A 43,759-nucleotide genomic window follows, 5' to 3' on the forward strand; every position below is an offset into this window, starting at 1 on the left:
GCGCCGAGGACAACGTCTTGGGACTTCAGCACTGCACTTGGTCGCCGCCCGCGATCGGGCGCAGCCACACGAGCGCCGCCTCGGCGGGCGACAGCGCCCGCAGCGCAGGATCGCGGGCCAGAGACGCCGCCAAGTCCTCCATTTCATCTGGATCCACCGTGCGCCAGCGCCGCTGCAACTGATGCGCGCACGCCCCGATCCATAGCTGCTCTTGCCCGCCGGGATCGAGAATTCGTCCATGGGAGCATCGTATCAATCCACTGGATGTTTGTACAGTATTGGCTTTTGATGTCGCAATTGCCGACAGTGCTCGAGGTTGATCTCGCGGTAGCGGTTGGCCAGTAGGCCGTAGTGGCGAATGCGCTGGAATCCGGCCGGCAGTACATGCAGCAGAAAGCGACGAACGAACTCCTGCGCGTCCAGACACATGACCTTGCGACGCTCGTGACGGTAATCCTTCCATGCAAAGGCGACCCTACCGTCGACGAAGTCGATCAGGCGGTTGTTGGAGATCGCCACCCGATGGGTGTAACGCCCGAGGTAGTCCAGCACCCGTTGCGGCCCACCGAACGGCGCCTTGGCGTAGACGATCCACTCGGCATGGGCGACGGGCGCCAGGTAGCGGGCGAAGGAGTCGGGATCCTGTAGCGCCGCAAGGCTGTTGAAGAAGCGCAGTTCTCCCTCGTCGAAGGCCTGCCGCAACTGCGTGAGGAACAGGCGCCGGAACAGCCGCGACAGCACCCGCACCGGCAGGAAGAAGCCCGGGCGGCAAGCGATCCAGCGCTGGCCATCCGGGGGCACCCCGCCGCCGGGCACAACGCAATGCAGGTGCGGGTGATGCAGCAGGTTCTGACCCCAGGTGTGGAGGATCGCAATGAACCCGATCTCGGCACCCAGATGCCTGCGGTCGGCGGCGATGGTGCGCAAGGTCTCGGCGGCGGCGTGGAACAGGATGTCGTAGACCACGGCCTTGTTCTGGTACGCGATCGCTGCGATCTCCTGCGGCACGGTGAAGACGACGTGGAAGTACTCGACGGGCAGCAGTTCGGCCTGCCGATCTTCGAGCCATTGTGCGCGAACCAGCGACTGGCACTTGGGGCAGTGCCTCGAGCGGCAACTGTTGAACGAGATGCGCTGGTGGCCGCAGGCATCACACTGCTCGACGTGGCCGCCCAGCGCCGCCGTGCGGCAGCGCTCGATGTCGCGCATGACGCGGCGCTGCCCGCCGCTGATCGCGTCAGCGTGATCCTGACGGTAGGCAGGCCCGACTTGGCGGAAGATGTCCGCCACCTCGAGCCCGGTGGCTCGCATCGCTGCGCGCTCAGAACAGCGGGGGCGCAGTCGGTTCGGACGGCAGCGGCGCGACCTCAGGCAACAGATCCAGCGGGCTGGTCGTCGCGCACACTGTGCTGGTGGCAATCTTCAGGTAGCGCGAGGTGGTGGCCAGGCTGCGGTGGCCAAGCAGCAGTTGGATGCGACGCACGTCGGTGCCCGACTCCAGCAGGTGCGTGGCGAACGCATGGCGCAGGGAGTGGGGAGTGATCGGCTTGGCAATTCCGGCGGCCCGATGTGCCTTCTGACAGGCTCGTTCTACAGCAAAGCGCGTGATGGGCTGTCCGGGGATGTCGCCCGGAAACAGCCAGGTCTTGGGGCGCACGACCTTCCAGTATTCACGCGGCGCCTCCAGCAACCGCGGCGAGAGCATCACGTATCGGTCACGGCTGCCCTTGCCTTGCCCAATCCGAAGCACCATGCGCTGGCTGTCGACATCGGTCACCTTCAGATGCGTCGCTTCGGACACGCGCAGGCCGGCTGCATAGGCGGTCGTGAGAATATCGTGCGTTGCTTCAGGCTGTGGACGCACGCCAGGAAATGCGCGACTTCCTCTGGACTGAGTACGACCGGCAGCTTGAACACCTTCTTGGGCATGGGGATGTCGTCGGGCGCCCACCCGCGCTTGAGCGTCACCTTGTACAGAAAACGCAGCGCTGCCGTCGCGATGCTGACTGTGTCTGGAGCAAGCATGCGGGTCTTCGTCAGATGCACCTGATAGGTCCGGACCTCCTCCGGCCAAGCTCCTCAGGAGAGCGGTGAAAGTGCCTCGCATACAGCGAGACCTGTTGCAGGTAGGACAACTGAGTGTTGTCGGCGAGGTTGCGAATGCTCATGTCTTCGAGCATCCGCTGGCGTAGCGGTGTCATGGCGAAGCTCCTTTGCAAGTGGAACGGATGAAGTGCTGCGAACAGCAACTGCATCGTTCCTCATCGGGAACCTCTTGGGGAACTGCGACCGGCCCGCGGGTGCACGCTCAGGCCTGCGATCAGGCACTACCGCGCCAGCGGTTTAGTTCAAGGAATGAGATGTGGTCGACCACATCTCATGCCGAAATACCATTGCTGGCCCTTGCGCGTCTGGTGCATCTCGGGGTCTCGCGCCTTGTCGGCGTTCTTGGTCGAGCTCGGTGCACCAATCAGCGTAGTGTCGACGATGGTCCCGGTCTTGATCTGGAAGCCGCTGGACTGCAGCACCTTGCCCACTTCGGCAAACAGCTTCTTGCCCAGGTCATGCCGCTCCAGCAGATGGCGAAACTTCAGCACCGTGGTCTGTCAGGCACCCGCTCCACGCCCAGGTCGATGCCCACGAAGCTACGCAGGCTGGCAATGTCGTACAACGCCTGCTCGACCGCGTTGTCGGCCAGATTGAACCAGTGCTGCAGCAGATGAATGCGCAGCATGCGCTCCAGGCCAATCGGAGGGCGCCCATTGCCGGGCTTGGGATAGTGCGGCTCGATCACTGCGCACAACGCGGCCCACGGAACAATGGCGTTCATCGCATCCAGAAAGTCTTCGCGCTTGGTGCGACGGCGAAATCGCTCGAGTCCCGCACCCTGGTCCGCCGCCATCGCCAATGTCTGCTGCTTCATTTTCGGCACTCGCACTGTGACTATGCCTTCGACACAGCAAGCCACGGGCCAGGCGGAGTTGATCAGTCTTGCCTTAGTTGATGTTAGCCCCACCCAACTGAAACGGCCTGCCCGGGAGTGGCCAGTCACCGCCATATTCGAAAGGCGCGTTGTCCAGTAGCGCACAGCCACGCGGCTTGGAGCATGCGCTGTTGGCGCCGTAGGTCCACCAGATGATCGGCCCGTACAGGTAGTTGCGCACCGCCTTGGCGCCATAGTCCGCCACCGTGACCACATAACTTTCAGTGCCGTGGTTGGCGACATCTTCCACCGCGATGGGGTCGACCAGACGGCTGTCCTGCAGCGTTTTGAAGATCCTGGCGCTGGTAAAGCCGCGATCAAACTGCACCCACTGGATCTTGCGGTCTTGCCGTGCATTGACGATGAACATCTGGTGCGACGTGGCTGGCGCGAACAAGCGCGATTGGTCCGCCCAGCCATGGTCACGAACATAAGCCAACGAGGTGGGATTGCGCCCGACGTCAACGCTGAACATCGGCTTGATGTCACCCGGCGCGCCCGTCTGCGCGGCCTTTTGATCCAGATAGCGTGTGCCCAGGTCAAACACGCGCAAGCGCCCTTCCTGCGTCGCGATCAGGGCGCGATACGGTGCCTGCAGCGTCAGGCGGACGGCGGTCGGCGCTTGCGGCAGATCGATCGTGCTGATCACCCGCGGGCGCTGCTCCGACGCTTGCGCAAAGCGGGGTGGCCACTGGTCGTCCGCATCGCCCCGGCGATCCATCATGGCGTCGAATTGCTGCGGCGTGCTTTTGAAGTAGGCGCGCCAGTAGAACTCGAACAACGGACGCAAATCCACGACCGCGGCCTTGCGCTCGGACTTGCTGATGACGACCGCAAGCCCCGTGCGCGCCATGGCCGCACCCAGGTCTTCAGGATCTTCATAGCGCGCGCGAATCGCACCGTTGCCGACATCGTCGTTCCAGAAGTTTCTAACGCGCTCGTAGTCTTCCACGCGCTTGCCGGTGGTGGCCGAAATCTCGGTGGGCACGCGCAGGCCATCCGGCAGGTCCACCGCGCCGATGTACTTCGCAGCAATGAAGTTGCCCAACCCCGGCAGCCCCATGTAAGTCCGCCGGTGGCTGCCCCAGTTGGCGTACCACTTGGCCTCCTCGCGCGGGTCGCACCATTGGCATCCGTCGGCCAATGCCACGACGGCCATTTGCGCTTTCTGGCTGGCGGTGTTCATCACGGCGACCAGCGCGAATTCACCGCTGTTGGTCACGGTGATGGCCGTGGGCACCATCTCGTCAGGCAGCTTCACAGCCAGCATCGTGTGCGCGGTGTTGGAGCCTTCCGAGACAATCCAGCCGTTGGCATAGGCCACGAGCTGGTTGGTGCACCAGCCACCGCGCCCGTAGCACTTGCCCAACGCCACCGGACGGTCCAGCCGGATGCCGCGCGGCAACCAGGGGCTCAGGCCCTCTGCAACGCCGGCGTAGCGTTCCATGTTCGGCCCGTTGTTGCCGCCGTCGCGTGCGGCGCCTTCCCACGTGGTCCAACTGGGCTCGGGCTTCACCGACATCGCGTTGTGCGCGATGTTGATCGTTTGCAGCGCGGCCACGCCAAAGTAACGCTTGGCATGAAAGCCCGCGCCTGGCGTGCCGTCGGGCACATAGGCCACGTTGACGATGCTGGAGCTGAAGTCGCCGGGCTCGGCGGTGAGCGGCCCTCCGATGCTCCAGCTTCCGCAATAGTCCACGCAATTGCGGTCGCCAAATTTCAAGCGCACCGAGATGGGTTTGTAGCTTTGATCCGGGCGCTTTCGGTAAGTGGGGAGGCCTTTGGACGGCGCCTCCGAAGCGGCCGGCCCGTAGCGCCGCTCGATGTCCGCTTCAGTGCCGGCTTGCGCGGCAATGGATCGCCAGCTTGCCGCGTCGAATTCGGCGTTTGCCTTCGGCGGCGGCGGCGTGGCCTGCTGCGCGAGTGCGCTGCAAGTGGCCAGGAGCAAGAAGGTCGATGCGAGCAGGTGTGCCATGTCCAAAGGGTTGAGCGTGGAATTACTTCACGGCGGTGAACGCGCGGGTTTTTCAAACCGTGCAGCCTGAAGACCGTCGATTCTGCTGCGCCTGTGGGGGTCGATTTGTTTTCAGTGTCAAAAGTGACGGATCGAGTTCCCAGCAACCACGCGGGCCGGGTACTGTAAGTCGTTGATTTCGCGAGCATTGCTGTTCACTTCTTTGCGGCGTATCGTCTGCGGCCCCTGAACGGTGAAGGAGCGCGGCGATGCAAGGCTGGCAGACGTCCTACCTGGGCCTGCGTGACATGCCCGGCGAGATCAGCGAGTTCGAGCTGCAGGCGTTCTTCAGCTTCAGCCGCGCCGAGCTCGAACTGATCGCGCGTCGGCGCAGCGATAGCCTCAAGCTGGGCTTGGCGCTGCACATTGGCTTCGCCCGCATGACCGGACGGCCGCTGAACAGCGTGCGCGCCGTGCCCCCTGCCCTGCTTCGCCACCTTGGCCGCGAGCTCGACATCGCCGCGCCCGACCTGGTTTCGCTGCGCGCGCTGTACGCCCGCGGGCGCACCCTGTTCGATCACCAGCAGAAAGCCTGCGAGTGCCTGGGCTTCAAATGGATGACCGAGCACCAGCGCCGCGCCTTGGTGAGGGTCCTGCGCGATGAGGTCGCGCACTGCTCCGACCGCGACCAACTCTTGGTACTTGCCAGGCACTGGCTCTACGACCATCGCCTGCTCATCGTGCACGACCGCGTGATCCGCGCCATGGTGGCGGCCGCATTGGTCGAACTCGAAGCGTCGACCGGCCAAGCCATCATGACGACGGTGCCTGCCGCGACACGCAAGCGTTGGACATCGGCACTGAATGCACCGCGCCCGGACGGCGAGCACTGCCAGAGCTGGCTGTGGAGCGCGCCGGCCAGGCATTCCACGCGCCAGATCAGCGAGGTCCTGGAGCGAATTGCGTTCCTGACTGATCTCGGCCTCGATCGGCATCTGGATGAATTCAATGACGTGCTGGTGCGCCGCTACGCCCGGCGCATGGCCGGCCGGCCTCCGTCGGTCAGCGCCAGGATCAAGGAGCCGGCACGCACGCTCGAGGTGAGCTGCTTCCTGCGCTACTGCCTGCTCACGGCCACCGATCAGATCATCTTCATGTTCCAGCGCCGCGTGGCCGACCTGTGGCGCCACTGTGCCGACGGTGTTGCCGCCTCCGTGGATTGGGCGCAGGAGTACCAAGAGTTGCTGCAGCAGCTCTCCGATCTCGCAGCCCATGACGCTGTGCCCGATGCCGAACTTCGCTCACGCCTTCGTGAGATCGTCGCGGCCAAGCGCGCCCAGCGCCCGCCGAGTCGAGTGTCGGTCATCCGGCGACGTCTGATCGACGCCATCGCTCCGGTGCGTTCGCTGCTGGTGGGTGTGAGCCGCTTGCCTTGGCAGGCCACCGGCGAGCACCCTGCGCTCGATGCGCTGAACAAGCTGCGAGCCGGGTACGCCGCCGGCATCAAGCGACTCCCCAGCGAAGTCACGGCTCAACGACTGGGAGCCGCCTGGCGCGCAGCCATCGCCGACCCTGACCGCGAGCGCACCTTCAGGGCGCTGGAGGTCGCCACCCTCCTCGCGCTGCGCCGGGCGGTGCGCAACGGCTCGGTCTGGATCGAACATTCGCTGAGCTTTCGCGGCCGGGAGCGGCTCTTCCTGCCCGAAGAGCGCTGGCAGGTCGAGGCGCGGCGTCATTACGCCAGGCTGCAATTGCCCGCGAAGGCCAGTGAATTCCTGGTGCCGCTGCTCGAGCGCGTGCGCGCCGGCGTCGATGCGGTGGCAGCGGTCGCCCGTGCCGGCGCGCTGCACGTGGACGATGAATTGCACTTGGCGTCGTTGGCCGCCGATGAAGAGGACCCCCAAGTCACAAGGCTGCGGAGCCAACTCGATCAACGCATCGGCGAGGTGCAACTGCCCGAGGTCATCCTTGCCGTGGATGCCCAGGTGCGATTCAGCTGGATCATGCTCGGGCGCGAGCCGAGGACGGGCCAGGAATTGCTGATGGCCTATGCCGGCATCCTGGCGCACGGCACCAGCCTCACGGCGGTCGAGTGCGCGCGCATGATCCCGCAGTTGTCGGCTACCAGCATCCGCCAGGCCATGCGCTGGGCCGGTGACGAGCGTCGACTGGCACAGGCTTGCCAGGCGTTGCTGGAATTCATGCAGCGCCACCCGATCGCGGCGACCTGGGGCCGAGCCGATCTCGCCTCCTCGGACATGATGAGCCTGGAGACCAGCCGGCGCGTGTGGCAGGCGCGCCAGGACCCGCGGCGCCAGACCGCTTCCATCGGCGTATACAGCCACGTGCAAGACCGTTGGGGCATCTTCCACGCGCAGCCAATCGTGAGCGCCAGGCGGGCGCCGCCATCGAAGGTGTCATTCGACAGGAACGGATCGAGACGCCCCAACTTGCTGTGGACACGCACGGCTTCACCGACTTCGCAATGGCCCTGTCCCGATTGCTGGGCTTCGACCTCTGTCCAAGGCTCAAGGAACTCAAGCAGCGGCACCTTTTCGTGCCACGCGGCATGAAGGTCCCTCAAGAGATCGCTGCTGTCTGCCAGGCCAGCGTGGACACCACGCTCATCAAAGCCCACTGGGACAGTCTGGTGCACTTGGCCGCCTCGGTGATGTTGGGCCATGCCAGCGCGGTGACCGCGCTGGCTAGGTTCGGATCGGCAGCCCGGGGAGACCCAATCTACGACGCCGGTGTTCAACTGGGCAAGCTGCTGAGGACGGCGTTCCTGGCCGACTACTTTGTCAATGCCGGTTTCCGTCGTGAGCTGCGACGGGTGCTCAACCGGGGCGAAGCAGTCAACGCGCTCAAGCGCGCGATCTACACCGGCCGCGTCACTGCGACCCAGCTCGTCGTGCCGACGAGATGCAGGCCGTGGCCGATGCCCTGAGCCTTTTGGCCAACATCGTGATGGCGTGGAACACGGCGCAGATGCAGACGGTGCTGGACCGCTGGGCCAACCGGCGCCAGATCGTGCCGCCGGAATTGACTGGGCGCATCGCGCCGACCCGTCTCGAAGGCATCAACCTGCTGGGCGTCTTCAGATTCCCTGTCGAGCGCTATGCGGCGCAACTCCTACCGTCACAAAGTGCAGGCAAAACAAGGGCCAGCGGCTGAAATCGACCTCTGGATGGCTCGCCTTGGAGAGCCAAGCGAGGGGTAACACAAACTCGTGTGGCGACAAAGACTTGCGAGCGCCACCAGCGCGAAACCCGCGCCGATGCTCATCGGTCGAAGCGTCACTTTTTGCACTGAAATCAAATGGACCCCGTTCGGCATGGTTGGCCGCGTCACCGACGGCCAAGCCACGGGAGCCTCGGGCTGCCTGGCACATTTGCAATGACGGTTGCACACAACGTCGATGTGCAACATTTCATTGCAATCGAAACCGAACTTGCATCCACCCTGCCGTGAGCCGCGGCGCAAGCCACCCCTGTGCTCAAAGGCGGCACCCCTTGCTCGGCGTGCCCTACCTGCAAGACAGCACTTGAGCCGAAGGCCACTTCGATGGACGGAACACCCGGGCCGGACGTGGATTATTGAAACGGTGCTGGGCGTGGTCGCCTTCAGACTGGGTCGGATCAATGCTGAACCGATTCCTGCGACGCAGTTCGCCCACAGGTGCTGAAGACCCCGGCCTCCCCAAAGTCAGCCAGCCATTCCCGCCGTCCGATGCGCCAGCGCCGGCGCGCAAACACACGCCCCCGCCGGACCCATTTGCGGGTGTGGAAGTGACGGAGCTCTCCGAGCTGGAAGCGCGAGCGCTTTGCGCGCGGGAAGACATCCCGGTTTTCTGGTCCCGGCCGTACATCCGAGCTCGCGAGTAGCCTTGCCTGGCCGTGGTGGAGCTGGTTGGTGCCATCGTCGGCTCGACGCTCGAGCGCGTGGGCGCGCGTGCGGCATCGTCTCAAGGCCAAGAAGACCTCGGCATCAACGGCCGGTTTGAAGGTGCAGTCGTAGCCGGCAGGCATCTTGACGGCGCCCCCGCTATAGCAGATTTGAACGGCTGCTTTTTTGGCCGCCCAAATGGGGGTCAGGGCCCACTGCCGTCGACGCTCCCGCAACTTGCAGCGGCCGGTTTCAAGCCTCAAGCGGTCCTAACCTCTACGTCGGCATTCGCTGCACAACGGTATTCGACAGGTCAATCATCCGGGCTACTCAACAGTCTCCGACGAGGGCGCGGGCAGCGGCAGCGGCGCTGCTGGCGAAGCTGCCTGCGTGCGAGGGGCAGGCTTCTCAGACGAGCGTGTGCGAATGGTTTTCTTGGCTCTGATTGACGTTGCGGACGATCAGGGTGCATCGCGTGCCGCGGCCCGAAATTGATTCAAGCGATACGGTCGAATTCAGCAACTTCGCCAGACGCGCGACGATCGAAAGACCCAGACCCAAGCCTTCGCTCGACATGGCAGCGCCTTCCTTAGCGCGATAGAACTCGTCGAACACTCTTTCGAGCTGATCCCCGGGGATGCCGATGCCTTGGTCCCAGACTTCGACGCGGACCTGTCCACGACGCAATCGCGCAGCGAGGAGAATTCGACGATCGGGGGGGGTGTACTTAATGGCGTTCGAAAGCACATTGCCGATCAGGCGTCGCAGCCGGATCCCGTCCGACAGAACGACAGCCGGCGTCGATCGCATCCGCAACTCGATGCTCCGTTCCTTGGCGAGGGGCTCGTACTGCATCTTCAGATCGCGAAGCAGATCCGCGATTTGAACGGGCTCCGCGCGGACCGCCGTTCGACAGACGTCCAGGCTTGCAAACTCGAACAGGGTATCGAAGAGCCCCTGGACCGCGACACCGGTGGTGGCGATCTTGGGAGCCAGTTCAACCTGCATCTCCGGAGAGGACTGAAAGAAGTCCAGATACAGGTTCAGCGCCGCGATCGGCTGCCGCAAGTCGTGTGTCGCGGCCGCAAGGAATCGGTTCTTGGCGCGGACAGCTTCGCTCGCCTCCCTCCCCTTGCGGGCGAGATCAAATTGCAGGCCGAACTGTTGCTCATGGTTTGCCAAGGCCACGCTGCCTATCTTGAACATCGCCCAGCCGTGAACCAGTGGCAACAGAACGAGCCAAAAATCGAATTCGAAGTGCTCCGTTCTTGCCACCGCCGAGTACGCGACACAAGAAGTGATGGTCAGCACCGATGCCGCGATACTGAACTTCATCAGCGAGGGAATGAGCGCGATGCGTGTCAGTGGCCCGAACGTCATGACCGTCAGGATGATCCAGCAGCCCATCTGGTGCGGGTCGGAAACCTGGTCAAAGTAGAGAAGGACCGATGCCCCCCAAAAGACCGCTTCCAACACGAAGACGAAGAGGCTGTTTCGCACGGCTGCGACCAAAGGTTCAGGGCTGCCATTGTCAAGACGTGGGAAATGAAAACGCACGATCCAAAATCTTGCGCCCCCCAATGACGCGCCTAACACGAGCCACAGCAGCAACGCCCCGCGGTCGGCGTCGCGCCAGCAAAGACCCACGACCAGCAGCATGAGCACCGAGCCAACGAGCTGCCCGCGGGAGTCCTTTGCGAACTGTCGCGCCATCTCAGCCTCGATCCATTGCCTGCGACGTCGGCGTTCTCCCAGCTTTGTAGACGACGTCGGTTCTGATTCAGTGGCGGGCGCGAGCACCACGCGCGAAGCTGCGGAAGTGGAACTAGGTGCACTATCGGTGCGTGGCGCCGAGCGCACTGCAGCCTCGAGCTCGATGTTGTCAGGTGAAATGAAGGACACGGGAATGTGGACCTTTGTTGAGCGCGCTGTTCAGCGTCTTTCCACCGCATTTCCGACTTCGCTCCTCGACCTGAGGCCATAGGCTTCCAACGCCATTGCCGTCAAGGAGTCCAGACCCGCCGCCCACGCAGCGGTCTTTCGGCGATCCTCCTTCATGCCGTCCTCCATGGAGGACTTTGCAATGTTGCCAGGCTTGATCATTTGAACCACTCACCGAAAAGTCCAGCCAGGATGCCCTTGCGCGACGGCGCGGAACCCGCGGCAGCTGCCTCCCGGTGACCAAAAGCGGACCATTCCGTGTTCAAGGCCGCCTCGAGTGCGGCAATGTTGCGCGGGTTGTATTGCCAGAACGCGTTGACTGAGAAATGCACGGCTCCCTTGGCGCCGTGCGCCGACTTCAAGAGAACACATTCGGCACCGACACTTTCGAGCAACGAAATTCCCGCCAGTGTCGGGATGAATGGCATGCCATCAGCGCTACCCTCGAGATCGTGCGTCAACGAGATGCTGATCGCCGTTACTGTTCCGATGAGGCCGCAAATCTGCCTGACCAATTCGAGCAATACCACTCTGCCGAGCCCAAGATCGCGAAGACGCTGGACCTGCCCATCCGTTGAGACCGAGAAATTCTGGATGTGTGCGACGGTCGGTTCCTTGTCTGATGAACGGGGCACCACCGCACCGAGATAGAGCTGTCCATAGTGGACGAGTACTGGACGGTCGAACGTACAGGGCTCCTCATTCGCTGCGCCAAAAAGCAATGGGCGAAGATTCGATTCCTTCATATGATTTGGGCCTGGCTCAAGCGCCATGCCCTGGCCAATTCGTGCCCCAATGACCTCGGCGAGCAGCACAGACCGCGCGCAACCCTCGATCACCGCCGCCTGCTGGATGCCAGCTACGCTGTGGTGATTTCATGATCTATGGAAAGCTCCATAGAAGGTTTCTTCAGTTGTTTGATTTGTCCCTCGTGTTGCTTGAGCATCTGCTCCAGGTTCACCAGCCACAGTCGTCGCTCGAAGGCTGGCATGTCGAACGTGGCGCTGCAGCGGTCGCACTCCTGGTGCCCGAGCACGGCGTCGGCCAGCGTTGGGGACGCGAGCGCCTCGCCGCATTTCGGGCAGCTACCAAGCAATTTCATGTCCGTAGTTCCCATTGGCTTCTTGTCAGAGACCCATTGTTGGCAACTGAGCTTTATTTGGGTAGGGCCAGTTTTCGGTGTATTAAGGGGACCAGTTGCACGGGCCTGCATGGAGAGCAGCAACGGGCGTCTGCGTGCGAACCGTGTCGCACTGGCGCACGCGCTTGGTCCTGGGCGGCACGTAGAACACATAAGCACGCAACACGTCGACGCCCAACGCGCTGTTCGAAATCTACACGCGCGTGATCGCCGAACCACGTCGCTGGGTAGGCGAGCCCGCCTGGCTTTTCAGCCATCCCGCAACGGCTGAAAGGAGAAGCGATTGAAGAAGCCGAGATTCAGCAAAGAGCAGATCGCATGCGCATTGCGGTTGGCCGAGTCGACGCCGATGGTCACATGGGCGCCGCCCTCTAGCGGCAACCATCCGCCATCGCTTCGTGGTCGCTTCGCCCGTCGGGCTGCGCGCCTCGCGGCTCACGGGCGAACTCGAACAGATTGCAGCCGACATCGCCGCGCAAATGGTCAAGGAAGCCATGCCCGACAGAGCCGTGAAGTGCAATAAAGATGCGATCGTTGCGATTTCACAAAACTCAATGAAATCAGCTACTTAGGGGGCCTTCAAGCGCCTGCGGTCGCAACATTACGCCCATTTTTTTGGTACTAAAGTTGCGACAGTGTTGATCAAAGTAGTAATTTTGAATCCTCACCTGGGTTTCGCACGGGCGCATCTTTACTTCTTTCGACGCCCCTGTCCTTGCTGCACGTCCGCGCAGCACCTGTCTAGGGCGTGTTAACACAAACGAAGCCCGTCAGCGATCAGGGCGAAGCTGATGAAGCCCAAGAACATCACATCGAGCTTTTCGAAGCGAGAGAAGATGCGTCTATAGCCTTTGAGGCGTCGGAACAGTCGCTCGACTTCGTTGCGGCGCTTGTACATCTCTCGGTTGTACTCCCAAGGCTCAATTCGAGTCTTCAACGGCGGCACGACTGGAATGAACCCCAGATCGAGCGCCAACTGCCTGGTCTCATTGCCCTCGTAGGCGCGGTCCATCAACAGATGGATGGGGCGATCCGGTCCGCCCAGGCGACGCAACAGCGCGCGGCCTTCTGGCGCATCGTGTGCCTGGCCGGGCGACAGCGAGAACGTTATGGCCGTTCGAGCATCCGCGGCAACCATATGAATCTTGGTGTTCCACCCGCCTCTGGACTTTCCGATGGCCTGTGGGCCGTTTTTTTTAACGCCCCGGTGCCATCGGGATGCACCTTGATGCTTGTGCTGTCCAGCGAGACGGCTTCGATCCTGATGCGAACGACCTGAGCACGCTGCAACTCCTCGAATACCCGGTCGAGCACGCCAGCTTTGGACCAGCGGTTCATGCGCGTGTAGATGGTGTGCCAATTGCCGAACCGCTTTGGCAGCCCGCGCCACTTGCATCCGTGCTCGGCGACATACAGGATGGCATTCAACACGCTCAGATTCGATAGGCTGACGTTGCCTCTTTGCAGCGGCAGGCAGTGCTCTATCTGGGCGAACTGGGCTTGCGTAATCTCCATGCATGGAGTGTCTCGCATCAACCACGGCCTTCTCAATTAGTGTTAACACGCCCTAGCCCAGCTCGCGCTTGTGGCGCTCTTCGTCGGCGTTGCATCTGCTCAACCGCAACCGCCGGGATCGGGAACCGGGTTGAACATTGCCCGGGCTGGAGATGGACGGCGTGGACGCGGCTGACCTCTACGTCGCGCTGTTCGGCGACACGCCCCCGCCCAAGCCCGCGGTCAGCGCCGAAGAGTGCGAGCGCCAGCGCATCGAGGCTCACGAAGCGGAGGTGGGCAACCTCGACCTGATCGGCAGCAACGTCCACAACCGGGCCGCCGCCGTCTGGAAGTACGAGGTCGAGCAGCGTGCCGATCCCGAGTGCTGCGTGAACTGGGAGTGGCGCCAGACCCCTGAACACGCCTGGCCCGCAAAACCTTGGAGCGAACTGGCCCTTGGCGGCGCCCCCAATTTCGCCCAGCCTGCACACGCCCCGTCGACTGGAACAACAAGCGATACGACTTCAGGAAAAAGCCCTGAACCCACAACCACACCTTTTCACGTTCCATGAACACTGCAACCATTTCCCCTCCATCGCCGTTCCTCCTGCTCACCGAGGGCATGCGCGCCATGATGGACGCCACGCGCCTGGCCGCAACGTGGTCCATGCGCTGGCTGCACCCGCAAGGCGATGGCCACCCTGTACTGGTGTTGCCCGGGCTGGGCGCCAACGACCTGACGACCAAGCCCCTGCGCGCCTTCCTTGACGGCTTGGGCTACCAGACCCAAGGCTGGAACCAAGGCATCAACTGCGGCCCGCAGCCCGGCGTGCTCGACAAGATGTCGGCCGAGCTCAAGGCGATGGCGAACGGCGGGCAAAAAGTCACGGTCATCGGCTGGTCACTTGGCGGTGTGTACGCGCGCTACCTTGCCTTGCAGCACCCGGAGCTGGTGCGCCAGATCATCACGCTTGGCTCACCCTTCGCAGGTGACGTGGCTTCGGCCACCAACGCGGGCGCACTCTACAAGATGCTGAGCGGCGAGACTGTCGAAGCGGACGACTGCATCATCAAGGCCATCGCGCAGACCCCGAGCGTGCCAACCACGAGCGTCTTCAGCCGCACCGACGGCGTGGTCGCCTGGCGCGCCTCACTCGAGCAGGAAGGCCCGCTCGCCGAGAACATCGAGGTGCGCGGCAGCCACATCGGCCTGGGCATGAACACCGCCGTCTATCAGGTGGTGGCGGATCGCCTGGCGCAGGCTGAAGGGCAGTGGCAGCCCTTCGCTCGCCGCTCGCTGTCCTACCCCGACCCTGCGCGGGCTTGACGCCATGATGGATCACTTCAAGGTCGTGAGCCTCCGAGCTCCAGGTGCCGCGGGCAACGTGTTCCACAACCGCCCATGAGCGCCGACCGCGTCAAGCCTCGCTTCAAGGTTGGCGAAGCTTCGCAGTCATCCGGGGCGCAGGTGGCATCGGGACATCTCTGGGCTGGCGTCCCGCTCGCCCAACCTTCCCGCATGAGATCATCTTCAGTTTTCGTGATCAGACGGAGGCAACCATTGAGTCGGTCGTCATCGATACCGTTGCTGGCGACGGAACAGACGTCCCGAGAAACAGTCCCAAGGATGTCGTGAGGAGTAGTAAAAGTGTGTCTGTTGCCTTTTCGCAAAAGCCAATGGAATCAATAAGTTAGCGAAGGACTGCATGACGGCGAGCTCAACATTACTTCGCAAATTTTGGTAATAAATTTGTGCTTCGTTGTCAGCAAGTAGTAATGTTGTGGTGCTCACGGTGTTTTCGCAAAAGCACATTGTTACTACGATGGCACACCTGTCCGGTCCCGGCAGCGCACCGTTCAGCCGTCCGCTGCCACTGCCGCGCGGCGGTTGGCGCCGGCGCATCGAGGTGTTCAGCCCCAAGCTCGGACGGCGCCTGAGCCTGGGCAACTACGACGCGTTTCGCACCTGGCTGGCGATCGAAGCCAACCCCGCCATCGAGTCGTTTACCGAGCGCCCTGCCCATGTCGACGGCCCGGGCAGTGCGGTCATCGATTTCTGGGTCCAGCTTCGCAATGTCCCCTCCGGCGAGTTCTGGTTCATCGAGGACAGGAGGCCATCGCACGATGGATCAGATGCTTCGCTGCATGAGACCCCTGCCCTGCCGGCCATCCTGCACAAGCAGACGGTTCGATTGGTGCGTCAGGAAGATCTGCAGGCGTGGTCAGTTCCGATCGCCAACTGGTCGCGCATCGTTCCCTACCTGGTCAGTCACCGGCGCTTTCGCGACCCGCTGCTCGAGCAGTCCATCGTCGTTTATCTCGGTCAGCCGCGGACACTGGACGCGGTGCTGGAGCAGTTTGCAACGAACGACGCCACAAGCGTCGAAGCGTCGCTCTTCGCTTTGGTGGCTGGCGGACGTGTCGAGAGTCCTGACCTGGCTGTCACGCCGCTGAGTGGCGACACCCGCTTCCTACGGGCCTGAGGAGTTGCAATGACTTCTGTTGATGCAAAGAGCAAACGGCGCTCCCTGCGCCTTGCCGAATGGCCGGTCCTGGATGACCGCGCACTCGTGAAGGAACAGCGCACGCAGTTCAGGCAGCGCAAACGGGCCGTCGAAGCATATGCCCGCGGTGAGACCTTGGCGCGTATCGCCCGGGAGTGGGGTATCCATGGCTACACCGTCCAGCGGCTCGCGCACCGCGCGCTGCAGGCGCATCCGGATGGTCGACTGTGGGGCTACCGCGCGCTGGCACCGCACGTCCGGGTTCAAGCGTACGAGCGAAGCAAGGCGCCTCGCGTACTGGTGCACGGAAAGGCCGGCAACGCCGGCGCCTTTGCCCAGTTGCTGCAGCGCCATCCAGGTCTGGCGGCCCAGTTGCGGCGCGAACTCGAAGCAGGCAACGTCACCCTGCAGCCTGGCGAACCTGGTCGCCTGACAGGCGTCAAGGGCGCGGCGGCCCGATTTCATCAGGCGTGCCGCGAGCTCGGTCTGGGCGCTGGTGACTACCCGTTGAACCAGCAGGACATGGCCATCCGCTCGCTGGGGCGTACGCTGCGGGCCTGGATGCAGGATGACTTTGACCTTGCGGCCCGCGCGGCCGGCACGCGCATCAAGCCAGCGTCGGCGCTGCGCCAGTTGCCCGAACGCGGTGCCAGCGATGCGTTCGACACGGTCGAGTTCGACGCCCACAAGATGGACGTGCGATTGAAAGTCATTGACCGCGATCCGCTGGGGGGCGAGCAAAGCTACGAGACCGAACGGGTGTGGCTGCTGGCCATCATCGACGTCGCCACCCGTTGCATCCTCGGCTACACGCTTTCCACGAAGCGCGAGTGCAGCCGCTTTGAGGCCATTGCGACCTTTCGGCGCGCCGTCACGCCAGCCAGCGCGCCGCAGCTGACACTGCCGGGCCTGAGCCTTCTGCGCTCGGGCGGGTTCGTGTCGCAGGCCCTGGAGCAGACGCGCTACGCCTGCTGGCGCCAGATTCGCCTGGACAATGCCCGCGCGCATCTGGCGGCCACCAGCCTGGACGTGGTGTGCGAGGCGCTCGGCTGCGCCGCCGATTTCGGGCCCGTCTACCAGCCGGACGACCGCCCTTTCATCGAACGCTTCTTCGGCACCGTCACCGCAACGCTCTCGCGCCGCCTGCCAGGCGCGCTGGCTGGCCGCGGCGCAGCCCAGACAGCGTTGAAGCGCCTGCGCGACCCGAAGGACACCTTGCGGCTGATCGTCACGACCCAGGAACTGGAGGAACTGCTGGACCTGACCGTGTGGAACTACCACGGCACGCCGCATGCGGGGCTGGGTGGCTTCACGCCGCTGGAGATGATGCAACGCCACGTGCTGGGCATAGGCCGCGAGCCCGTTCGATTGCGGCTCATCCCCCAGCCCCTGCGCGAGTGCCCCGAACTGCTGCACGATCCCGTGCTGTGCCGGGTGCACGGCAACCTGGGCCGCGGCGAGCGGCCCTACATCACCTTCTTCAACGTGCGCTACACCAGCGAGTGGCTGGCGCAGCGCAGCGGCCTCATCGGGCAACGCCTGCGAATCCACTACGACGAGAACGATCTGCGCCGCGTGCGCGCCAGCACCCAGGACGGCCAGGTGCTGGAGGATCTGCTGGCCAGCGGTGCGTGGCGCCACGAGCCACATTCGCTGTGGGTGCGCCAGGAGGTCTTCAGGGCCAAGCGCAGACGGCAACTGGAATTCGGCACGGGCGACAACCCGATCGAAGCCTTCCTGGCGCTGCGGCGCATGGACGCCGCCAAGCGCCGGCGCTCGGCCAGCGACATCGCGCAGGTGCAGCGCGAGCGCAAGACGGCGAGCGCAAAGGCCAAGGCAAGAGTGAATCCGACCCCGCCGTCATCGGTCGAGCCCACCGCCGTGCCGGCGCTTTCGCAGCTGGTCACCGGCCCGGTGAAGGCCAAGCGCCTGCGCATCGAGCCCGGCTACACGCGCTGAACGCTGGCGCGGGTGCGCCGCGGGGCGCTGGCCGGGACCGTCCAACGCCGGCCGTGGCGGGCCGCGCCGAGTGTCGCCGCCTGCAAGGAGCAGGCATGAACCAGAAGAAATCCTCGACCCCGGCCGCGTCAAGGACACGGGTCAGCGCGACGCGCGTGCGCGCTACGGGCGCTACGGGCGCAGCGGGCGGCAATGTGAGGAGTGGCAGGCATGGCGGCACGTCATCAACTGCGGCACTGACCGCCACCTCCACCCTTGCCCCGCTGTCAGTTCACAACCATCCGTTGGTCCGGCACCATTACCGCGTTGCGACATCCGCCATCGAGTCGTTCGTCGATCTGGTCGAACACTGCATCCGCGTGCTCATACCCGGCGCGCTCATCCACGCCCGCCCGCGCATGGGCAAGACGCACGCGATCGACTACGTGGCGCTGCATCTGGCCAGAAAGCGTCCCGACATCCTGGTGCTTCGCATGTCCTGCGAGCACCACCGCAGCGATTTCGAGGGGCCGTTCTTCAGCACACTGCTGGGCGCCGCAGGCGTGCGCGAGCCCCAGGGCAGGACGATCGCCGAGAAGCGTTTTGCGCTGATGCGCCGGCTGAGCGAGCAGTTGCAGCTGCGCTCGGGCCACATCGTCGTGTTGCTGTGCGACGAAGCGCAGCGAATGTCCAGGCACGCGCTGGAGTGGCTGCGCGATGTCCATGATCAGCTCGCTCACCATGGGCTTCGCCTGATCACTTTTCTCGTAGGCCAACCCCAGCTGATGGAGCACAAGGCCCGCTACCAGCTGGCTGGCGACGAGCAGATCGTGGCGCGCTTCATGATTGAGCAGCTGCATTTCCGCAGCGCCGCCGAGGCGGCCACCTGCTTGGCCAGCTACGACGTGAGCCGGTATCCGGAGGGGACCGGCGATACATTCACCGCTTTCTTCTATCCCCTGGCCTACGGCGCAGGACTGCGGCTGGAGCACTCGGCCGCGGATCTGTGGAACGGCTTCGTGCATGCGCATGCGGCCGCGCAGCTGCACGGCATGACCGAGATTCCGATGGACTACTTCACGCGTGCAGTGGAATCGATGCTGATCAACGGGGTGCAGTGGGACGCGACGTCCCTGGAACTCGGACCTGCGCACTGGGAGCGCGCAGTGCGCGATTCCGGCTACGTGGCGGCCCAGCAGACCGTGCCATTGCAGGTGTAGTGGTGGTCCTCCCGATCCTCGTGTTGCCGCCGGCGACGCTCGAAAACGTCTGCTTCGAACCAGGCGCAGAGGCGGGATGGGCGCGAGCCGGGGGCGTGCGCTCGCGCCGCATGGCAGGCGCTGCCCGATGCGTCCCAGTCCCTGCGCTCGCACCGTCGAGCTGGAGCAATCGCGACGAACTCATTGAAAGGTGGCGCCGCATATCGCGGCCGCCATGGCCACCGACCCGCCCCTCGCACGGGCAGGCCCCGGCTGCGCGGGCAACCGCCCTGCCCGCTTCCGCGCCACTCGCGTCGCAGGAGTTGCTTGGGGACTGCGAGCGCCTCACGCGGCTGCTCTTGCGCAGGTCGCGGGCCCGTCTGTCGCACACGCATCGATGGGCAATCAAACGGGCAGCACGTCAGTTCGATCTGCGCAGTGCGACCATCACCGTGACGCCAGCCGATGCAGCCGCCGCGGCCTGGATGCTGGCGGCGATGCACTGGTGGGGCTGCCGGCATCCGGGCGCCCTCCAATGCAAGCCGCTGCACCCGCCGACAGGAATCGTGCGGTGGTTGGCGGGGTTCAGCCTGCGCCAGCAGGTCGATCACCCGCGCGAGGTCATCTCGATGCTGCCCCGGTCGATGGCGCTCATCGAGCGCCGAAGTCACGAGATCGTGTCGGCCATGATCCGTCGACAGGGCGTCGTCGCACTGCTGCCGGAGTTGCTGCGTTGATTGGGGCTTCGAAGAAGCCCAAGAAAAGCCAGCGAGCACAACTTTACTACTTGTTTAGCACGTTTTTACTGCACCTCACGGCTGTTGAGCCGAACCAGCAACTCGGCCGGGCTGCGGCGTCCGCTGTAATGCTGGCTGCGGCAGAACCGATTCAAGGCGGCCTCGCTCAGCCGGGCGGCCGACACGGCCGAGGGATAGCGCCTGACGAACGCCAGGCCGATGGGCGAAGTGATGTCACAAAAAATGCAAGCCGCGCCCGGCCAAAAGGCTTCGAGCTGGCTGCGCAGCTGGTTGCCCAGTGCCACACGGGTGGCCACCAGATCGTCGCGCGAGCGCACCAACGCACGCAGCGCGCGGATCGAATCGGACTGCGGCGACAACTGTCTCCAGCGATGGCCATCAGTGCGCAAAAGGTCAGCCAGCAGGTAAGCCCTGCGCCGCGGCAATTTGGCGGCCTTCAAAACAGAGAGCTTGCCTTATGAGACCAGGCAGTTGGCGCTCGATCTGGGGTTCATTCCAGTCGTGCCGCCGTTGAAGACTCGAATTGAGCCTTGGGAGTACAACCGAGAGATGTACAAGCGCCGCAACGAAGTCGAGCGACTGTTCCGACGCCTCAAAGGCTATAGACGCATCTTCTCTCGCTTCGAAAAACTCGATGTGATGTTCGTGGGCTTCATCAGCTTCGCCCTGATCGCTGACGGGCTTCGTTTGTGTTGACACGCCCTAGTACAACGACACATAACTAACGGAACATGAATACACTTCGTCTATCCCCGTTGGGTTTACGAAGGAGTTCTCATGCGCCAGACCGAACTGCATTTGACCGAGAAGGATCGGTGGGTCATCGAGGAGATTCGAAGCAAGGGAATTCATCATTCGCGCGAAGTGAACCGGGCGCATGCGCTGTCGTGTCTGGATCGCGGAATTCCCGAGGCGCAGATCATGGACGTTCTGGGGATCGGACGAACTGCGCTGTGGCGCACCCGGTCGGCATACCTGCAAGGAGGCGTCGATCTCGCCGTGTTCGACGTTGCACGCTCGGGTCGACCTCGACAGTACGACACCGATGCCGAAGCGCGCGTGACGGCGCTGGCGTGTTCCGCTCCGCCCGAGGGTCGCCAGCGCTGGACGATCGTCGAGCTCGAACGGGCTGCACGCCTGGAATCGGGCCTTGGCAACGTCAGTCGAGAAACCGTGCGGCGCATGTTAAAAAAAGCGATCTCAAGCCCTGGCGGCGGCTGATGTGGTGCATCGGCACGCTCACCGAAGAGTACCGCTGCCGCATGTACAACCTGCTCAAGCTGTACGCCAAACCGATGCGCGCCGACGAGCCCGTGATTTGCATCGACGAGAAGAGTCTGCAACTCATTGCCCATAGCCGCGAGCCGTTGCCTATGGCGCCGGGCGCACCGGCCAAGCTGGACTACGAATACGTGCGCAAGGGCACGACCAATTTGTTCGTGGCGGTAGAGCCCAAGGCGGGGCAGCGCGTCGTCTCGGTCACCGCTCATCGGGGTAAGGCGGACTTTGTCGGCTTCGTCCAGACACTTCTCACCCACACGTATGCGACCGCGCGCCGCGTTCATCTCGTGCTGGACAACCTGAACATCCATTTCAGGAAATGCTTTGACGATGTGTTGGGAAGGCGAGCTGCCAGCACACTGCTGCGTCGGGTTTGCTTCCACTACACGCCCAAGCACGCAAGTTGGCTCAACATGGCAGAGATCGAGATCGGCATCCTCACGCGCCAATGCCTGAACCGTCGCCTGCCAAGCCAGCAACTTCTGCGGCGCCAAGTCGATGCTTGGCAAACAGATCGAAACGCGGTGCGCCGGACCATCGATTGGAAGTTCACTCGACAGGATGCGGACCGAAAGCTCCGGCGTCACTACGTTTCGGAACTTACGTGTTAATGTACTAGTCGTGGGCCTTGAGCAACTGGCCTGACACGTAGATTGCGACGTTGACACCTCGGGGCTTGCAACTCAGCTTGAATGCAATGTCGCCCATGGCCTCGCCATGCCACTCCAGGCGCACGACCGGGTCGGTGCCGAAGGCGGATTCGTCGATGAGGTTGTGTCGGGTGAGATCCATGGTCACCGAGAGTTCTGTTCCGCTCTGGTGGATTTGCCCTTTGAAGAATTGAAGCGCGTCGGCGCCGAACACGGTGCCGTCGCTGATCAACACAGCGCCGGTCCCCAGGATCCCTTGATCGGTCGTGAAATGGGCTTCGTAGATTCCGTTGCGCATGCTTGATGTCGTGGTGGGTGAGCTTGTAGTCTCTACCAATGTGGAGGGGGCTGCAACCTGACAGGTTTTCGCATTGTCCTTGGGGGGCGCGCCGTGGCTGGTCGTCTGGTGTCGGTTTCCCTTCAACCCGTCACTTTTGATCTTTCAATTGGCACAGATGATCCTTTCAATGTGTCATCAGTTGGCGCGCGCGTGGCTGCCTTCGGCTCCGTTCACACGTCGGCTTCGTCGGGCTCCTGCAACGCCGTGAGTTTGAAAATGCCTGCCGCGGCCGCCCGATCAAGTAGTGCGAAGCTGATAGATTCCGTCTTCTCACGGATCGCCAACTCGGCCGCCTGAACCAGCAAGGTCGTGATCCTGCCGATCAGGCCCCATTGAATGCCGTCAGCTTCTGGATCATCTCCTTGTCGTGAAGGAGAGCGGGCCAAAGTGGGGGCTACGCTGCCCTCTTTGGGCAGTTCCGCATCCCATCGAGAGTCTGGACCCGGTCATCCTCTTCATCGCCGCCTATGGGCGATGCCGAACTGTCGCGGCAGCTTGCCGGGCAGGGATTCCACATTCGTGAAGTGTAATAAAGATGCGATCGTTGCGATTTCACAAAACCCAATGAAATCAGCTACTTAGGGGGCCTTCAAGCGCCTGCGGTCGCAACATTACGCCCATTTTTTTGGTACTAAAGTTGCGACAGTGTTGATCAAAGTAGTAATTTTGAATCCTCACCTGGGTTTCGCACGGGCGCATCTTTACTTCTTTCGACGCCCTGCCCTTGCCGCACGTCCGCGCAGCACTGTCATCGACTTCTGGGTCCAGCTTTGCAAACTTCCGAGCGGCGATTCTGGTTTATCGAGGCGTGAGGTGTAGTAAAGATGTTTCTTCCGCACTTGGTGTGACGCCGTGGTTCAGTTTGGATGAAGCACGCGTATGCGCAGAAGGTCGAGCTTGGCGCGGCCGTACATCTGACGCTTGAGGAACTTGAGCCGGTTGACTTGCCCCTCGACCTGGCCGCTGCTCCACTCGGAAGTGAAGGCCGCGCGCACTGCGGACAAATCAGCCTTGAGGCCCGTTGCGAATCGACGCATTTCCGGCACGTCGCAATCACTGGCCTTGGCCAGCCAGCGATCGAATCCGTCAAGGTCGCGACGGTGAATCAGGCCAAGAAAGTGGCGCGTCAGACTGCCAGCCACAGCAATCGCCGGTTCGATTTTGCACAGCCTTTCGACGAAGCACTGTTGGTCAAAGCCCTTGCGTTCGGCCGCTCTTTTCCCATGCCAGCCGACCAGCCATGCAAAGGCTTGCCTTGACGACGGGCAAGCGATGCCGCGAGCTGCCTGTTTTCCCCCTTGTCCATGGCTTTTGCCGGCGTGAGCGCGCGCCATTGCGCTGCGAACCGTGTTGAGGCTCCCAGCAAAGCCTTGCGCTTGCAACTCGTGCCAGACATGAGCTGCGTTGACGCAGCCTTTGGCGACGCGCGAATTCAGGTGCTGACGATGCCCGTCCAGCAAAAGTCGGGCCGCGCGTGCGCGGTGCTCGCTCAGGAAATGAACCTGAGCTCACGAACTTGCTCACCGTTCGTTGGTCAAGGTTCATGGCACGGCCAATCGCCTTGTACGTCTCGCCGAGCTGGCGGCGGCGCATGACCTCTTCATAGCGGGCAAGTCGCGCCTCACGGCGCTGGATGCCCAGGCGCTGCCAGATATTGAGCTTCAGCTGCGACGCGTAGGTGTCGGTGATCGGATGAGCTTCCACTATCGGCACTTCTCCCGGCGTTCTGGCGGCTTCGCGCAAACTCGCTGCCCGTCGCACCAGCAGTCGCTCCACCGCCTCGCGCAAGTTGGTCAGAAGGTGCCAGCGGTCGGCAACCTGTTGAGCATCTGGATTGGCGGCGCGAGCTGCCTCCGAATAGGCACCGGCGCGATCACGGGCCACGATATCGACGCTCGGGTGTTGCCGCAGCCACCTTGTCACAATCGACGTCTCTCGCCCTGCGAGCACCTCGATTGGGCGACGCGTCTGCAGGTCGATGATGACAGTGCCGTAGCGGTGACCACGCTTGATCGCCCAGTCGTCGATGCCAATGACGACGGGTGGCGTCTGCGGTGCGGGACACCCGGCTCGGCGTAGCTCGCGCAGCACGGTGTCGCCGCTGGTGCCCATCCCAAGTCTGGCCGCAAGTCGTGCGGCCGCGGCGCCGCCGAGAGCGTAGCCAAGAGAGCGCAGGGACTCGTTCAGTCGTTGCGTGCGGCGCTGGTTCGGCGCTGCCAACGAATCGAGCGGCTCGCAGAAGGTGCGCTGCGTGCAGTGCGGATTGAGGCACTTGAATCGGCGAACCTCAATCGATAAGGTGACGCGCTGGCCGAAGCTGGGCCGGTCATCGAGCCGGCGGCGGGAACGCCCATGCACCCGGGAGCTGCGGCGCGAACAACTCGGGCACGCCGCCCCTCGAACGGAACCACACACGTCCACGCGCAGGCGATCATCGCCTTCGTTCCACTCGCCGACGTGCTTGCCAACGGTCCTGAGCGTCTGAGAAGGCCAGGAATGACGGTCATTGCTACCTCGCGTTTGAACAAAGGCAACATTTGGGGGCGAGGCACCGCAGTTCAAACTTCAGGCCGCCAAGTCAGCCGTTCCAGCAGACCATCACGTCACACAAAGTGCGGAAGAACCATCTTTGCTACACCTCACGGCTGCCGCAAGATGCACTCGTCTACTTGCTGCAAAGCCGCTACTGCCCTTCCGACAAAATGCAAGCGCAGGCCAGGAACCTTGTAGATAAATCATCGAGCGGCTACGCGCAGGTGGAATCGATCCGTGCATGGATTCACCAGAACCTTGAATACAAATACGGCGTGAGCAATGGCAGCACCGACGCTATCGACACGCTCCGCTTTGGCGCAGGCGTCTGTCGCGACTTCTCACATGTGGGAATCGCGATGTGCCGTGCTCTTTGGATTCCTGCACGCATGGTCGTCGGATACCTTCACGGACTGGAGCCGATGGACATGCACGCGTGGTTCGAAGCCTTTGTTGGCGGGCGGTGGTACACCTTTGATGCCACCCAGGCACAGCCGCGCGGCGGCCGCATCGTCGTTGCCTACGGACGCGACGCAGCGGACGTGGCTTTCTTGTCGAACTATGGGCCTCTCGAAATGCTCGACATGAAGGTCGTCGTCACCTGCCTGCCTGCTCATCGGACTTCAACAATTCATCCGGATTGACCGTGGACTTTTTCGGCGAATCCTTGGTGGCAGCAAGGGCGCGATGTCTCCTGAGCCTCCTGTTTAACCTGGTGTGAGATCGTTGGTATGAGAATTGCATCTACGCTTCGGCTGACGGCACTCGCTGTTTTTGCCGACGTGACGTTGCGCGAGTGAATCGGCCTCGTGTGCTGGCTTTACGCGTCAGCAGTCAACCTTCATTCTCATCAATGGACAGGCCTGTCGATGAACCGCTTTCTGGTCAAGGCCCTTGTCGCTGGAACCATCTTCACCAGCGCCTTTTTGCTATTCCTGGTTCAGCCGATGATCGCCAAGCAGATCCTGCCCTGGTTCGGTGGTTCGGCCGCGGTCTGGTCGGTCTGCATGGTGTTCTTCCAGGTCGCGCTGCTCGCGGGCTATGCGTACTCGGACTGGATCACGCGCCACTTGCGCGTGCGCGTGCAGGCGGCACTGCACGTCGGACTGCTGATTGCGAGCCTGACCTTCCTCCCGATCGTGACCAGCACACGCTGGAAGCCTGCGGGCACGGAGGATCCGACGCTGCAAATTCTTGGCTTGCTGCTCGCGACCATCGGCCTGCCGTACTTCCTGCTTTCCACGACCGGGCCGCTCGTGCAGTCGTGGATTGCGCGTACCCCCTTGGGGTCCCAGGTGTATCGTTACTTCTCGCTGTCGAACCTGGCTTCGTTGGCCTCGCTGCTGGCCTATCCCGTGCTGATTGAACCTCGCAGTGAGCTGCTGCAGCAGGCATGGGGCTGGTCGCTCGGTTATTTGATGTTCGTGCTTCTGTGCACTGGCATGGCGCTTTACATGGCACGCCATTGGGACGAGACGGCGCTCGGTGCGACGGCCGCGGCAGTGTCGACGACAACGGAGACACAGACGCCACCGCGCCCCGGGGACTATCTGCTCTGGCTTACTTTGCCCGCGCTCGGTTCCTGGCTGCTGCTCGCCATCACCAACCACATCACGCAGAATGTGGCGGCCATTCCGTTTCTATGGGTGCTACCGCTCTCGGTCTATCTTCTCAGCTTTGTGCTGTGCTTCGAGAGCGACCGGTGGTATCGCCGATCCGTGTTTCTTCCGCTTGCCGCGACGATGCTTGCGCTGTGCGCCTATGGCCTCCAGAGCAGCCTTGGTGTGTACATCAAGACGGCAATCCCGCTCTACGTCGCCGGGCTCTTCGTGTTGTGCATGTTCCTGCATGGCGAAATGGCGCGACTTCGTCCGACCACGCGCTGGTTGACGCGCTTTTACTTGATGCTGTCGCTCGGGGGCGCCTTGGGCGGCGTCTCGGTCGGACTCGTCGCGCCTCATTTGCTGCCGGCCTACTACGAACTGGGAGTTGGTCTGGTGCTGGTCGCGCTGGCGGGCATTGCCTTGCTGCGGAACTCGCGAATTGGCATGGCGGCCGCGCTGTCGTTGGCCGTGTTGAGCGCTTGGTTTCTGGCCGAGCAGGTGCGCGGTGATCTGAGCGATACACGGCGCCTGTCGCGAAACTTCTACGGCACCCTGATGACGCTCGACACGCAGCGCGACAACGCCGAAGACAATGTGCGTCAGATGTATCACGGCTCGATCAAACACGGCGAGCAGTACCTCGCACATGACCGCCGACGCACGCCCACTGCCTATTTCGGCCCCGACTCGGGCATCGGCCACGCACTGGCCGCAGCGCCGCAGAAACCGAGGCGTGTCGGCGTGATCGGGCTGGGCGTCGGCACGCTCGCCAGCTACGGCCGCGTCGGTGATGTTTACCGGATGTACGAGATCAACCCCCAGGTATTTGAACTTGCCGACACCGAGTTCAGTTTTCTGGCCGACAGCTCTGCGCGCATCGAGCGGATACTCGGCGACGCGCGGCTCGCGCTCGAACGCGAGTCGCCCCAAGGCTACGATGTGCTTGCAGTCGACGCTTTCTCGGGCGATGCGGTCCCAATGCATTTGATAACTTTGCAGGCGATGGACGTGTACTGGCGCCACATGACGCCTGACGGCGTGGTGGCCTTCAATGTGACCAACCGCCGCATCGCTCTCGCACCGGTCATCGAGCAGATCGCCAAGGCGCGGGGGCTGCACGTGGTGCTGGTGCACGATGAAGCCGAGCACACTCCCTTTCGCGCGACCGACTGGATGCTGGTCGCGCGGAACCCTTCGCTGCTGGCGCCCGAAGTGATCGGCGTCGAGCCAACGGCTATTCCACCCAACCCGGAGCTGAAAAGGCCCTGGACCGATGACTTCAATAATCTCTTCGTGATACTGAGGTAGTAAGGTCGCAGGGATCAGCATGCCTAGACCGGAAGGCTGTTGCCCCGAAGGGCGCGGCGATGCAGAGCAGTCCACGCGTGAGCGTCCGGCCGTTCCACCTTGACCCGGTTCCGTGCCGGTGACATCAGGATGAGATCGTGGATCCGACGAAGGCGACGCACTCCACGAGGTTGAGGGCGGCCAGCAGCAGGTATTTTTCGGCGTCGGTGCGCACACTCAGCAAGTCGTGGTCGCCCAGGTATCCGTACACGAACGCGAGCAAGTAGCGCTCGAGGTGTTCGTCGCAGAACTGCTGGATGACCTGGTTCGCCGGGCGTGAAGGAGAGTGTGCAAAAGTGTGGGAGGCTGCGAGGCCCCGGCGGCCGGCCATTCTCGCTACTCTGGCGGTCATCGGACGGTCGGAGGCACCCCCCTTAGCGGACGTGGGTTCCTAGTGAGGTCCGTGCTTGACTTTCGAGACCGGCCTCCCACACTTTTGCACACTCTCCCCCACGACTACGTGAGTGGCCAACGCATGAAACGCAACGGGCACATGCAGTGGACTCGCATGGGAGCAAATGCGCTTCTGCAGGTGCGATGCGCGGTGCTCAACGGGCAAGACGTCAGGAACTTCAAACGCTGGTATCCGCCGGATCGAGAGCTTCCCCAACCTGCCACCCCCTCATTGATCGCCCAGATCTAGCCTCTGACTTTGGCCGCTCCCGAATCCGTGCACAAAGCCACAGTTTTGAACCCTGTCGGCGGTCGCGACGACCCGTCCTAACAACATTGATAGTTACCTTTGGTTGCGGGCTTTCGTCCAATAGCGGGCATGCACTTCCCGACCTTTCGCACCGATTCCGCCACCGAGATCCGCGTTCACCTCGCGCCGCACACCCTCATCGCCTGCGAGCTTCAACGCCGCTGGCGCAAGCCGGCGGTGACCCGCAAGGCCAGCTTCGAGTTCATCGCGGGCGAACGCGCCGGCGCCATGGACCGCCTGCAGGACTGGATTGCCGAAGTCCCCGCCAAGCGATCCATCAACTGGGTCGTGGGGCCGACCGAGGCCCTGTACTTCACGCTGCCGTGGTCACCGGCTTGGGTGGATCGCAGCTTGCGCGACACCTTCGCCCGCGAACGCTTCGAGCAACTGTTCGAACGCGACGCCCGAACGGCGGCGTTCTGCTTTGCCGATGCATCGCCCGAGGGCGGACAACTGGTGTCCTGCATCTCGATCGAACTGCATGCCGAACTGGTCGCGCATGCGAAACGCTCTGGATGCGCGCTGGGCGGCATCAAGCCCTCCATTGCCGCGGTCTGGAATCGCTTTCGCGGCGTGCTGGAGACGGAGCAAGGCACCCTGTGCGTGGTCGATGGCGACCAGCAGACGATCGTGCGGCACAACAAGAGCCGGATCGAAGACATCTTTGTCCGGCCATGCTCGCCGGTCGCCAAGGTGATGGCGTCGCGCGGGGGCGTGTTTCGCCGCTTCACGAACGATCCCGCCCACACGCCCATGGGCCGGTCCGGCGACCTGCAGTTGCCGATCCGGCGTGGCTTCGTGGCGGCCCAGGACGCCACCTACGCATTTGCCTTGTGCGGCGCGCTGTGACTTCCGTCCCATCGCAACAAGGGCGGGGCACCGGTAGCTCACCTGCCGCGGACGCCGCTGCGCGACACGCTGGCAGTGGCACCCACACGCACCGTCTCACCGGCGGGGCCCACGGCGCGGACACTTCGAGAGACGTGCGAGCCAGGGGGCACGATGGGCTGGTGCTCCGACATCCCCGCCCGACGGCCTCGCTTGCCTCATCGCTTGAGACGGAGATCCGTTTTGATCCCGCGAGCCAGCAGGATCGTCGCAGCCTTGCCTGGCATTCAAGCACCACCCAAGCACCATCCTGTCGGCAGTGCCGGTCCGCTACCGCGTACAACAGGCCGGCCTTCGCCAGGTTCGATACGACAGCAATGCCGGGGCGACGTATCGGCGATGCCTTCTCGCTGGGTTCCCACAGGGGATCGTCGACCGATTCTTTGCGTCCTCAAGCGTGCGTTTGTTCCTTGGTCCACCGCATACCTTTCAACACAATGGGCAACATGCCACGACCCATCCGCACGCCCCAGGACTTCAGGTCTTCCGCCGCACTGAATCGCGCACAAGATCCGGCGCATGGACGCGCGTCAGTCCTGCCGTTGCCGAGGGAGCGGATCGTCCAATTCGCCATGGGCGGTGTGCTCGTCATGGCCGCGTTCTACATCCTCCTGTGAACCGCACCGGCTTTCCAGGAGGCCTGTGGCCGTTCGCCCAGGTGCTGCATGCGAGCGTGAGCGTGAACAGCTTGGACACGCTCTGGATCGAAAATGGCACGGCCGCGTCGCCGGCGCAGGCCTCGTGGCCGCTGCAGGTCCGAAGCGCAATGCCGAACTGCGATGCGGGCACGCGCGCGAGCGCCGGGATGTAGCTGGCGAACTTCCCACCCACACCGAGCAAGGGGCGGATCTCGGCGTTGATCTCGTCGAGCACGGGCTGGAAGTCCTGGGGTGTGGTCATCATCGTGGGTGCATCATTCAGTGGGCGGAGTATGTCCCGCTCATGGCTGCGCGCCGGAGGAAGTCCAGCGTCACGATGTGCACCGGTCAAGGCGCCATTTACCTGTCAATCCTCTAGGCGATTTGGTTCGGTCGGCACATGTAAGAATGGCCGATCGACGCCCACAGCGGCGAGAACGCCTCCAGGCAGCGCCGGGAAGAAGTATGGACAGGGCTGCCGCGGAATTCAGGCCTGAGACAAACGACGAGGATTGGATCAACTGCGGAACTGCTTTGACGCAAACGCCCAAGCCATGCGAGATGCGCAAGGCCCCTCGCCGTCGCTGAATGGCTCCCTGGCGGACCCGCCGCTCCAGGCATGGCCCAGTTGCGCAATCTCGACGAGTGTGGCGACTGTGCTTCCTTTTCGCTGGTAGTCGGTCACGCTGGTGGCGTAGCGCTTGCCGCGTTGCACGCTGCGCGGCGCCGATTCCCGTGCACCCGCCGCAGCCGCCCATGCCCGTGCAGCGGCTTGGCCGTTGCCGGGTGCGACGACGCGGTCGATGCCGCCGTGAATGACCATCAGCGGCGGCCATGCAGCAGTCATCCTCGCCACGGGCGCCACCGCCTGCAGCCGTGTCCTGCGCAGGCCGTGCATGGCGCCCAGCGCCGACATGGTGGAGTGCGCGGTGCCCGGGGGAATGCCGGAGTGCATCACCACGGCCTTGAAGCGTTCCGGGTGCCGCGTCACGAGCAGCGCGGCCATGCTGGCGCCCGCCGAAAGTCCTGCCACGGCGACGCGCGTGCGGTCCACGCCATACATGATGCTCACCTGGTCGATGGCATTCATGATGAGCGCGGCTTCGCCGTACGCGCGCCCGCCGGAGGTGTCGAACCAGTTCCAGCAGCCACCCGCGTTCGACGCGCGGTCCTGCTCGGGGTAGAGCACCATGAAGCGTTCACGCGCCGCGATGGAGTTCATGCGTGTGCTCTTCGCAAAGCTCTTCGCGTCCTGGCTGCAGCCGTGCAGCATCACCATCAGAGGCAGCTTTTCGCCGAACTTGATGTCGGGCGGCCGGTAGAGGCGGTAGCGCCGCATGCCGGCTGCGCCCATCGCCACACCCGCGAGCCACTGGCCCGTGCGCGTGGGCGCCTTGCGCTTTTCAATCGCCTTCTTGACGACGCCGTCGACCGCCTTCTTGCTCACGCGCAGGCTGCTGCGCGTCAGGATCGTCATGTTCCGCTGGAAGATCTTCGTCCAGACGGAAGTCAGCGTTTTCTTTGCCATTGGGTCGTCGAGCAAGCGTTCGGCATGCGGCGAGGCGCAACCGTGAAGTCGGGGAAGTCATCGGCGGGTCTTTCTTCTCGCGGTGGGCCGGATGGCCTTGCCGCTCCAGAAGTCGATGATCTGCTTGGTCATTTCAGCCCTTCATCGTGGCGACCTGGCGTTTCGCAGCCGCGGTCGCTTGGCCCCGTGCCGAGCCTGCCACCCGGTTGACGGCGCTCGGCCACATACTCGTGGCCGGGTTCTTCATTGTCCAGGGATTGCGCATGTCATTCCTTCGCGACCACTGCGGCCGATGTGAGAGCATGAGGCCAAGACGCCCCGAGCGCCTGCCCGATAATGCAAGAACTGGATGCTTCGATCCGTGCCACACCTCGCCGACGAAGCTGCGCGGCACCTGCTGTCGAGTGGACCATGGCATCTGCGCAACATCAACCATGGCGAGTCCTTCGCGCTCGACATCCAGGGCAGCACCTTCGACCCGGCGAGCAGGAGAAGGTGAAAGAAGCGCATGCGAAACCCGCCAACCACCGCTACACGGCGCAAAGGAAACCTCCTTGACTGATCTGCCATCCGAACTTGAAAAAGTCGCAGACCACTTGCAGGGCCAGCTGGACGCCATCCTTCGCGACTGGCGAAAGTCCATCCGGCAGGACGCTAGCCTTTTGACCAATCGCGTCTTGCCGCGCACCCAGCTGAACGATCACGTGCCTGACGTGCTGCTGGCATTCGTCCAGGCGATTCGGGGAGCCGATGCACGGAGCGCTACGCCCGAGGAGCCCAACCCTGACGCCGCCACGGCGCACGGCCTTCACCGCTGGCAGCAAGGCTATGACCTGCATGAGGTGACACGCGAATTCGGGCTGCTGAACGTTCGCATGGTCGAGGAACTGGATCGCTGTGCGGCCACGCGCCTGGACGTTTCACCCGAGGCGATGTCGCATGCTCGCCGCCTGTGGGCCGTGGCGTCGGCCAGCAACATCGAGGAAAGCACATCTCAATACTTTGAGCTCCAGCGCATGGAAGCCGCGGGCCACGTGAAATACCTCGAGAATGCGTTGGAGCAGGTGAAGGAAATGGAGCAGCAACGCGCCGAACTTTGGCGCCAGATCGCTCACGACCTTCATGGCAACGTCGGCGTCGTCGCGACGGCCGCGCGTGGCCTGGGGATGCCGCAAGTCACGCAGGCCACGCGTGACAGGTTCATCTCGATCCTGGACCGCAACATCCACTCCCTGCGACACCTCCTGTCGGATGTCACCAGCCTGACGCGTTTGCAGGCGGGCCATGAAACGAGGGAGGTCCATCGTTTCGACGCCGCGGCCGAACTGGCGAACCTGTGCGATGGCATCCAGTCTTTCGCCGACGAGCGCAAGCTCTATCTGCGTTGCCAAGGCCCCTCTCCCTTCATGGTCACGAGCGATCTGGTGAAGCTGCGTCGACTGGCCCAGAACCTCGTGCTGAATGCGCTGAAGTACACCAAAGAGGGCGGCGTCACGGTGTCGTGGGGCGAGCAGGATTCGGCGAGTGACGAGCGATGGCTGTTGAGTGTCGCTGATACGGGGCCGGGCCTGCATGCTGGTCCCGGATCACCGCTGGCTTCGGCGCTACAGGATGCGACGCAACTCACCAGCGAAGCGGAAGGGGAGCGCCCACATGAGATCCGCGAAGATTCACGGCCGGTAGTCGAAGGCCCCGGTGAAGGCATCGGGCTGTCGATTGTCAAACGGCTGGCCGATCTTTTGAATGCGAGCGTGCAACTCGAGTCGTCTGAAGCGACGGGCACTGTCTTCAAAGTGCTCTTCCCGAAGAACTACTACGCCTGACGGTCGCCGGTGGCGCCTGAAGTGGCTCTGTCGCTTCAAAATGCGCAGGACTACGCCGCCGGCCTGACACCGCGATCGTCGACTTGATGAGACTCTTGGGCCTGCACAGCTTTCTCACGGCTCGCAAGGAACTGGCCAACGAACCACTACCCCGGCGACACCAACGCTTCGGGCACGATGAACATCTGGCTGCATCGTCAGTTCATGAACACAGAGTAGCAAAGTAGCGGCGAATGGTGGCAAGGTGCCGGCCCGATCTTTGAGACTGACCGATTTGGGAATCCGGACCAATCCCAAGTGGGCGGATGCCCTCGGCCTCGAAGGCATTGGTCACCCCGGCCATGTCAAGCAACGCGGGAATCTGGCAACCCGCCCTGCCCTGCTGCCACGCGCGCGCCCCTTCGCCGAAGCGACCTGATCGCGCTTTACGCTTGAGTCACCATTGACATTCGAGGCGATTCGCCACGCCGCGTCGGAAGATCAAGAGAGGTTGCCCGGCGCAATCTCATGCTGCAATATCGCTTCTCGAAAATGACGCGCCTGTGGGGCGGCGGCAGCGACCGGCGTAGTCCAGCACTGGCCTCAACTGGTGGACGCCAGAGCAACTCAGATTCGTTTCAGCGCCTTTGCCGTGGCGCGTCGCTTCTTGTGGAGCGCTTGGATGCGCCTTTCGGCGAGCGCATCCAGCACCGTCATCGCGCCCAGTATCAACAGCTTGGGGATCACGCTCTTAACCGCCCGTTCGATGCGCTGGTCGACTTCCTTTTGCATGTCTGCGACACGTGCAATGCCAGCGTAATCGGGCAATGGTGCCGCGGTGCGGCCGTCACCCGTTTCACCCACCGACTCGCCGGTCATGGATAAACTGCCGCCACTTGATGACTTCGCGGACCCATGCTCCTGTGCGAAGACCTTGGTGAACTCCGCGCCGAGCAGGAAGATCTGTGCGGCGTAGTAGACCCACGCCAGCAGCAGCACCAGTGAGCCCGCACCGGCAAATGCGTTCGCCATCCCGCTCTTGCCGAGGTACAGGCCAATCAGCGCCTTGCCCAGTTCAAACAGGACCGCGGTGACCGTTGCACCGGTCCAGACATCCCGCCACGCGACCGGCGTCGTGGGCATGTACTTGAAAATCATCGCGAACAGGACCGTCGTCACGCCGACCGACACCGCGAGGTTCAGGCATTGCAGAAAGATTTCCCCGCCCGGCAGAAGGCCACCAAGAAAACTGCCGAACGCGGCAAGGCCAGTGCTGATCGCCAGCGACACCATCAGCAGGAAAGCCAGGCCAAGGATCAATCCGAACGAGAACACGCGCGCTCTCAGGATGCCCCACACGCCCTTGGGCTTCTGCTCTTCGGTGACATGCCAGATCCGGTCGAGTGCGCTTTGCAGTTCAGCGAAGACGCTGGTGGCACCGACCACCAGCACGACGATGCTCAGGACCGTCGCCAGAACGCCCTTGCCACTGATGGCCGCACTCGTGATCATTGCCTGGATCGCCTTGGCAGAATCTTCGCCGACCATGCCGGAGAGCTGGCCGGCGATCTGCCCCTGCACTGCATCCGCGCCGAACACCAGGCCCGCGACGGCAATGACGAGCACCAACAAAGGTGCAAGCGAAAAAATGGTGTAGTAGGAGATGGCCGCCCCCATGCTGGGCGCAAAGTCGCTGGACCAGGCGATCACCGCCTTCTTGCATACGCCAAACCATTGGGCGGCTTTCATTGCACGCTGCAGCCTGAAGGCAGCCCTTCCGGCGATCGCATCGCCGGGTCAGAAATGGCGTGACGCGGGTTCATGTCTTGGGGGTTCATGGTGGCGTCGGGCCGCAGCTAATTCCGAGCACTTGATCGTGCGACGCAAAAGGTCGCACGCATGTCGGACAGTGTGCCGACCAAAGCTTGAGCTGTACGGTTGGGCGAGATCGTCGGAAGCCGCTGGTGCCTTCAGATTGGGGCAATCGTATTTTTTCGACAAATTGACACGGTCGTCCGTCAAGGGCCCACGCGCTGCGGCCACGACACGTAACCGAACACAAAAAGGGGGCTCGCAAGGCACGTGACAGGAGTAGATTCACGGCCCCGACTTCCTGGAGACTCGCCGTGTCGTCGTTTGCCAAGCGCTTAGTCGGCATGGAGGACCTGCCTGCCAGGCTTTCCGAGTTCGACGTCGAGCAAGCCTTTTGCCTGAGCAAGGACGATCTTGCTGCGATCAGCGAACGGTTCCGCCGGGACCGACGCGGTGCGGCCGCCATCCAGATGCTGTTCCTGCGGGCAAGCGGGCGACCCATGGACCGATTCGCGTCCTTTCCCAAGACGCTGTTGCGATATGTCTGTGATGCGCTGCAAACGTCGACCGTAAGGATCGCCACCCTGCGCTCGCTCTACGAACGCCGCCAGACCTTAGGCATCTACACCTCGGGCAGGAACTGCGCCGCGTGCAGGCGGGCGAGCGTCGCGGCGTCGATCTTGTCGGTCATCACCTTGGCCCAGGCGATTGCCCGCACTTGCATGGGGTTGGCGATGGCTACGTGATGCACGAAGGGCATCAGCGCACGGCCCCGCGCGAGCGACGTCGTACGGGAGCTCTACGGCGTGATGGCTGCGCGAGGGCGACCGTAGCCAGCGCGTCAAGGGTGGTCCGGATTGAAGTTGGTTTCCTTGTAAATCGACCTCACCAACGCCCTGCCGATGCCATCCTCCATGTTCCGATGGACAACCACGAGAGCCTTTTTCCATTCGGCCTTTTCCTGTGGCGTCAGCCGAATGACCTCTGTCTTGCCTTCAGCCCGCAAAGCTTCGAGCGCGTCGTTGTTGGACTCGGAAGCTATGTCGTTGGCGAAAATGGTCGCCTCTCGCATTGCGTCATTCAAGGTTGTGCGTATTTCGATGGGCAGCGCGTCCCAGAATTTCTTGTTGACTATGACGGCGTAGCCCAAGTAGCCGTGATTGGTCAGAGCAAGGTATCTTTGTACCTCTTGCATGCGCTGGGTGTAGAAGTTGGAGATCGGGTTCTCGGTGCCGTCCACGGTTCCCGCCTTCAACGCAGAAAGGGTATCCGAAAAATCCATTGCACGAGGGATCGCACCGAGTGCATGCATCTGCGATTCGAGCACTACAGATGCCTGAATCCGAATCTTTAGCCCCTTAATGTCATCGGGCTTCTTCAATGGTCTGTTGGCGCTGAACTGCTTGAAGCCATTGTCCCAGTAGGTGAGGCCAAGGATTCCCTTTGGCTCCAGCTTCTTCAACAGGTTTTTTCCTATCGGACCTAAAACGATGCGGTGCACGTCCGCATAGTTGTCAAAGATATACGGCAGGTCGAAGACTCCAAACTCACGCAAACCCAGTGCGGGGAATTTGGACAGGCTTGGGGCCAGCATCTGCACCTTGCCACTTTGTAGGGCGGCGAACTCGTCTGCGTCTTTGTAGAGCTTGCTGTTGGGGTAGACCTCAACCACCACCTTTCCCTTGGTGCGTTTTTCCACCAAGCCCTTGAAGTACAGGGCCGCCCTGCCCTTGGGAGTATCTTCGGCTGTGACATGGCTGAATTTGACGATCACCGGCTGCTGCTGCTGCGCGATTGCGCAGCTTGTGCTCACCATTGCCGTCAAGCTGAAGAGTATCGCCGTGAGTCTCGATTTCATTTTTTCCTTTCCGGGCCGTCGTCGGCACCATCGTAGAAGGATGCGGGGCGAATCGGCGCTGGATTGCAAGCTGATTGAGCGCTGAGTACGCGCTCACCCAAATGCAAAGCGCTCAGCGGGCCGGGATGGCACCCGATGCCAGGGCGGCTTCCGTGTCGACACCTACGCTCTGGTTCGCAGCTTCGATGTGCGCGCGACGCATTGGCTTGAGTACAAACCACGCAAGAAGGGCAGCAACCGCGTTCATGACGCTGGCAACGATGAAGACGACGTGCCATCCGCCAGTCGCTGTGGCAAGCACGCTGGACAAAGGCACAAGCAGGGAAGCCGTGCCCTTGGCCGTATACATCATCCCTGCATTGGCCGCCGCGTACTTGGATCCGAAGGTATCGGCGCAAGTGGATGGAAACAGGCTGTAGATTTCGCCCCATGCAAAGAAAACCAAGCCTGTCAGGATGACGAAGGCAACAGGATTCTGACCATATTGGTAAAGCGCGAGGATCCCGATTGCTTCCAAAGCAAAGGCAACAAACATGGTCGGTTCGCGACCGATCTTGTCCGAAACCCAGCCGAAGAAAGGCCGAGTCAAGCCATTCAACACCCGATCAATTGCCAGCGCGAAAGTCAGCGCCGGAAGTGCCAGCCCCATGATGCTGACAGGCACGTCACCTATTTTGAAGTCCTTGGCGATCGGGCCAAGTTGGGCAGTCGCCATCAAGCCGCCGGCTGCGACGATAACGAACATCAAATACATCACCCAGAACACCGGACTTCTCACAACCTCCATCGGTTTGAAGTCGCGTCGCGACTGGGGCACCGCGGGCCGATCAGACACCGACTGAGCCTTCTTCTTCAGCGCTGAGCTGACGACATGGCGCGGATCGGTCAGCAGCAGCGCCAGCACGCACACGACAATCCCTTGACCGATTCCGAAGTAAAGGAACGCGGCCTCGTAGCCACTGGTCTTGATCATGGCCGAGATTGGCAAAATTGTCAGAGCGGAGCCAGCGCCGAAGCCTGCCGCAGTCAATCCCGCGGCCAGCCCGCGACGGTCGGGAAACCACTTGAGTGCATTGCCGACGCACGTGCCGTACACCGCTCCAGCACCAACGCCGCTGACTGCTGCTGCGAAATAGAGCATGAAAAGCGAACTCGCATACGAATTCATCACCCAGCCGACGCCGCACAAGAGACCGCCGACCAGGACGACCGGGCGAGGCCCGAATCGGTCCACCAGATAGCCTTCGATCGGAACCAGCCAGGTTTCGGTGAGGACGAAGATGGTGAAGGCCACTTGAATCGATGCTCTCGTCCAGCCGTGCTTGTCGGCGATCGGATTGACGAACAGCGTCCATCCATACTGCAGATTCGCAATCATCGCCATGCAGACGATGCCCATCAACAACTGCATCCAACGGTACGACGCAGGCTTGGTTGCCATCGACGCTAACGTGCTTTCCTGTGCCATTTTCGGTGTCTCCAATTTTGTAGCCAGCTTGATCTGGGTAACCGCGTCGATGCCCCAGTTCCAATGTCGAGTTCTTTGCTGAAGCCGACGCTGGGATGATTGTGCGAATGGGCCGCGCCCCTACGCGTTGACGACGGTCAAGATTCAGGAAAACGGTCATATAAGTGGAATGCATTCCACAGCTGACATGCGGACTCGGGCGACGTACTGCGGCGCTGCATGGCGTCAATCGACTTGAGATGCTGTTGGGTTGCTGGTCTCAGGCGCCAGCAGGCACAACCGCCGGTCGAGCGAATGGTGCAGATCGCAAACCGTTTGCGCCTTCTGCGCAGGTCAACGCGGTGTGGCCTCTTGGTCCGCTATCGCACAGACGGCCGCCACGGATTGGTCTACGCTTTGTATGGCAGCCTGTCGGCGCTGGTAGAGAAGCCTCGGCAGCCGCCCTTTGCGGGCGGTTCCTCGATGCCGACAGCTGTCCCCAATTCAAGAGGAGGTGCCTATGGAAAGCTTCACGCAGCCTTTTTCGTCCACAACGAATGCAAAGCTGATCGCAATAGGCCAATGCAGGCCGTTCTTGTTCCGGTCGGCGGTCGCCTGCAGCATTTGACCCGAGGAGTCCGGATCATGAGCCATGCGATGGTGTGCACCAACCGGAGAGATCGTGCGCACCATGAAGCGCGGGACAAGGATTTCGGAGCCTCCTGTTGGGCGCAGAGCAACTGCTCGTACGTGTTGCAGTCTGCGGCGTAGCAGGCGCAGGTCATCGCTTCGAGCCCGCCCCGATCGAGCACTGTCAACTCGCCGCGCCTGTAAGCAATCAACCCCGGCGCTGCATAGCACATGCGGGCAGCGGTGATGCCCACGCGTCGCACGCCCAGCATGTAGGAGAGAACTCTTGCATCATGGGAAAGTGGTTGGCATGGGCGCGGTCCGATCGCAGGCATCCGCCGACGTCGCCACCGCCATCAGCACGTGGGTGCAGCGCGGCGCTGCGGGCAGTTCTTCGGGGAAGTTGCCGGTCGTGATGCGCCACGCCGTACCGGGGCCTTGCACCAACGCGCGCAGTGCGACACCAACGGCGTGGGCACCGATCTCTACGCCACTTGGTTCCAGGACGATCGCAGGATCGCCCGCATGCGCTATCGCTCGCACTTCGGCAACGCGTCCGCAGAAATCGGCTATGCCCTGCCAACGATGCAAGACAGCGTCTGGGTCATCATGCCGCAGTGGCAGATCGTCTACATCCATGCCACTCGTACAACTTCACCGAATCCGACGGCACGGATGTGCAAAGCGCCCATCGCGGCGGGTGGATTTCACGGCTGGGCGTGCGCGCGATGCAGGCGGGTGGCCAAGACGCAAGCAAGGTGAGCTTTCGGCCTTATGGTGCATTGAACTGGTGGTACGCACGCAACCTGCGTGAGGAGGTCTTGCTGAACAAGAGTTCAACGAGTGACCTGTATCCGCGCAACCGCCTTGAACTGAAGGGCGGCGTGGCCGTGTCGTTCAGGGTGCGAGCCAGCGCGGCGTAACGTTGGCCCACACGAAGACCATGCGCTGGGTCCAGCGGTTCGCGCCCGAGTTTGAGAAGCGCTGGAATCGGTTCATTCGCAAGGCCGGTCGTCGATCGAGAAGACCCAGTGCGCCCGCCACAGGACATCCGGCACGCGCAGCAGACGTTGAGCGACATTGACGCCCACGGCGCGTCCAACGAAGTGTTGCCGAGAAGTGCGGCCGAAGTTGCAACGCACGTTCAGGGCTTGTCGCAGCCTGTGCCCAACGGAGAAGTGCGTCCGACGCATCGCAAGCAGCCAGAAGGCCAAACACGGGTGGCGAACCCGCACGGACCCATTCGCCGATGCTTGGCCAGTCATTGACGGTTGGCTGATCGCGGAACTGTCGATAGCGGCCAAATGATGGATCGACAGGTCGCGATGGTTCCAGATATCTATGACGGTAAGGCGTTGCTGCGAACCGGGGTGAAGGTTAGCGCAGCGGGCGCCGACGCGATCGGCCGGTGGTCGACTTGCCAAGCAGCGCATTGAGCGAATTGAGCGCACGTTCTCGCTGTCGCCCGGCCAGGCACTCGATGCGCCAGAAGCCGCGCGCTGTTGCGTCGCCTGGGCGGACCGGATCGCCCCCTGCATCTGTTGATGGACCGCGCCTACGAGGGCAATGAGACCGGGCAGTTGGCGCTCGATCTGGGGTTCATTCCAGTCGTGCCGCCGTTGAAGACTCGAATTGAGCCTTGGGAGTATGACCGCGAGATGCACAAGCGCCGCAACGAAGTCGAGCGACTGTTCCGACGCCTCAAAGGCTATAGACGCATCTTCTCTCGCTTCGAAAAGCTCGATGTGATGTTCGTGGGCTTCATCAGCTTCGCCCTGATCGTTGACGGGCTTCGTTTGTGTTAACACGCCCTAGTCGGGAGACTGCCTCCGACGCAAATCGGACGCGCCATCTCGGTCAGAAACCGCGATGCCAACAACCGGAATTCGGCCCCGATACCCTCCTTCAGGGAGGGGGCAAATGCGGACTTGGTCAGGCAAGCTTCAGAAGCCCAAAGCGAGCTTCCTGGCATCGCCTCGTGCCGGCCAACGCGCAGATACCTGTCATCATGTCCCTCAAACCCTCCGAACCCCCAGTCCCTCCATTCCGTTCGACTCCTGCTTCTGGCTCGTTGACGCTGAATCTCACCGACACACTGGAAGTTTTTCGTCGAGATGGCCGTTACTTCGTCCGCTATGACGCAGGCGCTCACCGCATGGCATGGTGGAGGGACGAAATCAGTGAGCACGACGCCATGCGCGTTGGCTCCGGCTGGCCCGGCAAATTGGAAGTCATTGTTCGCCTTCAAACCGCTTGGGCTTGGACGCAAAAATCTCGAATTGACTGCCGCACGCCTGAGGCACAACTACTACCTGAATTGAATGCGCGATGCGGATCACAATATCGCAACGATCCTCGCCGAGCTGGACGCTTCGGGGCTCGCCGACCAGAGGATCGTGATCCTGACCGCCGATCATTGCGCCATGGACGGCGCGCACCAGCTGCACGCCAAGGGCGCTGTCGCGTACTGTGAACAGCACAACGTGCCCTTCATCGTTTCCCGCCCGCGCGCATCCCGGCACCTGGACGTAAGTCTGCGTTCCCTGCAGCGCAGGCGTGCGAGATCGCCAGCAAGGTCAGCGGCTCAACACGGAACACACGCTTTCGAGCCGACAGGTCGAAGCGCGGGCGCTGGTGCAAATCGCGCCTCCGGTAGGCTACGCTTTTGAATTGAAGGCGTATCGATGGCGAAGAGGTCACCGACGGCGCCAGGGGCATGCGCTCAGTGGTGACCTCGGTTCGCGCCACGCGTCGCGCCGAAGATCCTCGACTGGTTTCATCTCGGAATGAAGCTGCATGCAGTGAAGAGCCCAATCTACGCACGGTGGTACTTCGCTGGCGAACGCCCACTGTTGATCACACGATGTGAGCGGCTTTGGAAAAAGATCCGCAAACGCGCTTTGGCGAGGAGAGGGCGAAGTCGCCATTGAGATAACACGCACGTTGATGGCATCCTTGCACGAGGAGCTTGATGCACTGGAGCCCTTTTACAGGCAGTGCGCCGAGACCGCTCACGGCGCCGCCAAGGCTCTGCTCGGCTTCCTTGAAAACAACAGGAAGGACCTCGCGAACTATCAGCGAGAAAGAATGAAAGGGCGACGAATCTCATCGGCGTCAGCCGAGTCCGTGATGAATCACGTGGTCAATCGCCGGATGTCGCCTCGAAGCGTCAGCAGATGCGTTGGTCGATGAGAGGGGCGCACTGCCTCTTGCAAACACGGGTTGAACTCCTCGATGGCCGTCTCGAGGAACACTTCGCAAGCACCTTCCCTCACTTCAGATCGCAAGAGCTGAGACGCGCATGAGCATGAAGGGGCCTCCCCCAAATTTCGTCCGCTCCCCGTTTTAGATGCTATGTGGGACTACCCGAGCGAGACCCGATTGGCTAAAACGGAGTTTCCTCAACCTCGTAGCAAAGGAGACGGAAATGTCGACAACTCAAGCAGTCCCACAAAGCGAGAATACGGCGGTCTCGGGCGAGCTGTATATGAGCTTCGAACTCGGCGACAGATCCTGGAAGTTGACGACGAGCGATGGACTCCGAAGCCCGAGTCGATACAACTTGGAGGCCGGCGACACGGCTGCCGTCACACAGTGCATCGGTAGGGCCCGGGAGCGCTGCAAGCTCGAGCCACAAACCCGGGTGCACTCGTGTTACGAAGCTGGCCGCGACCGCTGGTGGCTGCATCGCTGGCTGCTCGAGCAGGGCATCGACAACATCGTGGTCGACTCTTCGAGCATCGAGGTGAGCCGACATGCCAGGCGCGCCAAGACAGATCGACTCGACGGCGACAAGCTACTGACGATGTTGCTGCGCCATCATCGCGGCGAGCGTGTGTGGTCGGTGCTATATGAGCCCACACCCGAGGACGAAGACGCGCGCCGCACGCATCGCGAGCTCGGCCGGCTGACACAGGAGCGAACCTCGCACACGAACCGGATCAGTTCGCTGCTGGTGCTGCACAACCTGCGTCCGAACGTCATCATCGGCGGACGCGACTGGGCGCGCTGGTGGGAACGTCATTGCGAGCAGGTGCCGCCGGTCCTGCGTGCGGAGATCGTGCGCGAGAGTGCACGGCTGACGCTGGTTGTCAAGCAGCAGGTCAAGGCCATGGAAGCCGAGCGGCGCCAGGAAATGGCCAATGGCAAACAGCCGCAGGTGGCGCAACTGACCCAGTTGCGAGCCATCGGGTCCAAAGGCGCCTGGGTATTGGTCAAGGAGGTGTTTGGATGGCGGCGCTTCGCCAACCGGCGGGAGCTGGCCGGCTGCCTCGGGTTGGCACCCACGCCCTATGCCAGCGGCAACAGCCAGATCGAGCAGGGCATCAGCAAGGCCGGCAACAAACGAGCGCGGGCGCTGCTGGTCGAACAAGCTTGGAGTTGGCTGCGCTGGCAGCCCGGCAGTGCCTTGACAGAATGGTTCAACCGGCGCTTCGCTGGAGGTGGCAAGCGCATGCGCAGAGTGGGCATCGTTGCCTTGGCAAGAAAGCTGGCGATCGCCCTATGGCGCTATCTGCAGTACGGCGAGATTCCGGCTGGAGCGTCGCTCAAGCCGGCTGCTTGAAATCCCGCCCAGCCTTGTTCCGAAGCAGCCAGTCATCGCATCATGATCAAAGGTCGACGCGCCCGAGAAGTCAGTGGGTCACTGCACCAACGTGACCGCGTTCTTAGGCCGTCAGATCGAAGCGCCGGCGCGATTTCCTTTTCTCCAGCAAAGCTAGAAAGAACATTATGAATGGCCTGATGCAGACGGAGCCACTGCTCATTTCGAACCTGCTCGTCTTCGCCAACCGGAACGTGTCAATGAGTTTGCTACACCCGGCTTCATGAATTTACTGTGCAGGGCTGTGGTGATGTTGGGTCGGCGGTCTCCGATGGTGGTGGGTTGATCCATGCTGCGTT

At 62.5% G+C, this 43,759-nt stretch carries 35 protein-coding genes and 11 pseudogenes; 23 read left to right on the plus strand and 23 right to left on the minus strand.

Features of this window, described 5'->3' with window-relative positions; translation table 11 throughout:
* Positions 1–294: 294 nt before the first annotated feature.
* The 5 genes and pseudogenes from QTI66_RS32225 to QTI66_RS32245 form a co-directional block, all read right to left on the minus strand.
* Positions 295–1,311, minus strand: a pseudogene (locus QTI66_RS32225) (IS91 family transposase); the annotation flags it as partial.
* Between the two features lie 10 nt (positions 1,312–1,321).
* Positions 1,322–1,801: a tyrosine-type recombinase/integrase gene (locus QTI66_RS32230; protein ID WP_286564450.1), complete on the minus strand. Its 480-nt coding sequence runs from the start codon at positions 1,799–1,801 to the stop codon at positions 1,322–1,324.
* On the minus strand, positions 1,780–2,046 hold the full coding sequence (locus QTI66_RS32235; protein ID WP_286564451.1) for a site-specific integrase: 267 nt from the start codon (positions 2,044–2,046) through the stop codon (positions 1,780–1,782). Before QTI66_RS32235 ends, QTI66_RS32230 begins: the two co-directional genes overlap by 22 nt.
* 329 nt (positions 2,047–2,375) lie before the next feature.
* A pseudogene (locus QTI66_RS32240) lies at positions 2,376–2,923 on the minus strand (IS5 family transposase); the annotation flags it as partial.
* A gap of 73 nt (positions 2,924–2,996) precedes the next feature.
* A complete protein-coding gene (locus QTI66_RS32245) occupies positions 2,997–4,958 on the minus strand; it encodes a hypothetical protein (RefSeq protein WP_286564452.1) in 1,962 nt (653 codons plus the stop codon).
* Positions 4,959–5,206: 248 nt separating this feature from the next.
* Between QTI66_RS32245 and QTI66_RS32250 the strand changes: the two are divergent.
* A pseudogene (locus QTI66_RS32250) lies at positions 5,207–8,111 on the plus strand (Tn3 family transposase).
* A 1,119-nt stretch (positions 8,112–9,230) separates the two neighbouring features.
* On the opposite strand, the gene QTI66_RS32255 reads toward QTI66_RS32250, so the two are convergent.
* The 3 genes from QTI66_RS32255 to QTI66_RS32270 all read right to left on the minus strand — a co-directional run bounded on the left by QTI66_RS32255 (position 9,231) and on the right by QTI66_RS32270 (position 11,865).
* On the minus strand, positions 9,231–10,535 hold the full coding sequence (locus QTI66_RS32255; RefSeq protein ID WP_286564453.1) for a sensor histidine kinase: 1,305 nt from the start codon (positions 10,533–10,535) through the stop codon (positions 9,231–9,233).
* Positions 10,536–10,921: 386 nt separating this feature from the next.
* Entirely contained in the window at positions 10,922–11,578 is a 657-nt protein-coding gene (locus tag QTI66_RS32260) for a hypothetical protein (protein WP_444815078.1), read from the minus strand.
* A 44-nt stretch (positions 11,579–11,622) separates the two neighbouring features.
* Complete coding sequence (locus QTI66_RS32270) at positions 11,623–11,865, minus strand: hypothetical protein (protein ID WP_286564455.1); 243 nt, start codon at positions 11,863–11,865, stop codon at positions 11,623–11,625.
* A 437-nt stretch (positions 11,866–12,302) separates the two neighbouring features.
* Here QTI66_RS32270 and QTI66_RS32275 point away from each other — a divergent pair, with 437 nt between their 5' ends.
* Complete coding sequence (locus tag QTI66_RS32275; protein ID WP_286564456.1) at positions 12,303–12,476, plus strand: hypothetical protein; 174 nt, start codon at positions 12,303–12,305, stop codon at positions 12,474–12,476.
* Between the two features lie 179 nt (positions 12,477–12,655).
* Here the strand turns inward: QTI66_RS32275 and QTI66_RS32280 are convergent.
* Positions 12,656–13,419, minus strand: a protein-coding gene (locus QTI66_RS32280) for an IS5 family transposase (protein WP_286564457.1) whose coding sequence is annotated in 2 segments (ribosomal slippage) — positions 12,656–13,104 and positions 13,104–13,419 — 765 coding nt in all. Because the reading frame shifts where the segments join, the coding sequence is not laid out codon by codon here.
* Positions 13,420–13,580: 161 nt separating this feature from the next.
* Here QTI66_RS32280 and QTI66_RS32285 point away from each other — a divergent pair.
* The 6 genes from QTI66_RS32285 (at position 13,581) to QTI66_RS32310 (ending at position 19,776) form a co-directional block, all read left to right on the plus strand.
* Positions 13,581–13,970: a hypothetical protein gene (locus QTI66_RS32285; RefSeq protein WP_286564458.1), complete on the plus strand. Its 390-nt coding sequence runs from the start codon at positions 13,581–13,583 to the stop codon at positions 13,968–13,970.
* Entirely contained in the window at positions 13,967–14,725 is a 759-nt protein-coding gene (locus QTI66_RS32290) for an alpha/beta fold hydrolase (RefSeq protein WP_286564459.1), read from the plus strand. The genes QTI66_RS32285 and QTI66_RS32290 overlap by 4 nt, the downstream gene beginning before the upstream one ends.
* Positions 14,726–15,221: 496 nt before the next feature.
* The gene (locus QTI66_RS32295; protein ID WP_286564460.1) at positions 15,222–15,881 is read left to right on the plus strand and encodes a hypothetical protein; all 660 of its coding nucleotides are present in this window, start codon (positions 15,222–15,224) and stop codon (positions 15,879–15,881) included.
* A 9-nt stretch (positions 15,882–15,890) separates the two neighbouring features.
* Positions 15,891–17,861, plus strand: a complete 1,971-nt coding sequence (locus QTI66_RS32300) for a TnsB C-terminal domain-containing protein (protein ID WP_286564461.1) — start codon at positions 15,891–15,893, stop codon at positions 17,859–17,861.
* A gap of 53 nt (positions 17,862–17,914) precedes the next feature.
* Positions 17,915–19,060 (plus strand): AAA family ATPase, encoded by a 1,146-nt coding sequence (locus tag QTI66_RS32305; protein ID WP_286564462.1) that lies wholly within the window; start codon positions 17,915–17,917, stop codon positions 19,058–19,060.
* A gap of 431 nt (positions 19,061–19,491) precedes the next feature.
* The gene (locus QTI66_RS32310) at positions 19,492–19,776 is read left to right on the plus strand and encodes a hypothetical protein (protein ID WP_286564463.1); all 285 of its coding nucleotides are present in this window, start codon (positions 19,492–19,494) and stop codon (positions 19,774–19,776) included.
* Between the two features lie 65 nt (positions 19,777–19,841).
* Here QTI66_RS32310 and QTI66_RS32315 read toward each other — a convergent pair whose 3' ends face one another.
* Positions 19,842–20,237, minus strand: coding sequence for an IS110 family transposase (locus tag QTI66_RS32315; RefSeq protein ID WP_286564464.1), 396 nt, complete (start codon positions 20,235–20,237; stop codon positions 19,842–19,844).
* 19 nt (positions 20,238–20,256) lie between these two features.
* On the opposite strand from QTI66_RS32315, the pseudogene QTI66_RS32320 reads away from it, so the two are divergent.
* From QTI66_RS32320 to QTI66_RS32330, 3 genes and pseudogenes are all read left to right on the plus strand, one after another.
* Positions 20,257–20,493, plus strand: a pseudogene (locus QTI66_RS32320) (IS5-like element ISCARN85 family transposase); the annotation flags it as partial.
* A gap of 81 nt (positions 20,494–20,574) precedes the next feature.
* Positions 20,575–21,018 (plus strand): helix-turn-helix domain-containing protein, encoded by a 444-nt coding sequence (locus tag QTI66_RS32325; RefSeq protein WP_286564466.1) that lies wholly within the window; start codon positions 20,575–20,577, stop codon positions 21,016–21,018.
* On the plus strand, positions 21,018–21,689 hold the full coding sequence (locus QTI66_RS32330) for an IS630 family transposase (RefSeq protein WP_286564467.1): 672 nt from the start codon (positions 21,018–21,020) through the stop codon (positions 21,687–21,689). Before QTI66_RS32325 ends, QTI66_RS32330 begins: the two co-directional genes overlap by 1 nt.
* 4 nt (positions 21,690–21,693) lie before the next feature.
* Here the strand turns inward: QTI66_RS32330 and QTI66_RS32335 are convergent, their stop codons facing one another.
* The 3 genes and pseudogenes from QTI66_RS32335 to QTI66_RS32350 form a co-directional block, all read right to left on the minus strand.
* Complete coding sequence (locus QTI66_RS32335) at positions 21,694–22,026, minus strand: hypothetical protein (RefSeq protein WP_286564469.1); 333 nt, start codon at positions 22,024–22,026, stop codon at positions 21,694–21,696.
* Positions 22,027–22,238: 212 nt separating this feature from the next.
* Positions 22,239–22,373 carry a hypothetical protein gene (locus QTI66_RS32340; RefSeq protein ID WP_286564471.1) on the minus strand — a complete coding sequence of 45 codons (135 nt, stop codon included), beginning with the start codon at positions 22,371–22,373 and terminating at the stop codon, positions 22,239–22,241.
* Positions 22,374–22,925: 552 nt separating this feature from the next.
* A pseudogene (locus tag QTI66_RS32350) lies at positions 22,926–24,546 on the minus strand (ISL3 family transposase); the annotation flags it as partial.
* 134 nt (positions 24,547–24,680) lie between these two features.
* Between QTI66_RS32350 and QTI66_RS32355 the strand changes: the two are divergent.
* The gene (locus QTI66_RS32355) at positions 24,681–25,244 is read left to right on the plus strand and encodes a transglutaminase-like domain-containing protein (protein WP_286564473.1); all 564 of its coding nucleotides are present in this window, start codon (positions 24,681–24,683) and stop codon (positions 25,242–25,244) included.
* A gap of 225 nt (positions 25,245–25,469) precedes the next feature.
* Positions 25,470–27,512 (plus strand): fused MFS/spermidine synthase, encoded by a 2,043-nt coding sequence (locus tag QTI66_RS32360; protein WP_286564474.1) that lies wholly within the window; start codon positions 25,470–25,472, stop codon positions 27,510–27,512.
* A 124-nt stretch (positions 27,513–27,636) separates the two neighbouring features.
* Here the strand turns inward: QTI66_RS32360 and QTI66_RS32365 are convergent, their stop codons facing one another.
* Positions 27,637–27,882: a hypothetical protein gene (locus tag QTI66_RS32365; protein ID WP_286564475.1), complete on the minus strand. Its 246-nt coding sequence runs from the start codon at positions 27,880–27,882 to the stop codon at positions 27,637–27,639.
* A gap of 441 nt (positions 27,883–28,323) precedes the next feature.
* Between QTI66_RS32365 and QTI66_RS32370 the strand changes: the two genes are divergently transcribed.
* Positions 28,324–29,103: a hypothetical protein gene (locus tag QTI66_RS32370; protein WP_286564476.1), complete on the plus strand. Its 780-nt coding sequence runs from the start codon at positions 28,324–28,326 to the stop codon at positions 29,101–29,103.
* Positions 29,104–29,730: 627 nt separating this feature from the next.
* Here the strand turns inward: QTI66_RS32370 and QTI66_RS32375 are convergent.
* Together QTI66_RS32375 and QTI66_RS32380 are read right to left on the minus strand one after the other, a co-directional pair.
* Entirely contained in the window at positions 29,731–30,045 is a 315-nt protein-coding gene (locus tag QTI66_RS32375; protein ID WP_286564478.1) for a glutaminase, read from the minus strand.
* 252 nt (positions 30,046–30,297) lie between these two features.
* A complete protein-coding gene (locus tag QTI66_RS32380) occupies positions 30,298–31,308 on the minus strand; it encodes an extracellular catalytic domain type 1 short-chain-length polyhydroxyalkanoate depolymerase (RefSeq protein ID WP_286564479.1) in 1,011 nt (336 codons plus the stop codon).
* 230 nt (positions 31,309–31,538) lie between these two features.
* Between QTI66_RS32380 and QTI66_RS32385 the strand changes: the two genes are divergently transcribed.
* Together QTI66_RS32385 and QTI66_RS32390 are read left to right on the plus strand one after the other, a co-directional pair.
* Positions 31,539–33,131, plus strand: a complete 1,593-nt coding sequence (locus QTI66_RS32385; protein ID WP_286564481.1) for a sensor histidine kinase — start codon at positions 31,539–31,541, stop codon at positions 33,129–33,131.
* A gap of 68 nt (positions 33,132–33,199) precedes the next feature.
* Positions 33,200–33,381: pseudogene (locus tag QTI66_RS32390) on the plus strand (DUF3597 domain-containing protein); the annotation flags it as partial.
* A gap of 356 nt (positions 33,382–33,737) precedes the next feature.
* Here QTI66_RS32390 and QTI66_RS32395 read toward each other — a convergent pair.
* Complete coding sequence (locus QTI66_RS32395) at positions 33,738–34,787, minus strand: YihY/virulence factor BrkB family protein (protein ID WP_286564482.1); 1,050 nt, start codon at positions 34,785–34,787, stop codon at positions 33,738–33,740.
* Between the two features lie 479 nt (positions 34,788–35,266).
* Here QTI66_RS32395 and QTI66_RS32400 point away from each other — a divergent pair.
* Positions 35,267–35,524, plus strand: a pseudogene (locus tag QTI66_RS32400) (DUF4158 domain-containing protein); the annotation flags it as partial.
* 23 nt (positions 35,525–35,547) lie between these two features.
* Here QTI66_RS32400 and QTI66_RS40015 read toward each other — a convergent pair.
* The 5 genes and pseudogenes from QTI66_RS40015 to QTI66_RS32420 form a co-directional block, all read right to left on the minus strand.
* Positions 35,548–35,691, minus strand: a pseudogene (locus tag QTI66_RS40015) (IS110 family RNA-guided transposase); the annotation flags it as partial.
* Between the two features lie 72 nt (positions 35,692–35,763).
* Positions 35,764–36,780: a TRAP transporter substrate-binding protein gene (locus tag QTI66_RS32405; protein WP_444815079.1), complete on the minus strand. Its 1,017-nt coding sequence runs from the start codon at positions 36,778–36,780 to the stop codon at positions 35,764–35,766.
* 112 nt (positions 36,781–36,892) lie between these two features.
* Positions 36,893–38,248 carry an oxalate/formate MFS antiporter gene (gene oxlT, locus QTI66_RS32410; protein ID WP_286564483.1) on the minus strand — a complete coding sequence of 452 codons (1,356 nt, stop codon included), beginning with the start codon at positions 38,246–38,248 and terminating at the stop codon, positions 36,893–36,895.
* Between the two features lie 483 nt (positions 38,249–38,731).
* Positions 38,732–38,920 (minus strand): hypothetical protein, encoded by a 189-nt coding sequence (locus QTI66_RS32415; RefSeq protein WP_286564484.1) that lies wholly within the window; start codon positions 38,918–38,920, stop codon positions 38,732–38,734.
* A 228-nt stretch (positions 38,921–39,148) separates the two neighbouring features.
* Positions 39,149–39,496, minus strand: coding sequence for a hypothetical protein (locus QTI66_RS32420; protein WP_286564485.1), 348 nt, complete (start codon positions 39,494–39,496; stop codon positions 39,149–39,151).
* Between the two features lie 38 nt (positions 39,497–39,534).
* On the opposite strand from QTI66_RS32420, the gene QTI66_RS32425 reads away from it, so the two are divergent.
* From QTI66_RS32425 to QTI66_RS32430, 3 genes and pseudogenes are all read left to right on the plus strand, one after another.
* Positions 39,535–39,780: an autotransporter domain-containing protein gene (locus QTI66_RS32425; RefSeq protein ID WP_286564486.1), complete on the plus strand. Its 246-nt coding sequence runs from the start codon at positions 39,535–39,537 to the stop codon at positions 39,778–39,780.
* Positions 39,771–39,881: pseudogene (locus QTI66_RS40020) on the plus strand (IS6 family transposase); the annotation flags it as partial. The gene QTI66_RS32425 and the pseudogene QTI66_RS40020, both read left to right, overlap by 10 nt.
* Positions 39,882–40,309: 428 nt before the next feature.
* Positions 40,310–40,662 (plus strand): annotated as a pseudogene (locus tag QTI66_RS32430) (transposase); the annotation flags it as partial.
* 426 nt (positions 40,663–41,088) lie between these two features.
* Here QTI66_RS32430 and QTI66_RS32435 read toward each other — a convergent pair.
* Positions 41,089–41,337: a hypothetical protein gene (locus tag QTI66_RS32435; protein WP_286564495.1), complete on the minus strand. Its 249-nt coding sequence runs from the start codon at positions 41,335–41,337 to the stop codon at positions 41,089–41,091.
* Here QTI66_RS32435 and QTI66_RS32440 point away from each other — a divergent pair.
* The 3 genes and pseudogenes from QTI66_RS32440 to QTI66_RS32450 all read left to right on the plus strand — a co-directional run bounded on the left by QTI66_RS32440 (position 41,221) and on the right by QTI66_RS32450 (position 43,421).
* On the plus strand, positions 41,221–41,526 hold the full coding sequence (locus QTI66_RS32440) for a hypothetical protein (protein ID WP_286564494.1): 306 nt from the start codon (positions 41,221–41,223) through the stop codon (positions 41,524–41,526). The genes QTI66_RS32435 and QTI66_RS32440 overlap by 117 nt on opposite strands.
* A gap of 26 nt (positions 41,527–41,552) precedes the next feature.
* A pseudogene (locus tag QTI66_RS32445) lies at positions 41,553–42,162 on the plus strand (ISKra4-like element ISBugl3 family transposase); the annotation flags it as partial.
* Between the two features lie 122 nt (positions 42,163–42,284).
* Positions 42,285–43,421, plus strand: coding sequence for an IS110 family RNA-guided transposase (locus QTI66_RS32450; protein WP_286564487.1), 1,137 nt, complete (start codon positions 42,285–42,287; stop codon positions 43,419–43,421).
* The last annotated feature ends 338 nt before the right edge of the window (positions 43,422–43,759 follow it).

Origin of the sequence: Variovorax brevis, from assembly GCF_030317105.1 — a bacterium.
GTDB lineage: Bacteria > Pseudomonadota > Gammaproteobacteria > Burkholderiales > Burkholderiaceae_C > Variovorax > Variovorax brevis.

What these genes read in the sequence shown, in the direction of transcription:
- QTI66_RS32335 (WP_286564469.1), bottom strand. Translation starts at nt 22,026, where the DNA reads ATGCGCAACGGAATCTACGAAGCCCATTTCACGACCGATCAAGGGATC.
- QTI66_RS32420 (WP_286564485.1), bottom strand. Translation starts at nt 39,496, where the DNA reads ATGGATGTAGACGATCTGCCACTGCGGCATGATGACCCAGACGCTGTC.
- QTI66_RS32245 (WP_286564452.1), bottom strand. Translation starts at nt 4,958, where the DNA reads ATGGCACACCTGCTCGCATCGACCTTCTTGCTCCTGGCCACTTGCAGC.
- QTI66_RS32375 (WP_286564478.1), bottom strand. Translation starts at nt 30,045, where the DNA reads ATGATGACCACACCCCAGGACTTCCAGCCCGTGCTCGACGAGATCAAC.
- QTI66_RS32290 (WP_286564459.1), top strand. Translation starts at nt 13,967, where the DNA reads ATGAACACTGCAACCATTTCCCCTCCATCGCCGTTCCTCCTGCTCACC.
- oxlT (WP_286564483.1), bottom strand. Translation starts at nt 38,248, where the DNA reads ATGGCACAGGAAAGCACGTTAGCGTCGATGGCAACCAAGCCTGCGTCG.
- QTI66_RS32380 (WP_286564479.1), bottom strand. Translation starts at nt 31,308, where the DNA reads ATGGCAAAGAAAACGCTGACTTCCGTCTGGACGAAGATCTTCCAGCGG.
- QTI66_RS32395 (WP_286564482.1), bottom strand. Translation starts at nt 34,787, where the DNA reads ATGGGGGCGGCCATCTCCTACTACACCATTTTTTCGCTTGCACCTTTG.
- QTI66_RS32325 (WP_286564466.1), top strand. Translation starts at nt 20,575, where the DNA reads ATGCGCCAGACCGAACTGCATTTGACCGAGAAGGATCGGTGGGTCATC.
- QTI66_RS32370 (WP_286564476.1), top strand. Translation starts at nt 28,324, where the DNA reads ATGCACTTCCCGACCTTTCGCACCGATTCCGCCACCGAGATCCGCGTT.
- QTI66_RS32300 (WP_286564461.1), top strand. Translation starts at nt 15,891, where the DNA reads ATGACTTCTGTTGATGCAAAGAGCAAACGGCGCTCCCTGCGCCTTGCC.
- QTI66_RS32415 (WP_286564484.1), bottom strand. Translation starts at nt 38,920, where the DNA reads ATGGTGCGCACGATCTCTCCGGTTGGTGCACACCATCGCATGGCTCAT.
- QTI66_RS32330 (WP_286564467.1), top strand. Translation starts at nt 21,018, where the DNA reads ATGTGGTGCATCGGCACGCTCACCGAAGAGTACCGCTGCCGCATGTAC.
- QTI66_RS32450 (WP_286564487.1), top strand. Translation starts at nt 42,285, where the DNA reads ATGTCGACAACTCAAGCAGTCCCACAAAGCGAGAATACGGCGGTCTCG.
- QTI66_RS32295 (WP_286564460.1), top strand. Translation starts at nt 15,222, where the DNA reads ATGGCACACCTGTCCGGTCCCGGCAGCGCACCGTTCAGCCGTCCGCTG.
- QTI66_RS32270 (WP_286564455.1), bottom strand. Translation starts at nt 11,865, where the DNA reads ATGAAATTGCTTGGTAGCTGCCCGAAATGCGGCGAGGCGCTCGCGTCC.
- QTI66_RS32405 (WP_444815079.1), bottom strand. Translation starts at nt 36,780, where the DNA reads ATGAAATCGAGACTCACGGCGATACTCTTCAGCTTGACGGCAATGGTG.
- QTI66_RS32360 (WP_286564474.1), top strand. Translation starts at nt 25,470, where the DNA reads ATGAACCGCTTTCTGGTCAAGGCCCTTGTCGCTGGAACCATCTTCACC.
- QTI66_RS32255 (WP_286564453.1), bottom strand. Translation starts at nt 10,535, where the DNA reads ATGGCGCGACAGTTCGCAAAGGACTCCCGCGGGCAGCTCGTTGGCTCG.
- QTI66_RS32365 (WP_286564475.1), bottom strand. Translation starts at nt 27,882, where the DNA reads ATGGCCGGCCGCCGGGGCCTCGCAGCCTCCCACACTTTTGCACACTCT.